Genomic DNA, 55,479 nt, shown 5'->3' on the forward strand with positions numbered 1-55,479 from the left:
CAGGCGCGTCCTGGCCTCGCCGCGCATCTTCGGCTGGCTGATCCTGTCGGCCCTGCTGATCGGCGCCAACTGGAGCCTCTATGTCTTCGCCACCACCCACCATGCGACGCTAGAGGCCAGCCTGGGCTATTACATCAACCCGCTGCTGAACATGGCGGCGGGGGCCGTGCTGTTCCGCGAGAAGATCGACCGCTGGAGCGCCGTCGCCATCGCGCTCGCCGCCGTCGGCGTGGTCATCCAGACCGTGGCGCTCGGCCATGTGCCGATCATCGGCCTGCTCCTGGCCCTGACCTTCTGTTCCTATGCGGTGATCAGAAAGCGCGTGCCCGCCTCGGCCCAGACGGGGCTGATGGTCGAATGTCTGGTGCTGCTGCCGATCGGCGCCGTCTTCCTGATCTGGCTGGCCGCGCAGGGACAGGCGGTCGGCTTCTCCTCACCCTCGGGTCTGGCCTGGGCCCTGTTCAACGGCCCGGCGACGGTCATTCCCCTGGCCCTGTTCGCCTGGTCCACGCGCCGCCTGCCCCTGTCGACGGTCGGCTTCCTGCAGTTCCTGGCCCCGACGCTTCAGTTCGCCTGCGGCCTGTGGGCGGGCGAGCATCTGACGCCGCTCAGGGGGCTGTCCTTCGTCTTCATCTGGGTCGGGGCCGCCGTCTTCGCCGTCGCCGCCTTCCGCCGCAGCCGTGCGGCCCGCCAGGCGATCCGCATCGCCGAGACGGTCTAGAGCGCCGCGTACAGCGCCTCCAGCAGGCGCCGGGGACGCCGGTCGCCGATCAGGTGCGGCGACTGGCGCGTCATCACATAGGCGGCCGACAGTCGGCGCGACGGATCGGCCATGGCCATCGACCCGCCCCAGCCATAGTGGCCGAAGGCCTCGTCCGGCCCGAACACCCCCAGACCGTCGTTCCGCATCAGGCCCGCCGCCCAGCTGATCGCATAGGGCAGCACCTTGTCCGGCCCGTGGATTCGTTCGCGCGTCAACTGCTCCAGCGTCCCCGCCGACAGCACCGACCGCCCGTCGAGCGCGCCGCCGCTGGCGACCACCCCCAGCATCCGCGCCAGCCCCAGCGCCGTGCCGTGCAGATTGGCCGAGGGAATCTCCATCCTGCGCCATTCGGCCGAGCCGCGTCCGCCCGGCGCCGACCCCCGGTCCAGGAAGGCCGCTTGTTTGATCGGATCGATGGTCCCAAGGCTGGGCGCCGCCGTCGGTTTCCTCATCTGCGCCACGCGCCCATGTTCGCCCTCAGGCAGGCCGATCCACAGGTCCAGATCGGCGAAATCCTCGCGCAGCGCCTGCCCCATGGTCCGCCCGGTCGCCCGGCGATAGACCTCATTGGCCAGATAGCCGACCGTGATCGGGTGATAGCCGGACGCCGTTCCCGGCGCCCACATCGGCGCCTGGGCCGCCAGCCGCTCCAGCACGGCGGGCACGTCGAACCAGATCGACGGCTCCACCGCCTCGGAAAATCCTGGCAGGCCCGACTGGTGGCTCATCAGCTGGGCCACCGTCACATCCTGTTTGCCTGCCGCGCCGAACGCGGGCCACAGCGAGGCGACCGTCTGATCATAGTCGATCTGTCCCGCCTCGACCGCCGTGGCCATCAGGATCGCCATCACCGCCTTGCCGGTCGAAAACACCGAGGTCAGGGTCGTATCGGTGAAGGGCGTCGTCTTCGCCGTGTCCGCATGACCGGCCCACAGATCGACGACCGCCTGACCCTCGATCACCACGCTGAACCGCGCCGCCTGTTCGTTCAGCCCCTCGGGCGCCTCGGTGAAGTTGGCGGCGAACGCCTCGCGCACGGGCTCGAAACCGGGCGCGCAGACGCCGTGAATATCGATCAGATCGGTCATGCGTCGGTCTTAGCCGCCCGCCGTCGATCTGTCAGCAGACCGCGCCTAATCCAGCAGTCCGCGCGTGGAGGTTTCGCCGGGCGTCAGGTTCAGGATCAACTCCAGCCGCGCCCCTTCCGCCGGCCCACTGGGGCGGTGCGCCGTCAAGGTCATGCCGTGCCCGCGATAGCGTTGCGCCGTCATCTCCGGCAGGGTGATGGGCCCGCCGTCCTTGCGCCACCCCTCGCTCTCCAGCCGCGCCAGCGCCGTCTGCGCCGCATCCGCATAGCCATAGACCAGCACCTGACAGGCGGGGTCGTGGAAGGTCACGAAGGCGGCCATGCCGTGCCCGTTGCTGGGCGGATCGGCGATCACGGCGGTGAAGCCCATCGTGCTGTAGGACGCCGCCTCTCGCATTTCCTTCAGCGGGATCATCTGCACCGGCGCCCCGCGACCATAGCCGGCGTCGAAGGCGGCCTGACGCAGCCCCTCCAGCGAATAGGGCTGGCCGCCCAGGAACCAGCCGCAGAACCTGTCGACCCCGTTCAGTATGGCGGCGACCGGCTCCACGTGCGCGGGCGGCGCGGGACGCGACGGGGCTTGGGTCGGGGCGGGCGCGCTCGCCGACGCCTGCGCCGCGGTCATCTGCGCCACGACCCGCTCCGCTTCGGCCCTGGCCCGCGCGATCCGCGCCTCGGACGCCGCGCTCGACGGGCACGAGGCGGGAATATTGATCACCTGACCCGCGCCGCCCAGACGCACCGGCGGCTGATAGATCGCCATGGCCGGGCGACAGCCGTTGGCGTCCAGATTGGGCTCGACCAGGGCCGCGCAACCGGACATCCCACCGACCAGCGCCGCGGCCGCAAACAGGGTCAGGATGCGCTTCATGATCGCCTGGACGAGAATTGAAAACGGCCCCGACGCGATCACGCCGGGGCCGTTTCCGTCAACTGAAATATGCGCGTTCGGCAATCAGCCCGCGACGACCTCGGTCGCCTGTTCGGCCAGGATGGTCAGACCCTCGCCGTTGACGTCGGCGAAGCCGCCGTGGACGTCGTACTGGATCTTGGCCCCGCCGTTATAGACCGTGACCAGACCTTCGCGCAGGGCGGTCATAAAGGGCGCATGGTCCGGCAGCACGCCGAAGTCGCCCTCGACGCCCGGCGCGTCCACCTGGTCCACGAGGCCCGAAAAGACCTCGCGTTCCGGCGAGACGAGGGAGAAGTTCAGCTTGCCGGCCATGATCAGGCTTCCGCCGCCATCTTCTCGGCCTTGGCGACGGCCTCTTCGATGGCGCCGACCATGTAGAAGGCGGCTTCCGGCAGGTGGTCGTATTCACCGGCGACGATGCCCTTGAACGAGCGGATCGTGTCGGCCAGCTCGACGAACTTGCCGGGCGAGTTGGTGAACTGTTCGGCCACGAAGAAGGGCTGCGACAGGAAGCGCTGGATCTTGCGGGCGCGCGACACGACCAGCTTGTCCTCTTCCGACAGCTCGTCCATGCCCAGGATGGCGATGATGTCCTTCAGGCCCTTGTACTGCTGCAGCACTTCCTGGACCGAACGGGCGACCTGATAGTGTTCCTCGCCGATGACCAGCGGGTCCATGATCCGCGAGGTCGAGTCCAGCGGATCGACGGCGGGGAAGATGGCCTGGGCGGCGATGTCACGCGACAGCATGGTCGTCGCGTCCAGGTGGGCGAAGGAGGCGGCGGGCGCCGGGTCGGTGGGGTCGTCGGCGGGGACGTAGATGGCCTGGACCGAGGTGATCGAGCCCTTCTTGGTCGAGGTGATGCGCTCTTGCAGGTTGCCCATCTCGGTGGCCAGCGTCGGCTGATAGCCCACGGCCGAAGGGATGCGGCCCAACAGCGCCGACACTTCCGAACCCGCTTGCGTGAAGCGGAAGATGTTGTCGACGAACAGCAGGACGTCCTTGCCTTCCTCGTCGCGGAAATACTCGGCCTGGGCCAGGCCGGTCAGGGCGACGCGGGCGCGGGCGCCGGGCGGTTCGTTCATCTGGCCATAGACCAGGGCGCACTTGGAGCCTTCGGTCGAGCCGTCGTTCTTGGTCGGGTCCACGTTCACGTTGGACTCGATCATCTCGTGATAAAGGTCGTTGCCTTCGCGGGTGCGCTCGCCCACGCCGGCCAGAACCGAATAACCGCCGTAAGCCTTGGCGATGTTGTTGATCAGTTCCTGCATGGTCACGGTCTTGCCCACGCCGGCGCCGCCGAACAGGCCGATCTTGCCGCCCTTGGTGTAGGGGCAGATCAGGTCGATCACCTTGATGCCCGTGACCAGGATTTCCGACGAGGTGGTCTGTTCCTCGAACGAGGGGGCCTCGCGGTGGATCGGGCGGTATTCGGTGGTGCGGATCGGGCCGGCTTCGTCGATCGGCTGGCCGACGACGTTCATGATGCGGCCCAGGACGCCCGGTCCGACCGGGGTCTGGATCGAAGTTCCGGTGTCGGTCACGGCCTGGCCGCGCGTCAGACCCTCGGTCGTATCCATCGAGATGGTGCGGACCATGTTCTCGCCGAGGTGCTGGGCGACTTCCAGAACCAGGGTGAAGGGCTCGCCCGTCTTCTGGTCGATGTTCTGGGTGTGCAGGGCGTTCAGGATCGCCGGCAGATGGCCGTCGAACTCGACGTCCACGACGGCGCCGATGACCTGGGCGATGCGGCCGCCGGCGGCGGCGTTGACGGGCGCGGCGGCGGCCTTCTTGGCGGCCGGCTTGCGGGCGGCGGTTTTTTTGGGGGCGACGGTGTCGGTCATGGCTGGGGTCCGTGTCGGAATGTCTGTGCGGTCGGGATCAGAGGGCTTCGGCGCCGGCGATGATCTCGATCAGCTCGGTGGTGATCTGGGCCTGGCGCTTGCGGTTGTATTGCAGCGTCAGGGCGTTGATGAGGTCGCCGGCGTTGCGCGTGGCGTTGTCCATCGCCGCCATCTGCGACCCGAAGAAGCCTGCCTGGTTCTCGTACAGCGCGGCCAGGATCTGGGTCGTCAGGTTGCGCGGCAGCAGGGTTTCCAGGATGTCCTCTTCCGAGGGCTCGTATTCATAGACCGCGCCGTTCAGGTCGATCGGCCTGGCGTCCCCCTCGACCACGGCCGGGATCAGCTGTTTGCCGGTCGGCACCTGCTGGATCACCGACTTGAACTGGCTGTAGAACAGGGTGACGACGTCGGCCTGGCCGTCCTCGAACGCCGTGGCGATCATTTCGGCGACCGGCTGGGCCGAGGGCAGACCGATGGTCTTGTGTTCCGACAGTTCGAAGGTGTGGACCACCTTGTCGCCGTACAGACGCGACAGCTGGTCCCGCGACTTCTTGCCGACGGCGATGATCTTCACGTCTTTGCCGTTGGCGACCAGGCTGTTGATCCGCTCGCGCGCGGCGCGGATGACGTTGGTCGAGAAACCGCCCGCCAGACCCTTGTCCGCCGTGGCCACCACGATCAGGTGGCGCTGGTCGCCGCCCGTTCCGGCCAGAAGGCGCGGCGCGTCGGCGCCGGACACGCCGGCGGCCAGGTTGGCGATGACCGAGGCCATCTTCTGCGCATAGGGCCGGGCGCTTTCGGCCTGATCCTGGGCGCGCTTCAGCTTGGCCGCGGCGACCATCTGCATGGCTTTCGTGATCTTCTGCGTGGCTTTCACGCTTCCGATCCGATTGCGCATTTCCTTGAGGCTGGCCATCCGGCGCTACTCTCTCAGCTTATCCGGCGGGTTCAGGCGAAGGTCTTCACGAAGGCGGCCAGGATGTCCTTCAGCTCGGCTTCCAGCTCGGGCGTCAGGTCCTTCTTGGCGCGGATGCCTTCCAGCAGGCCGGCGTGGTTGGCGTGGATGCGGGCCAGCAGCTCCTTTTCGAAGCGGCCGACGTCGCCCACGGCGATGCCGTCGATATAGCCGCGCGTGCCGGCGTAAACCGAGACGACCTGCTCTTCCATCGCCAGCGGCGAATACTGCGGCTGCTTCAGCAGTTCCGTCAGACGGGCGCCGCGGGCCAGCAGCTTCTGGGTCGAGGCGTCCAGGTCCGAGCCGAACTTGGCGAAGGCGGCCATCTCGCGATACTGGGCCAGCTCGCCCTTGATGGTGCCGGCGACCTTCTTCATCGCCTTGGTCTGGGCCGAGGAGCCGACGCGCGACACCGAGATGCCGACGTTCACGGCCGGACGGATGCCCTGATAGAACAGGTCCGATTCCAGGAAGATCTGGCCGTCGGTGATCGAGATCACGTTCGTCGGAATATAGGCCGAGACGTCGTTGGCCTGGGTTTCGATGATCGGCAGGGCGGTCATGGAGCCCGAACCATAGTCCTCGTTCAGCTTGGCCGAACGCTCCAGCAGGCGGCTGTGCAGATAGAAGACGTCGCCCGGATAGGCTTCACGGCCGGGCGGACGGCGCAGCAGCAGGGACATCTGGCGATAGGCCACAGCTTGCTTCGACAGGTCGTCATAGACGATCAGGGCGTGCATGCCGTTGTCGCGGAAGAACTCGCCCATGGCGGTGCCGGCGAACGGGGCCAGGAACTGCAGCGGGGCCGGCTCCGACGCCGTGGCGGCGACGACGATGGTGTATTCCAGCGCGCCCGACTCTTCGAGGGTCTTGACGATCTGGGCCACGGTCGAACGCTTCTGACCGACGGCGACGTAGATGCAGTAGAGCTTGGCGCTCTCGTTGTCGGTCTTGTTGACGTTCTTCTGGTTCAGGATGGTGTCGACGGCGACGGCGGTCTTGCCGACCTGACGGTCGCCGATGATCAGCTCGCGCTGGCCGCGGCCGACGGGGATCAGGGTGTCGATGGCCTTCAGGCCGGTCTGCATCGGCTCGTGAACCGACTTGCGCGGGATGATGCCCGGCGCCTTGACGTCGACGCGGCGGCGCTCGGTGAACTGGATCGGGCCCTTGCCGTCGATCGGCTCGCCCAGCGGGTTGACGACGCGGCCCAGCAGACCCTTGCCGACCGGCACGTCCACGATCTCGCCCAGGCGGCGCACGTCGTCGCCCTCGGCGATGGCGGCGTCGGCGCCGAAGATCACGGCGCCCACGTTGTCGCGTTCCAGGTTCAGAGCCATGCCCTTCACGCCGGCCTTGGTGAACTCGACCATTTCACCGGCCTGGACATTGTCCAGACCGTGGATGCGGGCGATGCCGTCGCCGACCGACAGCACGCTGCCGACGTCGGAAACGTCGGCTTCGACGCCGAAGTTGGCGATCTGCGACTTGAGGATGGCCGAGATTTCAGCGGCGCGGATGTCCATGGGATCTCTCTGTCTAGGTCTTCTTCGGGGCGAGCCGTTCGGACCCGCTGCAGTCTTTGGGGCTCAGAACGCTCAGGCGCGCTTGAGGGCGAATTTCATCTGGTCGAGCTTGGTCTTCAGCGAGGCGTCGAACAGTTTCGACCCCACCTTGACCTTCAGGCCGCCCAGGATCGACGGATCGACCCGCGTGGTCAGCTCCGGCGCCTTGCCCAGGCTGGCGTTCAGGGCGGTCTTGATCGCGGCCAGCTGTCTGGCGTCCAGCGGCTGGGCCGACACCACCTCGGCGGCGACGATCCCGGCGTGTTTGGCGTACAGGCGTTCGAAACCGGCGATCACGGCGCCCAGGTCCCTGGCGCGGCCGTTCTGGGCCAGCAGACCCAGGAAGTTGACGGTGTTCTTCTCGAACCTGGCCTGGGTGGCGACGGCGACCAGGCCCTTGACCTGATCGTCGGTGGAAATAATCGGCGAGGTCGCCAGGCGGCGCAGGTCGGCGCTCTCGATCCAGACGGTCTTCAGCGAGACGACGTCGGCGCGAACGGCGTCCAGACGGCCGGTTTCCAGCGCCAGGTCAAACAGCGCCTGTGCATAGCGATCACCGACTTCCGTCGTTCTGAAATCATCAGCCACTGATTAGGGTCCGAGGTCGTTGTGTCAGGGTCGCGACCGACTGCGAAAGCTCACAACGGTCAAAAGCTTGAAATGCTTAGGGAAAGCACGACAGAGGCCGCATCCGTGAACACGCCCCCCTCAAGCCGGGCGCCTGATAGCACGGGGTTTCGTCAGTCGCAACATTCCGTGAAGGCGCACCGATGCCGCAGGGCGCGCTCCCGAACGCCAGACCGTCTCCTCTCCACGTGTGGGGAGGGCGACCGCGAAGCGGTGGAGGGCTCTTGACGCCCCACTGGCGCCACCCTTCCTTTCGTCATTCTCCGGCAAGCCGCCCTTCGCGGCGCAGACCGGGGAACCCAGCGGCGCCGAAGGCGATGTCTCCGCCGCACGGTCGCCAGCCACTCCGCGACAGGTTCGCGCGACCGCGCGCCGCTGGGTTCCCCGGTCTCGCTACGCTCGCCGGAGAATGACGAAAGGAAGGTCGTCGGTCGGCCCCAGCCCTCACGATGCGCCTGGTGCATTTCCAACGAATCCAGCCGCTTGGCGAATTATCTCCCTCATCTCCCATCCCCTCGTCCAAACGCGCGTATTTTAGCCCCGTCTCGTCGCATGGAGGGCTCGCCTGGCCTGCGACCTTGCGGCGGCGGGAGCGGAGGGAACGGGAGCGGGTCTGCAACGGCCCGCGCCGGCGACGACTCATGGAGCGCCGTCGGAGGGTCGAGGGGGATACTCGGCCGCACTCGGGACGGTCCTCGCAGGGACCACCGACCCGTCGCAGGCTTATGGGGTTAGGCGATAAGACCGCCACCGCTCGACGCCCCGAGCTTGCAGGCCAACCTTCCGCGCGGAGCGTCAACACCTTCGTCGAAACGGTACTTACAAACTCACACTCCGGGCGAAGGCCCGGCGCTCCGCCCGCCCTCCAACTTCGCTGCGAAAGCGCGAAGACGATCACGCACGTCCGCCGCCCGTCGTCGGCCCGAAGGGGGTGCGACCATGACGCCGCACCCGGCCGCTTGATCGGAACCGGCGGCGGCCCTAGCGATTTCCGCTCAAGCTTTTCGCTCCTTCAGGACCCCCGATGCTCGACAGCATACTCCCCCTTCTCTCCGATCCGGCCGCCTGGGCCGCATTGGTGACACTCATCGTCATGGAGGTGGTGCTGGGGATCGACAACCTGATCTTCATCTCCATCCTGTCGAACAAACTGCCCGAGCATCAGCGGTCCAAGGTGCGGCGCATCGGCATCGGCCTGGCCCTGGTCATGCGGCTGGCCCTGCTGTCGATCATCGCCTGGCTGGTCGGCCTGGTTCAGCCGGTCTTCACCGTCATGGGCAACGCCTTCTCGTGGAAGGATCTGATCCTGATCGCGGGCGGCCTGTTCCTGGTCTGGAAGGCCACCAAGGAAATCCACCACACGGTGGACCCCACGCCGACGCCCGACGTCCTCGACAAGAAGGAGGTCATGATCAACAACGCCGGCGCCGCCATCTTCCAGATCATCCTTCTGGACATCGTCTTCTCGATCGATTCGATCCTGACGGCCGTGGGCATGACCGAGCATCTGCCGATCATGGTCGTCGCCGTCCTGGTCGCCGTGACCGTGATGCTGCTGGCCGCCGACCCCCTGGCCAACTTCATCAACAAGAACCCCAGCGTGGTGATGCTGGCGCTCGGCTTCCTCCTGATGATCGGCATGGTCTTGATCGCCGACGGCTTCGGCTATCATGTGCCCAAGGGTTACATCTATGCGGCCATGGCCTTCTCGGCCGGGGTGGAGGCGTTGAACATGCTGGGTCGTCGGTCCGCGTCCAAGAAGGAAAAGGCCGAACTGGCCCGCAGCGAGGCGAACGCCGCCGAGGCCCGCGCCCAAAAGGCCGAGGCCGAAGCCGCCGCCGAGCGAGGCTGAGCCTCATGATCCACCCGTCGTCCCGCATCGCCGGCCTTTCCGCGGGCCTGCTGCTGGCGGCGGGCGGTCTGTTCGGCCCGGCCGCCGCCGAGGTTCCGGTCCAGCCCTATGAGGTCGTGCGCGCCTATCCGCACGACCGCACGGCCTTCACCGAGGGCCTCTTCTTCCACGACGGCGCCCTCTACGAAAGCACCGGCCTCTATCCGTCCTTCATCCGCAAGGTGGACCTGGAGACCGGCGCGGTTCAGCGCCAGCGCGACCTGCCGACCATCTATTTCGGCGAGGGCATGACCACGCTGAACGGCAAGCTCTACAGCCTGACCTGGCGCAACCACATCGGCTTCATCTGGAAGCTGGACGACTTCTCGCCGCTGGGCGGCTTCTCCTATCCGGGCGAGGGCTGGGCCCTGACCACCGACGGCCGGCGCCTGATCATGAGCGACGGCACCGACCAGCTGCGCTTCCTCGACCCCGAGACCTTGGCCGAGACCGGCCGCGTCTCCGTCACCGCCGACGGCCGCCCGCTGGAGCAGATCAACGAGCTGGAATGGATCGACGGCGAGGTCTTCGCCAACATCTGGCAGGAAAGCCGCATCGCCCGCATCGACCCCGAGACCGGCGTGGTCACGGCCTTCATCGACCTCGCCCCCCTGGTCCCCCGGGACGCCGGCCTCGACCCCAACGACGACGTCGCCAACGGCATCGCCTGGGACGCCGCCGGCAAACGCCTGTTCGTCACCGGCAAACGCTGGCCACAGCTGTTCGAGATCAGGCTGAAATAGTCTGCCAAGGGCCCGTCATTCCGGGGCGTCCGCAGGACGAACCCGGAATGACGACAGGACGGTGGATTTTCGCTCAACCCCTCAGGTCGAACCGATCCAGCTCCATCACCTTGGTCCAGGCCGCCACGAAGTCCGCGACGAACTTTCCTTGCGCGTCCGACCCGGCATAGACCTCGGCCAGCGCCCGCAGCACGGCGTTGGAGCCGAACACCAGATCGACCCGCGTGCCGGTCCACTTCGCTTCGCCCGTGCGCCGGTCGCGGCCCTCGAACACATCCTTGGCGTCCGAGGTCGCGGTCCACGCCACGTCCATGTCCAGCAGATTGACGAAGACGTCGTTGGACAGCACGCCCGGCCGCTCGGTCAGTACGCCGTGCGTCGCGCCGCCCGCATTGATGTTGATGGCGCGCAAGCCCCCGATCAGCACCGTCATCTCCGGCGCCGTCAGGGTCAGGCGCTGGGCCTGATCGATCAGCAGCGCCTCGGCCGGCACGCTGTAGCGCGCCTTCTGGAAGTTGCGGAACCCGTCGGCGACCGGCTCCAGATAGCCGAAGGATTCCACATCCGTCTGCGCCTGGTTGGCGTCCGTCCGGCCGGGGTTGAACGGCACGTCGACCGCATGTCCGCCGGCCTTGGCCGCCTGTTCGACGCCCAGGTTTCCGGCCAGAACGATCAGGTCGGCCAGAGATACGGCCTTGCCGCCCGTCTGATCCTGATTGAAGGCGAACCGCACCCGTTCCAGCGTCTTCAGCACCCGGTCCAGCAGCTCCGGCTGGTTGACGGCCCAGTCCTTCTGCGGGGCCAGACGGATGCGGGCGCCGTTCGCCCCGCCGCGCTTGTCCCCGCCCCGGAAGGTCGAGGCCGAGGCCCAGGCGGTGGCGACCAGTTCGGCCGGGCTCAGGTCCGTCGCGGCGATCCGCGCCTTCAGATCGGCCGCGTCCGCCGCATCGATCAGCGGATGATCCACGGCCGGAACCGGGTCCTGCCAGATCAGCACCTCGCGCGGGATTTCCGGCCCCAGATAGCGCGAGCGCGGTCCCAGGTCGCGGTGCGTCAGCTTGAACCAGGCCCGCGCGAAGGCCTCGGCGAAGGCCTGCGGATTGTTCAGGAAACGGCGCGAGATCTTCTCGTATTCCGGGTCGAACCGCAGCGACAGATCGGTCGTCAGCATGGTCGGCCGCTTCTTCTTGGACGGATCGTGGGCGTCGGGAATGATCTCTCCCGCATCCTTGGCCACCCACTGGTGCGCGCCGGCCGGAGATTTCTCCAGTTCCCATTCGAAGCCGAACAGGTTTTCGAAGAAGAAGTTGCTCCACTGGGCAGGGGTCTGGGTCCAGGTGACTTCCAGCCCGCTGGTGATGGCGTCACCCGCCTTGCCCGAACCGAAGCTGGACGCCCAGCCCAGGCCTTGCGCCTCCAGACCATCGGCCTCCGGCTCGGGGCCGACGTGATCGGCCGATCCGGCGCCGTGGGTCTTGCCGAAGGTATGGCCGCCCGCGATCAGGGCCACCGTCTCCTCGTCGTTCATGGCCATCCGCTTGAAGGTGTCGCGGATGTCGCGCGCGGCGGCGATCGGGTCGGGATTGCCGTCCGGCCCTTCGGGGTTGACGTAGATCAGCCCCATCTGCACCGCCGCCAGCGGGTTCTCCAGATCGCGCGAATGCTTTTGCCCGTCCGCCTTGTCGTCGGCGACCAGCACCGCCTCGTCGGCCGGCTTGTCCACCCCGTGCGAGCCGTGGGCGTAGCGCAGGTCGCCGCCCAGCCAGGTGCTTTCGCGTCCCCAATAGACGTCCTGATCCGGTTCCCACACATCCTCGCGTCCGCCGACGAAGCCGAAGGTGCGGAAGCCCATCGTCTCCAGCGCCACGTTGCCGGTCAGGATCAGCAGGTCGGCCCAGGAGATGGCCTGGCCGTATTTCTGCTTGATCGGCCACAGCAGGCGGCGCGACTTGTCGATGTTGACGTTGTCGGGCCAGGAGTTCAGCGGCGCGAACCGTTGCTGGCCCCGGCCGCCGCCGCCCCGCCCGTCGCCGACGCGATAGGTGCCGGCGCTGTGCCAGGCCATGCGGACGAACTGCGGCCCGTAGTGACCGAAGTCAGCCGGCCACCAGTCCTGGGAATCGGTCATCAAAGCCCGCAGGTCCGCCTTCAGCGCCTCGTAATCCAGCGTCTTGAACGCCTCGGCATAGCTGAAGCCCTGACCCAGCGGGTCGGAACGGTTCGAATGCTGGTTCAACAGGTCGGTGCGAAGCTGGCCCGGCCACCAGTCGCGGTTCTGCGTCCCGCCGCCCGCGACCGGCTCGCTCTTGCGGCCGGAGAAGGGGCATTTGGCTTCGGTGGTCATGGTCGTCTCTCCCGGATGGGCGGGCGGCGCGGCGTCGCGCGGCCTTGCCCCTGATGGTCACAGGGACATTTGCCGCCAAGCCAGGCAATAGATCAAATCGATTGTCTTTGATTTCATCATAGATCGAACCTATGTAACACCCATGCTCCCCACCCTGAGACAGCTTCAGTATCTCAAGCTCCTGGCCGAACACGGCAGTTTCTCCCGCGCCGCCGAGGCCGCCCACGTCAGCCAGCCCGCCCTCAGCGCCGGGGTGCAGGAGCTGGAGCGCATCCTGGGCGCGCCTGTCGTCGAACGCACGCGCGGCGCCGTCATCATGACGGCCGTGGGCGTCGAGGCGGTGCGCCGGGCCGAGGACGTTCTGGCCCGCACCGAGGATTTGGTCGAGGCGGCCAAGAACGCCGGCCGCCTGCTGTCCGGCCGGTTCCGGCTGGGCGTCATCCCGACCGTCGCCCCCTTCCTGCTGCCCGCCAAGCTGCCGTCGGTGAAGGCCGCCTATCCCAGTTTGAAGCTGTTCATCCGCGAGGACCTGACGCCCCGACTGATCGCGGCGCTGAAGGCCGGTCAGATCGACGCCGCCGTCATCGCCCTGCCCTATGAGGCGCACGGCATCGAACACGCCCGCATCGGCGACGACGAGATCATGGCCGCCGCCCCCCACGACCACGCCCTGGCCGCGCCCGGCCCCATCCGCCCCGGCGCGCTGAAGGCGCAGGATCTGATCCTGCTGGAGGACGGCCATTGCCTGCGCGACCATGCGCTGGCGGCGCTGGACATCGAGGCGCCGCGCGGCGACGACGTCTTCGCCGCCACCAGCCTGCATACGCTGGTCCAGATGGTCGGCTCGGGCCTCGGCGTCAGCTTCCTGCCCCGGATGGCGGTCCAGGCGGGCCTTGCCGACAATCCCTCCGTCGCCATCCGCGCCTTCGAAAACCAGGCCGACGGCGCCCCGCCCCATCGCGAAATCGTCGTCGCCTGGCGCTCCGGCTCCAGCCGCGCCGCCGAAGCCCGGCTGCTGGCCGAGGCGCTGAAGCTGGACTGAGGCGCGTCAGTCGAACAGGCGCTGATCCCACCAGACGGGGGTCTCAAGCCCCGGCTTGATGCGGCCGAAATCGGCATGGACGGCGTTGAACACGAAGTTCCGCTCCATCCGCGCCACGACCGAAGGCACGATCAACAGCGCCGACCGCCCTTGGGCGAACCAGTCCCGTCCGAACGCGCGCGCCGCCGCCCCGCCAGGCTCGGCCCAGCCGGGAACATGGTCCGGGTTGACGACCTCATAGGACAGACCGGCGGGAATGTGGACTTCGACATAGTGCTGACCGTTCGGCAGTTCGCCGCCGAAATGCACCAGCTTTTCCAGCATGGCGGTCGAATAATGTTCGGCGGCGTAGATCACGCGCTGGCCCGCCTCATGCCATCGCCCCGACGCCAGACGCGCGCCGCCGTCGCTCCAGATCGGATATTCGCCGCGAGGATCGCCGATGCGGAACGCCTTCAGCGCATCGTCCAGAACCCGGACCATGCCTAGACGGCGAAACCGGCGTCGGCGCGGCGAACCAGATTGATCACCGCGTCCGCCCCGGCCGAACTGGACTGCGCCATGGCCAGGGGCGTGCGCCCGCCGAGCAACTGATGCGGTCGGTTCAGGAACCGGACGATAGCGGCCGTGTCCCCGTGATAGGTCCGGCTGACGGCGTCGACCACGCGACTGACTTCGTACAGGCGCTCGCTCATCTCGCGCGACAGGGGTTTGCGACTGGTGCGCGCGCGACGCAGCGTCGCCTCGGGAATCAGCTTGCCCAGAACGGAAGGCATGCCGATCACCTGGCCCAGGGCCGCGGCCGAGGTGGGGTTCAGTCCCCGCGACACCTGATCGGCCAGGGTCACGTCGTCTAGCGCCTTATCCTCTTTCAGCCCCAGCAGCCGACCGATCCGCGCCGCGTCGCTGGCGGGCAGGGCCGCAGGCTGCGCGTAGAGATCGAGTGCGGTCATCGGAAAGCTCTTCCTTCGTCATTTGACGACAATATAGGCGTCATTTGGCGCCGACGCCAGAGCGAGAGCGGACCAAGGTAAAAGGGCCGGCGGATCGCTCCGCCGGCCCTTTCCTTAATCTCGGCGAACCACGACCTATTCGGCGGCGATCGGGGCCTCGGTTTCCGGGCCGCGGGCCAGGTTGCGCAGGACGTAGGGCATGACGCCGCCGGCCAGCAGATAGTCCAGCTCGGTCTGGTTATCGATGCGGCAACGCACGGGGAAGCGGGCCATCTTGCCGTCCGACGGGCGGAACAGCTCGACCCACAGGTCCTGACGCGGCTTCAGCTTGCCGACGTTGGCGTCCGACAGGCCGCGGATCGTGACGATCTCCTCGCCCGTCAGGCCCAGCTTCTGCCAGCCGTCCTGCTTGAACTGCAGCGGCACGACGCCCATTCCGACCAGGTTCGAACGGTGGATGCGCTCGAAGCTTTCGGCGATGACGGCGCGGACGCCCAGCAGGCGGGTGCCCTTGGCCGCCCAGTCGCGCGACGAGCCGGTGCCGTATTCCTTGCCGGCGAAGACGACCAGCGGACGGCCTTCCGACTGATACCGCATGGCGGCGTCGTAGATCGACATGGTGTCGCCCGACGGGAAGTGCTTGGTTACGCCGCCTTCGATTTCCGGCGTGATGCGGTTCTTGATGCGGATGTTGGCGAAGGTGCCGCGCATCATGACTTCGTGGTTGCCGCGACGGGCGCCGTAGCTGTTGAACTCGGCCGCCTCGACGCCGTGGTTGGTCAGATAGACGCCGGCGGGCGAAGTCTTCTTGATCGAACCGGCCGGGCTGATGTGGTCGGTGGTGATCGAGTCGCCGAAGATGGCCAGAACGCGGGCCTCGACCACGTCCTGAACCGGCGTCAGGTCCATCGACAGGCCGTCGAAATAGGGCGGGTTGGCGACATAGGTGGAGGCGTCGTCCCACTCGTAGGTCTGGCCGCCCGTGACCTTGATCGCCTGCCAGTGCTTGTCGCCCTTGAACACGTCCTTGTAGCGTTTGGCGAACATGGCGGGGGTGACGGACTTGCGCTGGATGTCGGCGATTTCCTGCGCGGTCGGCCAGACGTCCTTCAGGAAAACGTCATTGCCCTTCTTGTCCTGACCGATCGGGTCCTTGGTGATGTCGATCCGCATCGAACCGGCGATGGCGTAGGCCACGACCAGCGGCGGCGAGGCCAGATAGTTGGCCTGGACGTCCGGGTTCACCCGACCTTCGAAGTTGCGGTTGCCCGACAGGACCGAGGTGGCGACCAGGGCGTTGTCGTTGATCGCCTTGGAGATGGCCGGGTCCAGCGGGCCCGAGTTGCCGATGCAGGTGGTGCAGCCATAGCCGACCAGGTTGAAGCCCAGGGCGTCCAGGTCCTTCTGCAGGCCGGCGTCGGTCAGATAGTCGGTGACAACCTGCGAGCCGGGGGCCAGCGAGGTCTTGACCCACGGCTTGGCCTTCAGGCCCAGCGCATTGGCCTTGCGCGCCACCAGACCGGCGGCGATCAGCACCGACGGGTTGGAGGTGTTGGTGCAGGATGTGATGGCCGCGATGACCACGTCGCCGTCGCCGACCGAGAACTTCTCACCCTCGACGTCGGCGCGCGGGGCGTCGGACGGACGATTGAACACGTCGGTCAGGGCGGTTTCGAAGGCCGGGGCGGCGGTGGTCAGTTCGACGCGGTCCTGCGGACGCTTCGGACCGGCCAGCGACGGCACGACGGTCGAGATGTCCAGCTCCAGCACGTCGGAGAAGACCGGATCTTCCGAGGTCTCGTCGATCCACAGGCCTTGGGCCTTGGCGTAGGCTTCGACCAGGGCGACGCGCGCCTTGTCGCGGCCCGTGGCGGTCAGATAGCCGATGGTGGCGGCCGAGACGGGGAAGAAGCCGCAGGTGGCGCCGTATTCCGGGGCCATGTTGGCGATGGTCGCCTGGTCCTCGATGGTCATGTTCGGCAGGGCGTCGCCGAAGAATTCGACGAACTTGCCGACCACGCCCTTCTTGCGCAACATCTGGGTGACGGTCAGCACCAGGTCGGTCGCCGTCGTGCCTTCCGGCATCGATCCGGTCAGCTTGAAGCCGATGACCTCGGGGATCAGCATCGGGATCGGCTGACCCAGCATGGCGGCCTCGGCCTCGATGCCGCCGACGCCCCAGCCCAGGACGGCCAGGCCGTTGATCATGGTGGTGTGGCTGTCGGTGCCGACGACGGTGTCGGGATAGGCGACGGTCTTCTTGCCTTCTTCCAGCGTCCAGACGGTCTGGGCCAGGTTCTCCAGGTTCACCTGGTGGCAGATGCCGGTGCCGGGGGGCACGACGCGGAAGTTGTTGAAGGCCGACGACCCCCAGCGCAGGAAGTTGTAGCGTTCGATGTTGCGCTCGTACTCGCGCTCGACGTTCTGACCGAAGGCCTTGGCCGTGCCGAAGTTGTCGACCATGACCGAGTGGTCGATGACCAGATCGACCGGCACCAGAGGGTTGATCTTGGCGGCGTCGGCGCCCAGGGCGGACATGGCGTCGCGCATGGCGGCCAGGTCGACCACGGCGGGCACGCCGGTGAAGTCCTGCATCAGCACGCGGGCCGGACGGAAGGCGATCTCGTGCTCGACCGAGCCCTTGTTCTCGACCCAGGCGGCGACGGCCTTCAGGTCGTCCTCGGTGACGGAAACCCCGTCCTCGTTACGCAGCAGGTTCTCCAGCAGCACCTTCATCGAGCGCGGCAGGCGGGAAATCCCGGTCAGACCGGCTTCCTCGGCGGCGGGAAGGCTGTAATAGGCGTATTTCTTACGCCCGACGGAAAGGTCCTGGCGGGTCTTGAAGCTGTCGATCGACGGCATGGAGAGTTCCTCTGGTCAGCGCCGCCCGACAATCCGGTTGCGCCTTCGCGCGACAGACGCAGCGGCTCACAGGGCCCCTGCGCGCGCGGCGAAAGCCTGCTGCGGCGACCGTGCCTATAGCCCCGCCTGAACCGACCGTCCATGTGTCCACACCCTCGACAAGGACATTGAGAAGGGTTCGCAGAAATCGCCCCCTGCCTCTCCCTCCCCGCTCCGGGGAGGGTGGCCGAGCGGAGCGAGGTCGGGTGGGGGCGACGCTGCGTCTCATCGCCGATCTGACCTGTTCCGGGACGTGCGTCCTTGCCGGGCCGCCCCCACCCGGTCGCTGCGCGACCGCCCTCCCCGGAGCGGGGAGGGAGACGCCGTCATGATCCACACCCTCGCCCTTTCCGGCCTGACCGTGTCGCGCGGCGAGCGGCGGCTGTTCGATGGTCTGGACCTGACGCTGCGCTCCGGCGAGATCCTGACCCTGACGGGCGCCAATGGAGCGGGCAAGACCAGCCTGCTGCGCGCCATCGCCGGCCTGCTGCGGCCCGACGCGGGAACGGTCGCCTTCCACGACGGCGACGGCAATCCGCTGGACCCCCGCGAGGCGCGCGGGCGAGAGACCCATTTCCTCGGCCATTTCGACGGGCTGAAGGGCGGACGCACGGCGCGCGAGGAGCTGGGGTTCCAGTGCGACTGGCTGGGCCACACCCAATATGGCGTCGATCACGCCGTTCAGGCCTTCGGCCTCGCCCCCCTGATGGACCTTGAGGTGCGTCGCCTGTCCGCCGGCCAGCGCCGTCGTCTGGCGATGGGGCGGCTGATCGGATCGCCGCGCGCTCTGTGGCTGCTGGACGAACCGATGGCGCCGCTGGACGCCCGCTGGCGCGCGGCCTTCGCCGAACAGATGCAGCGTCATCTGGACGCCGACGGCTTGATCGTCGCCGCCGTCCACGACCCCCTGCCCCTGCCCGCGCGCAGTCTGGACCTGGGAGGGCTGACATGAACCGTCCGCCGTCGCGGGATCAGGAGCCGCGTCCGCCCGGCCTGCGCGGCGCCACCCGCGTCCTGCTGGAGCGCGAGATGGATCTGGCCTGGGGCGGGGGCGGGGGGCCGCTTCTGGCCTGCGGCTTCTTCGCCTGTCTGACCGCCCTGCTGCCGCTGGCGGCGGGCGGCGATCCGCGCACCCTGGCCCCGGTGGCGGGCGGCGTCGCCTGGCTGGCGCTGGCGCTGGCGTCCCTCCTGTCGCTGGAGCGGCTGTTCGAGCGCGATCTGGAGGACGGCGCGATGGACCTGCTGGCGCTCGGCCATCTGGCGCTGGAGCAGGTGGTGCTGATCAAGGCCCTGGCCCAGTGGATCGCCATCGGCCTGCCCCTGGCCCTGACCGCCCCCGTCGCCGCCCTGGCGCTCGGCCTGCCCGCGTCGCTGACGCCGCTGGTCGCCCTGACCGCCGCCATCGGCGGGGCGGGCTTCGCCTTTACCGGGGCGCTGGGCGCGGCGCTGGCGCTGGGGGCCAGGCGCGGCGGCCTGCTGATCGCGGTCGTGGTCCTGCCCCTGTTCATCCCGCCCGTGGTCTTCGGCGCCGGCGCCCTGGAGCGCGCCGCATCTAGCCAGCCGGTCGGCCCGGCCCTGGCGTTGCTCGGCGCCTACGTCCTGTTCGCCGCCGTCGTCGCCCCCTTCGCCGGGGCCGCCGCCGTTCGCAACGCGCAAGGGTGAGCTTGCCCGCCGCCCCTTCGCCGCGTAAGCGCTGAACCGATGTTCGGCCTGTCCAATCCGCAGCGCTTCATGGCCTTCACCGGCCCGTTGACGCCCGTTCTGTGGGGGCTCGCCGCCGTGCTGCTGGGCGTCGGCGCCTGGCTCGGCTTCACCGTCCCGGCCGATTATCAGCAGGGCGACACGGTGCGGATCATGTTCGTCCATGTCCCCGCCGCCACCTGGGGCCTGGGGGCCTATGCGGCGCTGGGGGTCTCCAGCTTCTTCGCGCTCGTCTTCCGCCACGCCCTGGCCGACGCCGCCGCCCGCGCCGCCGCCCTGCCGGGCGCCGCCTTCACGGCGCTCGCCCTGATCACCGGCTCCCTGTGGGGCCAGCCGATGTGGGGAACCTGGTGGGTGTGGGACGCGCGCCTGACCAGCGTGCTGGTGCTGTTCCTCTTCTACCTCGGCTATATGGCGCTGAGGGCCTCCATCGACGACGAGCAGAAAGCCGGACGCGCCGCCGCCGTCCTGGGTCTGGTCGGTCTGATCAACCTGCCGATCGTGAAGTTCTCGGTCGACTGGTGGAACACCCTGCATCAGCCCGCCAGCTTCCTGACGCCCGGTTCGTCGGGCCTCGATCCGGTCTATCTGCCGCCCTTCCTGACCATGCTGGCGGCCTATGGGGTGCTGTTCCTGGCCCTGTGGCTGACGGCGATCCGCACCGAAATCCGCCGCCGCCGCGTCATGACCCTGCGCGCCCGTCTGGCTCAGGAGGCCTGAAGCCATGCTCGACCTCGACATGACCCCCTACGCCGCCTTCGTCTGGCCCGCCTGGGGGATCAGCGCCCTGGTCCTGACCGCCCTGACCGTCCGCGCCTTCGCCGTCGCCCGCAAATGGAAGCGCGAACTGGCCCGACTTGAGGCGGCCGACACTAAGACCGACGGCGCTCAAGCAGCGCGAAGCGCGGTAGCGCCAAAAGAAAACGGGCTTCGCCCGTGAACCGCTGGCTGGCCCTTCTGCCTCTGGCGGTCCTGGCGGCGCTGGCGGCCCTGTTCATCGGCTGGTCGCTGAAGCGCGACCCGGCCTTCAAGCCCGACGCCCTGGTCGGCCAGCCCATCCCCGAGACCGTCCTGCCCCTGCTGTCGGGCGACCAGGCGGGGCCGGGACATCTGGACCTGAAGACGGCCGGGGTCGGTCGGCCCATGCTGATCAACGTCTTCGCCTCCTGGTGCGCGCCGTGCCGGATCGAACATCCCAAACTGCTGGCGCTCAAGGCGCGCGGCGTCGCCGTCGTCGGAGTCGCCTACAAGGACGAGCCGGTCGCCACCCGCGCCTTCCTGGACGAGATGGGCGATCCCTATTCCATGGTGCTGGTGGACCGCGAGGGCCGGGCGGGCCTGGACCTGGGCATTTCCGGCGTGCCCGAGACCTTCGCCGTCGACGCCATGGGCCGGATCACCGCCAAACAGTCGGGTCCGCTGCTGAACGACGCCGACATCGACCGGCTGGTGGCCTCCATGCAGGCCCCGCCGCGACCTCTGCCGACCGCCAAACCGTAAAGCCGCTCAAGGCGCGTTAACCCTTTTTCGAGGGATTGCGTTAACCATGCCGGCATGAGCGCGATTCGCCCCGGCCTGCCGTTGAACACGCCCGCCCAGGGCCTCGATCTGCCCAGCGCGCGCAACGCCCAGGCGGCCTTCTTCCGCGCCGCCCTTAACCAGACACCTGCGCCTCAGTCCGCCCCCGCTCCGGCGCCGGCCGCAGCCGTCATGTCCGCGATCCGCACCGCCACGCCCGCCCGGCCGGTCCAGGCGCCCGCCGCCCCGCCCGCGCGCGAGGAGCCGAGAATCCTGCGCCCCGGCTCCTACCTCGACATCCGCGTCTGATCAGTTCCAGCCCCGGCTGGCGATATATTGCTGCAGCATCTCGATCCGCGTCGCGTCCGATGGGTGGGTCGAGGCGAACTGCGGCGTCTGGGTCTGACGCTGCGCCGCCATCAGCCGCCACAGGGCCACGGCCTGCGACGGCCTGAACCCGGCGGCCTGCATATAGTCGACGCCCAGCCGATCCGCCTCCAGCTCGTCCCGACGCGAATAGGGCAGCAGCAGGCCATACTGCGCCGCCAGCCCGCCATAGGCGTTCACCGCGTCGCCATAGCGCCCGGCCGCGCCCCCGACCGCCGCCAGTCCGATGCTGGTCGCCGTCTGGCTGGACGCCCGCTCGGCGGCGTGGTTGGCGACGACGTGGCCGATCTCGTGCCCGATCACGCTGGCCAACTGGTCGTCGTTCTGAACCAGGGCCAGAAGGCTGGTCGTCACCCCGATCTGGCCGGACGGCAGGACGAAGGCGTTGGGGCTGGCCTCGGTGAAGACCGCATAGTCCCAGGTCCGGTTCCCCAGACCCGCCGCCTGCACCAGCCGGTCGCCGACGCGCCGGATGCGGTCGACCTGGGCGCCGGTGGTCTTCACGCCCGGCCTGGCGATGGCCTCGCGCCACGCCGCCGCCGACTGCTGCGACAGGGCCGCATTGTCCACCAGCAGAAACTGATTGCGCCCCAGCGCCTCGTTATAGGCGCAGGCCGACAGGGCCGACGCCGCCACGGCGACGGTCAGGACGAAAGCATGACGACGGGACAGGATCACGAGACGACCTCTTGGCAAATTGGCGCAACAGCCAAGCAAATCCCGTCCCCTCGGTCCAGGTTCCGATTTCACCCCACCGGCGTCGCGCCCAGCAGGATGCGGCAGGCGTCGGCTTCGGCGGTCAGGGCGGCGCGCTTCGCCTCGCCGAAGCCGTCCAGGGTCTTGTAAGGCATGGCCAGGCGAGGGTTGTCGCGCAGGCGGCGGCGATTGCGCTCAAGGAAACCCCAGTACAGCCGGTTGAACGGGCAGGCGGCGTCGCCGCTCTTGCTCTTCACATCATAGCGGCAGGCCCCGCAGTAGTCGCTCATCCGGTCGATATAGGCCCCCGAGGCCGCATAGGGTTTGGACCCCACGATCCCCCCGTCGGCGAACAGGGCCATGCCGCGCGTATTGGGCATCTCCACCCATTCGTAGGCGTCGGCGTAAACGCACAGATACCAGTCGTCGACCTGATCGGGATGCACGCCCAGCAGCAGGGCCAGATTGCCCGTCACCATCAGCCGCTGGATATGGTGGGCGTAGGCGTTGTCGCGCGTCGTCTTCACCACGTCGGCGACGCAGGCCATGTCCGTCTCGCCCGACCAGTAGAACCAGGGCAGGGCCCGGTCGGCGTCCAGAAAATTTCGCGCCCGATACTCCGGCGCCTTCAGCCAGTAGATTCCCCGGACGAACTCGCGCCAGCCCAGGATCTGTCGAATGAACCCCTCCACGGCGTTCAGCGGCGCCGCCCCAGCGCGATAGACGGCCTCCGCCCGGCGACAGACATCCAGCGGGTCCAGCAGGCCCAGATTGATCGCGGTCGAGATCAGCCCGTGCCACATCCACGGTCGGCCTTCCGCCATCGCATCCTGCCAGTCGCCGAAGCCGGGCAGGACGGTGGACAGAAAGTCGTCCAGAACCCTCTCCGCCTCCTCGGCCGTGGTCGGCCAGCCGAAGCCGTCCAGCGCGCCGAAATGGTCGGGAAACAGCCGCTCGACATCCTCCATCGCCTGGCGCGCGACCGCATTGGGCGCAATACGCAGCCGCGCGGGCGGCGTCATGTCCCTCGGCAGTTTCTTGCGGTTTTCCGCGTCATAGTTCCAGCGCCCGCCCTCCGGCTGGTCGCCGTCCATCAGAAGCCCGGTCGCCCGGCGCATCTCGCGATAGAAGAACTCCATCCTCAGCTGCGACTTGCCCGAGGCCCAGCGCCGGAAACGGTCGTGCGAGCAGATGAAACGGCGGTCGGGTCGGATTTCGACCGGCAGACCCGCCCCTTCGGCGAAGGCGGCCAAAAACTCGGCCAGCCGCCACTCGCCGCATTCGGTCATGACGACGGCGTCGAAATCCCCGGCCTCCAGCCCGCGGGCCAGTTCGCCGGCGATGGAGCCGGTGTTGTCAGGATCGTCGATCCGCACATAGCGCACCGTGGCGCCCCGCCCCCTCAGCCGTTCGGCGTGGTTGCGCATGGCGGCGAAGACCAGGGCGATCTTCTGCTTGTGGTGGCGCACATAGGTCGCCTCGTCGCGCACCTCGGCCATCAGTATGACGTCGGCGGCGGGGTCCAGCCCATCCAGCGCGCTCAAATCGTCCGACAGCTGGTCGCCCAGCACCAGCCTCAGAACCGCCAATCCCGCCTCCGTCGTCATGCGTCGGGGCCTGAACGCAAAAACGGGCCTGACCGACCGGCCAGACCCGTTTTTATTTGCATCCCGACATGGAGCGGGCGAGGCGATTCGAACGCCCGACCCCAACCTTGGCAAGGTTGTGCTCTACCCCTGAGCTACGCCCGCAATCCGTAAGGCGCTACGTGTGCGCCCCGTCGAGGAGGGGGCGTATAGCGGAGGGTTGAACGATCCTGCAAGCTCTTTTTTCGACTATCTCGCTTCGCGCGACTTGAGCCGGATTGGACCCTGGACCGCCGCCTCTGGAACGCTCCGCCGCTCGCCGCCCGAGCGCCTTCGCGCTCAAGCAGCGAGCCGCCGGGCGGCGAGCGATAGCGCCCTCAAAAAGTCAGCGCGGCGCCAGTCGGATCGCGCCGTCCAGGCGGATGCACTCGCCGTTGATATAGACGTTGCGCGCCAGCTCCAGCACCAGCGACGCATAGTCGGCCGGCGTGCCCAGACGGCTGGGGAAGGGGATGGCGGCGGCCAGGGCGTCCTGGATCTTCTGGTCCATGCCGGCCATCATCGGCGTCCACATGATGCCGGGCAGGATGGTGTTGCAGCGCACGCCTTCCTGGGCCAGATCGCGCGCGACCGGCAGGGTCATGGCGTAAACCCCGCCCTTGGACGCCGAATAGGCCGCCTGGCCGATCTGGCCGTCCTGGGCCGCCACCGAGGCGGTGTTGACGATCAGGCCGCGCTCGCCGTCCGCCATCGGCTCCAGCGTCACCATGCCCGCCGCCGATTGCGACAGGACGCGGAAGGTGCCGAACAGATTGACCCGCACCGTGCGTTCGAACTGGGCCATGTCGTGGGCCTTGATCTCGCCGGTGTCCTTCTTGCGCGAGACGGTCTTCATGCCGGTGGCGATGCCGGCGCAGTTGACGGTCAGACGCTCCTGGCCGTGGGCCGCGCGGGCCTTTTCGAAGGCTGAGGCGACCGAGGCGTCGTCGGTCACGTCCACCTGGCAGAAGACGCCGCCGATCTCGGCCGCGACGGCCTCGCCCTTTTCGGCGTTCAGGTCGAACAGGGCGACCTTGGCGCCGGTGGCGGCGATGGCGCGGGCCGTGCCCTCGCCAAGGCCCGAGGCGCCGCCCGTGACCACCGCGGCGATGCTGCTGTCGAGTTTCATCCTGATCGTTCCTATATTGCGTTGAACCTGAGTTTCGTTTGAGGATTTAGCGGCCATGACCGCCAAAGCCAAACCCGCCGATCCGTCCGACGCCCTGGACCCGAAGAAGGCGCTGGTCCCGTCCGTGGTCAAGGTCAACGAGGTGCGCGTGACCCGGGGCTTCTGGCCCAAGATTCGGCGCACGGCCGCCCGCATCCCCTTCGCGGACCAGGCGCTGGCGGCCTGGTATTCGGCGCGCGATCCCGAGACGCCGCTGGCGGCCAAGGGGATGATCTTCGCGGGCCTGGCCTATTTCGTCATGCCCATCGACGCCATTCCCGACATCTTCGCCGGCATCGGCTACACCGACGACGCGGCAGTCATCGCCGCCCTGCTGGCCACGTTGGGCGCCAACATCAAACGCCGCCACCGCGACCAGGCCGAAGAGGCGCTGGAGCGGTTGAAGACGAAATAGGTCTCACTCTTTCTCGCGAGAGAAAAGGGTCAAGAAGCTCTAGATCGGACCAGGTCAAATCCTGCGTATCGCTTTCAGTCGATTTCGTTGCGGCCGCCCGAAAATCCAAGACAATTTTTGGTTGGCGAAAATTTCGCCTTGACGTTGCCCTATCAGGTTGGAACAATAAGTGAACATAAGCGTCTATGATTTTCAGACGCAGGCCAAAATTTAATTTCTGGAGGAAGATATGGCGTCATATTATGTAAACAATCGCTCTCAAACCAATGGCGACCATGAGGTTCACAAACAAGATTGCTCGTACTTACCTTCCGATCGAACATATCTCGGAGAACATTTCGGATGTAGTTCTGCTGTTTCAGCAGCACGGTTACATTTCAACAAAGTCAATGGCTGTTATTGGTGCAGCAACCCGTGCCACACGAGTTGATTGAGCCGATTTTTATCATGCTTCTTCGACCACAACTGTAGCTCCATTTATATCGTCACCACGACCTTACCCATGGCCTGACGGTCGCCCAGGGCCTGGATCGCCTCGCCGGCCTTTTCCAGCGGGAAGGTCTTGGACACGCGCGGCTTGATCTTGCCGTCGGCGTACATCTGCATCAGTTCGGCCATGTTGGCGGCGTGGGCCTTGGGATCGCGCATCACCGCCGCGCCCCAGAAGACGCCGATCACCGACACCGACTTCAACAGGGTCAGGTTCAGCGGCAGGGACGGGATACCCGCCGGGAAGCCGACCACCAGATAGCGACCGTTCCAGTCCATGGCCCGCAGCGCCGGATCGGCGTAGTCGCCGCCCACCGCATCATAGACCACGTCCGCCCCGTCGCGGCCCGTCGCCAGCTTGAACTCGCCCGACAGTTCCTTTTGCGCGGCCTTGTCCATCGGGCCGGACGGATAGATCAGGCCGTTGTCGGCCCCCATTTCCAGGGCGAACTGCACCTTGTCGTTGGTCGAGGCGGCGGCGACCACGCGCGCGCCCATGGCCTTGCCCAGCTCCACGGCGGCGGCGCCCACGCCCCCGGCGGCGCCCAGAACCAGCAGCGTCTCTCCGGCCTTCAGCTGCGCCCGGTCCTTCAGCGCGTAATAGCTGGTGCCATAGGTCATCACCAGGGCCGCCGCCTCCTCGAAGCTCATGGCGTCGGGGATGGGGATGACCGTCTCGGCCCGCACCGCCAGCCGTTCGACCAGGCCGCCCCAGCCGGGCACGGCGATGACGCGGTCGCCCTTGCGCACGCCCTTGACGCCCTCGCCCACCGCCTCGACCACGCCCGCGACCTCGGCGCCGGGCGAGAAGGGGCGTTCCGGCCGGAACTGATACTTGTCCTCGATGATCAATGTGTCGGGATAGTTGATCCCCACCGCCTTGACCTCGATGACGACCTCGCCCGCCTTGGGCGTGGGATCGAGGACATCCTCCACCACCAGGGTTTCGGGACCGCCGGCGGTCTTGGACAGAACAGCGCGCATCAAGATTTCCTTTCTTGGCCTACCGCGCTTCGCGCTACTTGAGGCCCGTTTCCCTTCGACCGACATGGCGCGGCCTTCATCGTGACGCTAAAGAGCGCCACGCCCGTTTGAAAGAGGCGACCGAAACAAGGTTCAGGACAATCCCATGACCGCCCTCATCCTCCACGGCGGCGCCGGCGCCCGGCGCGAACGCAACTACGACGCCGAGGTCGTGCATATGCGTGAAGTGGTCGAGGCCATGAAGGCGCGGCTGGACGCGGGCGACAGCGCCCTGGACGTGGCTGCGGCCGCCGTCGTCATGCTGGAAGATTCGGGCCTCTATGTCGCCGGCAAGGGCGCCTCGCCCAATCTGGCCGGCGCCTATGAGCTGGACGCCAGCATCATGGACGGATCGACCCGCCGCGCCGGCGCCGTCGCCGCCCTGCAGGGGTTCCGCAACCCCGTCGTCGCCGCCCGCGCGGTGATGGAGCGCACGCCCCACGTCATGCTGGCGGGCGAGGGCGCGGCCCTGTTCGCCCACGACCAGGGGCTGGAGCCGATCGTCGACGAGGCGGCCTGGTTCACCGGCGCCGGCAAGGGCGAGGACAACCATCCGCCCGGCGCCCTCAGCCACGGCACCGTCGGCTGCTGTGTGCTGGACAGCCAGGGCCGCCTCGCCGCCGCCACCTCGACCGCCGGGGTGTTTGGCAAGATGCCGGGCCGGGTCGGCGACACCCCCATCCCCGCCGCCGGAACCTGGGCCGACGACAAGGCCGCCGCCTCCTGCACCGGCCAGGGGGAATATTTCATCCGCGTCGCCGCCGCCGCCCAGGCCGCCTGGCGCGTGGCCGCCGGCCAGACCCTGGCCGACGCGACCCAGGCCGTGATCGACCAGATCGGACAGCTCGACGGCCAGGGCCGGGGCGGCGACGGCGGCATGATCGCCCTGGACGCCGCCGGAAATATCGCCGCCCCCTTCAACAGCCAGGGCATGAAACACGCCTGGCTGACCACCGCCGGCGAGATCGGCGTGCGCGTCTTCCCCAGCGAGTGAAACACACGCAAGGATTGACGAGTTCGTCTCGATGGGCGAACCCAGGCTATGGCGATCCGTGAACATCCGAAGATCGGCACGATCCTGATGTGCGACTTCGACAGCGGCTTTACACCGCCAGAAATGGTCAAGCGCCGCCCGGTCGTCGTCGTCAGCCCAAAGATCGTCGCCAGACCGGGCCTTTGCACGGTCGTTCCCCTATCGACTACGGCGCCCGACCCGGTGATGCAGTTTCACTGCCAGATCGATCTGCCCGATCTGCTTCCGGACTGGCTCGATAAAAAGGGCGTATGGGTCAAGGCAGACATGATGGTCGCCGTGGCCTTATCGCGACTTGACTTCATCCGACTGGCGAAAAGCCGGCAAGGCAAACGCGAATACTGTTTCTCGACCATAACCAGCGATAATCTAAGAACAATACGGGGCTGCATTCTCGCAGGCCTGGGCTTGGCCCACTTGACAAAAAGCCTGTAACTCAATAGATCAGCGACCGTTAGCGGCTCTGGCGTCAGCAATCCGCGTCTGAGACCTCGCAAGAGGCCGTCGTGCATTCTGGGGCGAATGCAAGCTCTTTGCACGGCGTAGAAAGCCTCGCTCCGGCGAGGCTTTTTCCTTTTCGCCGCCAAGGCGCGCTTCATTACATCTCGGTAAGGTGCAAGACGCACGATCGCTGTTAGGGTCCGGGCGCCCGGCGTTCCGGGCTTCGGAGCCCCCCATGACATTCCGCCTGACCGCCACGCTCAAAGTCGGGGCCGCCGCCTCGGCCCTCCTTCTCGGCCTCGCCGCCCCCGCCTTCGCCGACAGCGCGCCCGCCCCTGCGCCTGCCCCTGCGGCGGTCCAGGCGCCGCAGGGCGTGACCGTGCCCCCGCTGGGCTTCACCCGGCGCGTCCTGCCCAATGGGCTTGAGGTCTATACGGCGCGCGACACGGCCGCCTCGAACGTGACGGTCCAGGTCTGGTACAAGGTCGGTTCCAAGGACGATCCGGCTGGCCGTTCGGGCTTCGCCCACCTGTTCGAACACCTGATGTTCAAGTCCACCAAAAACCTGCCGCCCGAGACCTTCGACCGGCTGACCGAGGACGTGGGCGGCTCCAACAACGCCTTCACCGCCGACGACACCACCGCCTATTTCGAGACCGTGCCCGCCAACCATCTGGAGCGGATGCTGTTCGCCGAGGCCGACCGCATGGGGTCGCTGGTCGTGGACGAGCCGACCTTCGTCGCCGAACGCGACGTGGTGAAGGAGGAATATCGTCAGCGCATCCTGGCCAATCCCTATGGACGCCTGTTCGGCCTGTTCGTGCCGGAAACCATCTATCAGGACAGCCCCTATCGCCGCCCGGGCATCGGCTCGATCGAGGAGCTTGAGGCCTCGTCGCTGGACGACGTGCGCCGCTTCCACGCCACCTACTATCGGCCCGACAACGCCTATCTGATCGTGGCCGGCAATTTCGACCAGGCCCAGTTGGACCGCTGGATCGACCAGTATTTCACCCCGCTGAAGAACCCGACCACGCCCATCCCGGCCAACCATGTGGTCGAGCCCGAGCCGACGGCGCCCCGCAACGTCACCTATTATGCGCCGAACGTGCCGCTGCCGGCCGCGGTCATCGCCTGGCCCACGGTCAAATACGCCGACCCCGACCGCGCCGCCCTGACGGTTCTGGACGGCGTGCTGTCGACCGGCGAGTCCAGCCGCCTTTATCGCTCGCTGGTCTATGACAAGCAGATCGCGGCCCAGATCGGCTCCACCCCCGACTTCGCCCAGCAGGCCGGCAATCTGTCGGCCCTGGCCATCATGGCCCAGGGTCACACGGCCGAAGAGGGCGTCGCCGCCCTGAACGAAGAGATCGCCAAACTGCGCGACGCCCCGATCACCGCCGAGGAGCTGGCCGAGGCCAAGAACGAGCTGGTCGCCAACGCCCTGCGCGGCCGCGAGACGGTGGACGACCGCGCCACCGCCCTGGGCTATTCGCTGATCAACACCGGATCGGCCGCCGCCGCCGACCAGGAGGTGGCCCAGATCCAGGCCGTCACCATCGCCGACGTCCAGCGCGTCGCGCGCAAATATCTGACGCCCCAGCGCCAGTCGACGATCACCTATCTGGCCGCCGACGACAAGAATCCGGCCTCGGTGCAGAAGATGAACGTCGATGCGCCGGTCAAGGTCGCGGACCTGGCCCCCGCCGGCGCCCCCGCCGTCCTGCTGCCCGAGGCCGAGCGCGTGCGCCTGCCCCAGCCGGGGCCGGAGGTCGCCCCCGTAACCCCGGCCGTCGCCGACTTCCGCCTCGACAACGGCCTGCGCGTCCTGGTCGCCCCGACCAACGGCCTGCCGCTGGTCTCGGCCCGCCTCAGCTTCAAGGCCGGCTCGTCCGACGATCCGGCGGGCAAGGCCGGGGTCGCCGCCCTGACCGCCTCCCTGCTGACCCAGGGCACCACAACGAAGACGGCGCCCGAAATCGCCACCCAGATCGAACAGCTGGGCGCGTCGGTCGGCGCCTCGGCGGGCGTGGACTTCTCCAACGTCTATGCCAACGCCCCGGCCAACGCCTTCCCCGCGACCGTCGCCCTGATGGCCGATCTGGTGAAGAACCCCGCCTTCGCCGGCGAGGAGCTGGAGCGTCAGCAGGCCCAGACGCTGGACGGCCTGCGCGTCGCCCTCAGCCAGCCGGCCGCCATCGCCGGCATGACCGTGGGCCGCGTCATCTATGGCGACGCCCCCTATGGCGCGCCGGGATCGGGCACGCCCCAGACCGTGCCGGCCATCACCCCGGCCGATGTCGCCGCCTTCCATGCCGCCCGCTATCGGCCGTCGGACGCGACCCTGGTCTTCTCTGGCGACATCACCCCCGCCGCCGCCCGCGCCCTGGCGCAGCAGGCGTTCGGCGACTGGCGTCCGACGGGCGCCGCCCCGACGGACGCCGCCGATCCGGCCGGTCAGACCCTGGCCCCGCGCATCGTCGTGGTGAACCAGCCCGGCGCGGGTCAGGCCGCCGTGGTCGCCGCCCTGCGCGGCGTGTCGCGCACGGACGCGGACTTCTTCCCCCTGACCCTGGGCAACAGCCTGCTCGGCGGCGGCTTCTCGTCGCGGCTGAACCAGGAAATCCGCATCAAGCGCGGTCTGTCCTACGGCGCCTCGTCGTCACTGGGCGCGCGGGCCGATGCGGGCGTCTTCACCGCCTCGACCCAGACCAAGAACGAGACCGCCGACGAGGTCGCCGACCTGATCCTGGCCGAGATCGCCAAACTGGGAACCGAGACCCCGACGGCCGCCGACCTGGCCCCACGCCGCGCCACCCTGATCGGCGGCTTCGGCCGCTCTCTGGAGACGGTGGACGGTCTGGGGACGCTGGTCGCCAACCTGGCGCTCTATGATTTGCCGATGAGCGATCTCGCCGACTACGCCGGCCGGGTCCGCGCCGTCACTCCCGACCAGGTCCAGGCCGCCTTCGCCCAACACCTGCCGGCCAATCGCGCCAGCCTGGTGATCGTCGGCGACGGCTCCAAATTCCTGGACGCCCTGCGGGCCAAACACCCGAACCTCGAAGTCATCGAGGCCGGCGCCCTGAACCTGAACACCGGCGCGCTGAAGTAATGGCGCAAACAGATCTCCCTCCCCCTGCGGGGGAGGGGGGTCGCGCAGCGTACCACCAGCAGGTCCGTAAGAGAGCGTCCGCCGCCCCCACCCGACCTCGCGTCGCTCGGCCACCCTCCCCGTCTCGGGGAGGGATAGGCGTTGTTGATCGCCAGCCCTCATATTCCGGCGACCGAAACATCGTCTTTTCAACAACTTGCTGACCGACAGCGTCTTTCAGCCATACACGGTCCGAACCGGGGTTATGATCTCCCCCGGTCTTTGACATCGCGATCCCAAACGTCTCGGCCGTTTTCCAGCCCCGAGGGACACGCCGACCGCCCAATTGCACAGGTGCAAACTCGGCCCGTAGATTTCCCTTATTTTACAGTCGCCTGAAAAGCCAATTGCACTAATTGCACCATTTTTCTTCGGTGCAATTCGGCCTTCAGACCGCCAGGCAAACCACTTGGGCCACCCGCAGGTCGCGTCTCAGGGTGTTCGACACCTGGCCATAGTCCTCGGTCGTCACCGCCGGCCCCTGCGCCGCCTCCGCCCGGGTCTGTTCGCCCCGGATGGCGCGGCCGAAGGTCTCGGGCGCGGTGGTGTAGATGCGACCCCGGCGCGGCGCCTCGGCGATGGTCACGCCCACCACCCGCCCTTGCGAATCCAGCGCCGGCGCGCCCGACAGGCCCGACAGCGTCCCCTCCAGCCCGTCGGTGCGCCCGACCTCGGCCCAGGCCAGCACCGGCTCCTCGCGCGCGCCGCGTCCGAACACCTTCAGCGTCTCGCGACCCAGCAGGCGCGACGTCACCTCGCCCGGCCGCCCCTGCGGAAAGCCGGGGTGGAAGGCCCTCTGTCCTTTTCTCAGCGGCTCGCGCACCGCCACGGGCAGGGCCGCCGGGCCGCCGTCGGTGATCAGAAGCGCCACGTCCGCGCGCGGCGCCAGCCGCACGTCCGCCGCCACCGCCCGGCCCGGCCCCACCACCAGCGCCGGCTTGCGGCAGCCCTCGACCACATGGCGCGCGGTGATCCACCGGCCGCGCCCGGCGATGGAGAAGGCGGTGCCGGACGACGGCTGGAACGGCGTCTCGCCCGCGTCGATGGTCACGGCCGTATCGAACGGCGTGATCGGCCCCAGCAGCGGCCCCTCCTCGACATCGGCGGCGGGGGGCGCAGGCGGGGCGTCGGCGTTCTCGCGCCGACCCAACGACACGGCCAGGAGAACGGCCGCCACCGCCCCGTAGATGGCCCAGTCCGGCAGGCGCGGAAACTGCATGACGTCGCCCGGCCGATCAGCCGGTCAGGGCGGCGGACAGGATCACCGCCGTCGCCAGCTTGGCCCCCAGCAGCACCACCGCCGCCGAAATCTCTCCGTGCCGGATGCGCTCGGGCAGTCCGTTCAGCAGCAGGTCCACGACCCGGAACGCCAGCAGCTGCAGCACCACCGTCGCCACGCCCCAGATGGCGATGTCGCGCACCGAGGTCGACACCGCCAGGGACACCGCCAGCGGCACGGCCAGGCCCACCAGCACCCCGGCGAAGGCGATGGCCGCCGCCGTGTTGCCCTGACGGATCAGCTCGACCTCTTTCCACGGCGTCAGCATCGCATAGACCGTGGCCCCCGCCGCCAGCAGCAGCAGGGTCACGATCAGGTGCATCACCATGACCGGAAAGCCCGAGGCGAAGGCCTGAACCTCGGCGCTCGACAGCACGTTCGACAGGGACGGGTCCATGCCCCACGCCTTGCCCGATTGCCGCCCCAATCCGCAAGCGCGGCGCGGCCACACCTTGTGACTAAAGATTACAGCACGCCGCCGTCCTGGTTGTCCTTTCGCGCCTTGGCCAACGCCGCGCTTTCGCGCTTCAGCGGCTTGGCGACCGGACAGATCTCCTGGACATAACCGTTCAGGGTGTTGGTCAGTTGATCCGGCGCCAAGCTGTAATGGACGTACTGGCCCTTCTTGTCGCTCGTCACCAGACCGGCGACTTCCAGCACCGACAGATGCTGCGACACCGCGGGTTTGGAGATCTCGAACTTGGCCGCGATCTCCCCCGCCGTCAGGTCGGCATGGGCCAGATAGGCCAGAATCTTGCGCCGGATGGGGCTGGAGAGGGCTTCGAACACGCGCTGCATGATCGGCATTTAAGCGATTTGCTAACGGCTTGCCAGAGGCAAATTTCAATGTTTAAGTCATTACCTAAATACCTATCTGTAGCATCGCCATGACCGACCATGACCCCTGCGCCGTAAACCACCTGATCGAGACGCCCGGCTGCAGTCCGGTGAAGGGGCGCGTCGTCTGGGACCCGGCCCCCTCGCTCTGGAACGGGGCCATGCTGGCCGCGACCCTGATCTTCGGCGCGGCGACTTTCAGCCTGGGCGCCCTTGCGGTCTTCGTCGTCACGACGGGGACGACCCTGTTGCTGGGGCATTCGGTCGGGTTTCATCGTCGGATGATCCACGGCAGTTTCGACTGTCCACTGTTGCTGGAGCGGCTGCTCTCCTGGTTCGGAACGGCGGTGGGCATGAGCGGCCCGTTCCGCATGATCCGCGCCCACGACATCCGCGACTGGGCCCAGCGTCAGTCGGACTGCCACGACTATCTGGCTCACCGTCGGCCGATGCTGATCGACGCGATCTGGCAGATGCACGGTCGACTGGTGCTGGAGCGCCCGCCCGCCTTCGACCTGGGCCGGATCGGCCGCGACCCCGTCCACCGCTTCCTGGAACGAACCTGGATGCTGCAACAGTTGCCCATCGCGGGCGGCCTGTGGCTGCTGGGCGGCTGGGGCTTCGTGGTCTGGGGCGTCTGCGCCCGCGTGTCGATCAGCGTGATCGGTCATTGGTTCGTCGGCCATCTGGCCCACCGGCGCGGCCCCCAGACCTGGCGGGTGCGCGACGCCGGCGTCCAGGCCCACGACGTCCCCTGGGCCGCCATACCGACCATGGGCGAGGCCTGGCACAACAACCATCACGCCTACCCCGGCTCGGCCCGCATCGGCCTCTATCCCGGCCAGAGCGATTGGGGCTGGCGGTTCATTCAGGGGCTGGAACGGCTGGGACTGGCGTGGAACGTGCGGACGCCCGAAACGATGATGGATCGGCCGGTCGTGCGTGTAGGAGGATGACGATGCTTGAAGCGCTGTTTTCGCGCCTGTGGCCGCTGTTTTTCGCCGCTGTCTGCGCCTCTGCCGCAGTCAGCGGCATAACCATGATCGCGGCGTTCGCGGCTTCGGTCGCCGGGCTTAAGCAAGGCGTACCAACGGCGGCGATGGATGGCCTCATAGCCCTCGCCATCGTTCTTCATCTTGCGCCGATGGTTCTTGGCGCCTTCCTCTTGGGAAGTTCATGCGTCGGCGTACCGACCTATCTAATCCTCAGACGGATGGGCCGGACAGGACCTTGGGCGCTCGCCACCGCAGGCGCGCTGCTCGCCGGGCTCACGGCCTCATTGGCTTTGGGCGCTCTGGGCCCACTGGTGATCCTGCCCGTAACGGCGGCTGGCGCTGTCGGAGCGCTGATTTGTCAGATCGTCGCCGAGCAACTGCCTATGCCGCTTCCGCCCCGGCCGCCTGCTCGGCCTTCCTGAGCGCGGACGCCCGGACCTTCTCGCTTTCGGACTTCAGCTGGCCGCAGGCGGCCAGGATGTCGCGGCCGCGGGGGGTGCGGATGGGGCTGGCGTAGCCGGCCTTGTTCAGGATGGCGGCGAAACGCTCGATGGTCTTCCAGTCCGAGCATTCGTAGTCGACGCCCGGCCAGGGGTTGAACGGGATCAGGTTGATCTTGGCCGGGATGCCCTCGATCAGCTTCAGCAGGGCGCGCGCCTCTTCCGGGCTGTCGTTGACCCCCTTCAGCATGACGTATTCGAACGTCACCCGCCGCGCGTTCGACAGGCCTGGATAGGCCCGGATCGCCGCCATCAGCTGTTCCAGCGGATATTTCTTGTTCAGCGGCACCAGCACGTCGCGCAAGCGATCGTTGGTGGCATGCAGGCTGATGGCCAGCATGGCCGCCGTCCGCTCGCCCAGCGCCTGCAGCTGCGGCACGACGCCCGAGGTCGAGACCGTGATCCGGCGGCGCGACAGGGCGATCCCCTCGTTGTCCGAGATGATGTCGATGGCGTCGGAGACATTGTCCAGATTGTAGAGCGGCTCGCCCATGCCCATGAACACGATGTTGGACAGGCGGCGGTCTTCCTTGGGCGACGGCCATTCCTCCAGGTCGTCGCGCGCCACCTGGACCTGGGCCACGATCTCGGCGGCGGTCAGGTTGCGGACCAGCTTCTGCGTGCCGGTGTGGCAGAAGGTGCAGTTCAGGGTGCAGCCGACCTGGCTGGACACGCACAGGGCGCCGGCCCGGCCCACGTCGGGGATATAGACGGTCTCGATCTCGATGCCCGGCGCGGTGCGGATCAGCCATTTGCGCGTGCCGTCCTTGGACACCTGGCGCTCGACCACCTCGGGGCGGGCCAGGGTGAAATGCTCGGCCAGCCTGGCCTGCATGTCCTTGGCCACGTTCGACATGGCCGAAAAGTCGGTGACGCCATAGTGATGAATCCAGCTCCACACCTGGCTGGCGCGCATCTTCGCCTTTTCGGGCGGGCAGACGTCGGCGTCGATCAGGGCCTGGCGCAGGCCCGCGCGCGTCAGACCGCTGAGGTTGACGGGGGCTTTGGGAGCGGCGTTCGAGACGCGCGAAAGATCGAGCGTGATGCTCAAGGCGGCGATCCTGCGTAGGGTTGAGCCCGCCTCTATAGCACAGAACCCGGCGATTGCATGACTGGGACGGATTCGAAGCCCCCTAGAGCCCCACGTCCCAGACGCCGGCGTCGCGCATCCGGGTCTCGCGCGCCTCTTCGGCCCGGCCGCCCATGTCGCGCGCCATGCCGCGAATGGCGGTCGAGACGGTGGCCTTGTGCAGGCCCGGCACGACGGCGTGGATGAAGGCGGCGCCCGCCAGACCCATCAGCTTGAAGCCGAACCGGGACGAGGCGGCCATATGTTCGAAATAGGTTTCCCCCACCTCGCGCGGATGGTCGCGGAACAGCCGGGCGAACGGGGTCGCGGCGCTGCGGCGGCGGTCCATCGTCGTCTGGCTCATCTCACGGGTCTCCTGGGTCGGCGTAGGCCTCTATGGTCACGCCGGACGGCAGCAAAGGCAACCCCTGTGCCCGGCCCCGCCCTCCGGCGACGCAAATCCCATCGTCAGGCGCGAAAACTCGGTCTAGGGTCCGGGTTCGATCAAGGGAATGCTCATGCCGATCCGCTCCAAGGCCGTCTCCTCCGTCGCGCTCGCCCTGGCTCTGGCGGCCGCCGCCACGCCCGTCCTGGCCCGGCCCGTCGCCCAGGCCGACGCGCGCGCGGCCGGCGTCGGCCTGCCCTACGACGCGCGGCGCGGGGTGTTCAGCTTCTCCTCGGGTCTGGAGGGATCGCTGCCGGCGGTGGTCCAGGTCACGACCCTGGGCCAGTCGCGCGGCCCCAGCTCGGATTCCACCGATCCCAAACCCTACGCCTCCGGCTCGGGCGTCATCGTCGATGCGGCCGAGGGTCTGATCATCACCAACAACCACGTGGTCGAGGGCGGTCGCAAGTTCACCGTCGACCTGACCGACGGCCGCCTGTTCGACGCGGTTCTGGTCGGGGCAGACAAGGCCACCGACATCGCCGTGCTGCGGATCACCCCCGACGGCCGCCCCCTGAACCTGAAACAGGTCCAGACGGTGGATTCCGACACCCTGCGCACCGGCGACCTGGCCTTTGCGGTCGGCTATCCGCTGGGCCTGGACCAGACCCTGACCATGGGCGTCATCTCGGGCCTGAACCGTTCGGGCCTGGGCGATGCGGTCGAGGACTATATCCAGACCGACGCGGCCGTGAACTCGGGCAATTCCGGCGGGCCGCTGCTGGACAGCCGGGGCCGGCTGATCGGCATCAACACCTCGATCCTGTCGGGCGGTCTGGGCGGCGGCAACGACGGCATCGCCTTCGCCGTGCCGACACGGATCATGCTGTATGTCGCCGACCAGCTGAAGAAGAACGGCGAGGTCAAGCGCGGCTCGACCGGCGCCATCTTCGGCTCGCTGAACGCCGAACGGGCGCGTGAACTGCATCTGGGCATCGTGCGCGGCGCGGTCGTCGCCGACGTGGCCCCCGGCTCCCCGGCCGAGCGCGCGGGCCTGCGCCACAACGACGTCATCACCCGCCTGCAGGGCCGCCCCGTCGCCAACGCCGGATCGGTCAACGCCACGGTGGGCATCGCCGCGCCGGGCTCGGACCTCAGCGTCTCCTATCTGCGCGACGGCCGCGACGCCACGACCTCGCTTCGCGTCGAGACCCCGTCCGACCAGCCGGTGACGATGGGCGCACAGTCTGTCGTCGCCTATGGCGCGGCTCTGCGGAATCAGGACGGCGGCGCCCAGGTGGTCAGCGTCCAGGCCGGCTCTGCGGCGGCCCAGGCCGATCTGACGGCCGGCGACGTCGTCACCGCCGTCGCCGGCGCCCCGGTCGCCGACGCGCGCGCGGCCGCCACGGCCCTTCAGGGCGCCGGCGGCGCGGTGGAACTGACGATCACGAGAGGCGGCGAACGCCAGACCCTGACCCTGAACCTGTAGCGGGTTCCGGGGTTAGGCTCCGGGGTAGGCGGGCTCCAGACAGCGAAACGCCCGCCTTGCCAGGGAGGGGGAGGGGAAAGGCAGGGCGGGCGCTCGCTTGGAGGAAGCATCGGCCGCCGGAGCCCGTAAACTGGAAACATCCAGGGGGGCTGGGGGGGCTGTTCAGGATCCGGGACGCTTCCGAACTCCGACGAGCCGATGATCGATATTTCGGCGGCCATGCAGGCGGGCGAAGGACCGAAACGGGGCCATTTCGTGTCTGGAACGATTTTCCTCCACCCCGCCCTCGGCCGCCCGGCGTCCCGCCTCTGGCGTCGCCCGAGGCGCGGCCTAAGTTGAGGGGATGAGCATGACCCCTCACGACACGGCGCCCGCCCCCGGCCCCGTCTTCTTCGACCGGCGCGAACTGGACCCGATCCTGCGCGTCTATGGCCGGATGGTCGCCCAGGGCGAATGGCGCGACTACGCCATGGTCGGGCACAGGGACTTCGCCGAGTTCGCCGTCTTCCGCCGCACCGGCGACGCCCCCGCCTACCGCATCGAAAAACGCCCCGCCCTCCAGACCCGCCAGGGCCAATGGGCCGTCATCGGCGAAGGCGGCCAGATCCTGCGCCGCGGCCGCGACCTGCTTCAGGTGCTGCGCGTGTTCGACGGACGCCGGTTTCAGATCGTGGACTAAGGCCAAATGAAAAGGGCCCCGCGAGGGGCCTTTCCGCATCCGTCCTTCGACAGCGTTTAGTTCCGGTTGCCGCCCATGAAGCGCAGCAGGAAGAGGAACAGGTTCACGAAGTTGATGAACAGGCTCAGCGCGCCATAGCTGGTGGCGACGCCCAGAGCGTTGCGGTCGCCTTCCAGCGCATAGTAGCTCATCTTCAGGCGCTGGGTGTCGAAGGCGATCAGGCCCGAGAACAGCAGCACGCCGGCGGCGCTGATGATCCAGTACAGGACGCCGTTGGGCCAGAACATATTGACCAGCGAGGCGATGATCAGGCCGATCACGCCCATGATCAGGAAGGTGCCCATCGGCGACAGGTCGCGCTTGGTCGTGTAGCCGTACAGGCTGAGGCCGCCGAAGGCCGCCGCCGTGACGAGGAAGGTCGAGGCCACGCTGGCGCCGGTGTAGATCAGGAAGACCCAGCCCAGCGAGGCGCCCATGGTCGCCACGACCAGCCAGTACAGCACATTGGTCGCGCCGGCCGTCGGGTTCTTCATGAAGAACATCGAGCCGAAGATCAGCACCAGCGGCGCGAACTGCACCGCCATGCCCAGGATGGTCATTCCCATGCGGCCGTCGGGACCGACGGTGTAGAGCAGTTGCTGGACGGCGGGGACGTTGCCGGTCGTGTAGGCAAGGGCGGCGGCGACCACCAGGCCCAGGGCCAGCTTGTTATAAACGCCCAGCATGAAGGCGCGCAGGCCGGCGTCGACCGACATGTCGGCCGTCTGCGGCAGAGGACGGGCGTAGCCGTTGTTGAAATCGCTCATGGCGACGAACTTTCTCCGGTTGGCCGGAGAGACGTCTCCGGTCGTCAGCCTCGAATATCGTCAGCCGAGGCCCTGACTGCAAGGAAAACCGGGCTTGGAGCCATGCGTTCCCGTCGCTACCTTCCGTCGCATGGTTCGTCTGTTCGCCGCCCTGACCCTGCCGCCCGACGTCGCCGACGGCTTGAAGCGGCGGCAATCCGGCCTGCCGGGCGCGCGCTGGCGACCGCTGGAAGCGCTGCACGTCACCCTGGCCTTCTATGGCGAGATGGACGAGCGGCGCGCCGACGATCTGGCCTCGGAACTGGCGCGCGTCGCCGGCGAACCGTTCCAGATCGCGCTGAAGGGCGTCGGCGCCTTCGGCGACGACCACCGCAGCCATACGCTGTGGGCCGGGGTGGAGACGCCGAACGACCGGCTGTCGGTTCTCGCCGGGCGCTGCAAGGCGGCGGGTCAGCGCGCGGGCGTGGCGATGGAGGCGCGCGATTATCGCCCCCACGTCACCCTGGCCTATCTGAAATCCCAGACCAACCCCGACCGCATCGGCGCCTGGATGGCCGGGCACAATCTGCTGCATTCGCCGCCGATCCGCATCGACCGCTTCGGCCTGTATTCCAGCGTCCTGACCGACGACGGCAGCCATTACGAACTTGAGCGGGAGTATCTGCTGTGACCGACGTTCGCCTTGAGACCGACCGCCTGATCCTGCGCCCGCCGACGCTGGAGGATTTTCCGCGCTGGGCCGAGTTCCAGGCCGATCCCGAGACGACCCGCTTCATCGGCGGGGTCAAGACGCCGGCCGAGACCTGGCGCCTGCTGGCGACCGTCGCCGGGGCGTGGAGCCTGACGGGCGTGGGCTTCTTCTCGGTGATCGAGAAATCCACCGGCCTGTGGCTGGGCCGGATCGGACCGTGGCGGCCGCACGGCTGGCCGGGGGCGGAGGTCGGCTGGTCGCTGCACCCCGACGCCACGGGCAAGGGCTATGCCCAGGAAGCCGCGATCGCCAGCATGGACTACGCCTTCGATGTCCTGGGCTGGGACGACGTGATCCACACCATCGAGAACGGCAACGCCGCCTCGACCCGGCTGGCCCAGCGTCTGGGGTCGCGCAATCGCGGCAAGGCCAGCCTGCCCGAACCCTTCGCCGGCGTCGTCGCCGACGTATGGGGCCAGACCCGCGCGGAATGGGCGGTCAACCGCGAAACCCTGAGGCGCTGAACACAACCGATCGCGTCCGCGGCGCGTATGTCCTCCATACCGAACGAGGATATGCCCATGTCGCGCGCCTGCCTGATCGCCGCCTTCGCCGCCCTCGCTCTCATGCCGGCGACGTCGTTCGCCCAGGCGTCCGACGTCGATCTGGATCGGTTCGACGGCCGCTGGTTCGAGATCGAGCGCAATCACAACACCGTCCAGAAGGATTGCAGCCGCGCCCAGATCGACTTCACCCCGCAAGGCGCCGCCGACCGCTACGCCATCGCCGTGACCTGCACCCGGCGCGCCGACGGCAAGGTCGAGGTGCTGCGCGCCAACGCCCGCGTCACCGACACCACGTCCAACGCCCGGTTCCGTTTCAGCCTGACCGGCCTGCTCAGCTTCGGCGGTCTGGCGGGCCAGAACTACTGGGTCTATGACCACGCGCCCGACTACAGCTGGGCCGTCATGGGCCTGCCCGACAAGTCGAACTGGTGGATCTGGCATCGAGACCAGAATGCGTCGCAGGCCGAGCGCGACCGCATCCTGGCTCGCGTGCGCGCCCTGGGCTTTCCGATGGGACGGCTGGTCCACACCGGCCTGTAAAGGCGACGCTTGCGATGGGAACGTAGGCGGAACATAAGCTGACGCCATGTCCGCCGCCGTCCACCTCGAACTGGTCTTCAGCCGCCCGGAGACGACCCTGTCGGTGACGCGCGGCGCGGCGCGGCTGCTGATGGACATGGGCTATGCGCCGCTGCTGGAGGTCTGTTTGCCGAACGGGCGGCGGGCCGACGTCATGGGCGTGGGGCGGCGCGGCGACATCGTGATTTGCGAAGTCAAGTCGGGCGTCGACGACTATCGCGTCGACCGCAAATGGCAGGAGTACGGCCCTTTCTGCGACGCCTTCTACTTCGCCGTGGCGCCCGAGTTTCCGCAGGACATCCTGCCCGACGCGCCGGGCCTGATCGTCGCCGACGGCTTCGGCGGGGCGGTGTTGCGCGAGGCGGGGGTGACGCCGCTGGCCCCCGCGCGGCGCAAGGCGCTGACGCTGGCCTTCGCACGTCTGGGCGCCCTGCGAACGATGCGGGACTAAAGTCGGCGGAACAGCGCCGTTTCGAACCCTTCGGCGACCAGACGCGCCTCGACCTCGGCCAGGGGTTCGATGACCACGCCCTTGCCGCCCGTGGCGTGGATGATCCGTTCGCCGTCCAGCATCAGGGCCGAATGGCCGGTCCAGTCGTGATCGCCCCGGGGCGCCAGCCAGACGACGATGTCGTTGCGCCGGGCCTCGGCCGCCGCGACCGCATGCCCCAGCCGCGCCTGCCCGTCCGACCGACGCGGCCCCGGCAGGCCGCAGGCCAGCAAGGTCTGCTGCACCAGGCCCGAACAGTCGGTGGAGAGGGAGGATCGCGCGCCCAGTTCGTGCGGCCGGCCCAGCAGCCGTTCGGCCACCGCGACAAGGTCCGTCTCGAAGGCGCCGACGGGGCTGAGATCGGCGGAGTCCAGCCCCTCGCGCCCCTCGACCACCAGGGCGTTCAGCGGCAGGGCCGCGTCCACGCCCGCCACCCGATGCGTCGCCAGCGGCGCCCCGGCCGACAGACTGTCCGCCACCACCCAGCCGACCACGCCGTCGCGCCGCGCCCGGCCCCAGGCGCGACCGTTCGACCGTTCCAGAACGTCGAAAACCTCGCCATGCAGCAGTTGGTCGATCCGCGTATCGGCGTCCGACAGCACGTCCGCCACGGCGACGCGACAGTGCATCGTCTCGGTCGCGCGATAAGCCCCGGCGCGCACCAGACCCTCCAACGCCTGTTCGGCGAGGTCGGGTCGGGCGAGACGGTCGCCGGGCGGAACAAGATCGAGGACGTCGGTCAACGTGAACTCGCGTGATTGAGCCTGCAGCCTATCCCCCGATGGCTTAGGGGCCGTTAACGCGCGTCGCTTTTTCGAAGAAAATCAACAGAACTGCGTTCTTCCGATTTCCCCGATCTGGCCCGGATCGACGCCTCCGAAGCCTTCCGCCCTACCCCGGATAGCGCGCCTTCAGCATGGCGTAGCAGGCGCGCAGGGCCTGCGCCTCGCCGCCTTCGGGCCAGCCGGGGCGGGCGCGGGGGTTCCAGGCGAAGATGTCCATGTGCGCCCAGGCCCCGGTCTCGGGCGCGAACTTTTGCAGGAACAGGGCCGCCGTGACCGATCCGGCCTGGGCCCAGCCGGCGGGATCGTTCCTGAGATCCGCGATCTCGGCGTCCAGCGCCGCGCGATAGCCGGGCCACAGGGGCATCCGCCACATCGGATCGCGCACCTCGGCGGCCGCCGTCAGCAACTGGCCCGCCAGCGTCTCGTCGTCCGTATAGAGGGGCGGCAGCTCCGGCCCCAGGGCGATCCGCGCCGCCCCGGTCAGGGTGGCGAAATCCAGCGTCAGGTCGGGTTCGTGTTCGCCCGCCCGCGTCAGGGCGTCAGCCAGGATCAGCCGACCCTCGGCGTCCGTATTGCCGACCTCGATGGTCAGACCCTTGCGGCTGTTCAGGATGTCGCCGGGCCGGAAGGCGTCGCCGGACACCGCATTCTCCACCGCCGCCACGATCACCACCAGACGCACCGGCAGATCGGCCTGCATCACCAGCCGCCCCAGCGCCAGGGCGTGGGCCGAACCGCCCATGTCCTTCTTCATGTTCCGCATCCCGGCGGCGGGCTTCAGGTCCAGTCCGCCGGTGTCGAACACCACCCCCTTGCCGACCAGGGCCACCAGCGGCAGCTGGGTCTGGTCCAGCTTCCAGCCGATCTCGATCAGGCGCGGCGCGCGGTTCGGGGCGGCGGCGCGGCCGACGGCATGGATGGCCGGATAGTTGTCGTCCAGCAGAGCGTCGCCCTCCGTCACCGCGATGTTCGCTCCGGCGCTCTCGGCGATCTCGCGGGCGATGGTCTCGATCTGCAGCGGCCCCATGTCGGCGGCGGGGGTGTCGACCATCTCACGCGCCAGGGCGCAGGCGGCGACGATGCGCGACACCTCGACCGCATCCAGTCCCTCGGGCGCGACCAGCCTGACGGGCGCGCGCTCCGGCCGGGCCTTGTAGCGGTCGAACACATAGGCCCCCAACAGGAAGGCCAATGTCGCTTGATGGGCCGCCTGATGCGCCGCCTCGCCCTCCAGAGCCAGCCGGTACAGGCCGCCCGGCAACCGCGCCGACAGACCGCGCGCCGTCATTGGATCGAAGGCCCGGCCGGCGCCCAGCAGCACCTCGACCGCCGCCCCGTCGGCGCCCGCGACGACCAGCAGCTGTCCCGCCTTGCCCTCGAACCCGTTCAGCGCGGCCCAGCGGCCGGCGGCGCCGTCCAGCGTCTGACCGGCCGACACGATGCGGATCGGCACGGCGTCCGCGCCGTCGGCGGCGGCGACCAGAAGGGGATGCAGGGCGGACATGAGCGGCCTCGAAACGCGGTTAACCATTGGTTGACGCAGAGCGGCGACCCTGAGCGCGCTAAAGACCCAAGGACCGTTCGGACCTGTCCCATGTCGCCCATGCCCGCCCTGATCGCAACCATCGCCCTGACCGCGAGCGCGAGCGTCGCCTCCGCCCAGGCCAGCGATCCCGCGCCGGTCGCGGCCCAGCAGCAACGCGGCCCGTCGTCGGCCCAGGTGCGCGCCACCTATGACCGGATGGACGCCCTGTCGCGGTCGGTCTTCTGGGCGTCGGAGCAGCAGGCCGATCCGACCGATGCGGTCGCGGGCGTCAAACTGGCCCAGGCCCTGCGCGAACTGGGCCGCTATGATCAGGCGGCCGAGGCGGCCCAGGCCACGCTGAACCTGAAGCCGACCGATCTGGACGCCCTGCTGGAGCTGGGTCGCGCCCATATCGCGCGCGGCCAGGCTTTTTATGGCGTCGACCCGCTGGAGAAGGCGCGCGATCTGGCCCCGCGCGACTGGCGGCCCTATTCGCTGCTGGGCGTGGCCTATGAGCAGGTGCGCCGCTTCGACGACGCCCGCGCCGCCTGGAACCAGGCGCTGGTCGTGTCGCCCGACAATCCCGATGTCCTGACCAACGCCGCCACCGCCGCCCTGACGCACGGCGACGCGCCGGGCGCCGAGGCCCTGCTGCGCCGCGCCGCCGCCCAGCCGACCGCCTCGGCCAAGGTGCGCCAGAACCTGGCCCTGGCCCTGGGTCTTCAGGGCAAGATGGGCGAGGCCGAACAGATCCTGCGCCGCGAACTGCCCCCGGAACAGGCCGAGCAGAACCTGAACTGGCTGCGCGCCCGTTCCGCGCCCGGCGTGACGGCCGCCGCCGCGCCGGGCCGCGTCGCCACCCCTGCCCCGGGCACCGACACGGCCCGGACCTGGAATTCGCTTCAGGGCGGCTGATCCGACCGTTGCGGCGGACGCCCGCGCGTGGTGGATGAGGCCATGACCCGCCTCCCCGCGTCCCGCGCCTACCAGGCCTTCCTGTTCGACATGGACGGCACATTGATCACCTCGACCGCCGCCGCCGAACGGGTCTGGACCCGCTGGGCCGGGCGGCACGGTCTGGACGCGGCGGCCCTGCTGTCCGTCATGCATGGCGTGCGGGCCGCCGACACCATCCGCCGCCAGAACCTGCCCGACATCGATCTGGACGCCGAGATCGCCTGGGTCGAACGCGCCGAGATCGAGGATCTGGACGGCGTCGCCCCCATTCCCGGCGCCGTCGATTTCGTCGAACGCCTGCCGCCCGACCGCTGGGCCGTCGTCACCTCGGCCACAGTTCCTCTCGCCCGCGCGCGTCTGAAGGCCGCCGGCATCACGCCGCCCGCCGTCCTGATCACCGCCGAGGACGTCGAACGCGGCAAGCCCGACCCGGCCGGCTATCTGAAGGCCGCCGCCGCCCTGGGCGTCGACATCGCCGACTGTCTGGTGTTCGAGGACGCCGAGGCGGGCATCGCAGCCGGCGAAGCGGCTGACGCCGACGTGGTGGTCGTCACCGCCGCCTGGACGCATCCGCTGCAGACGGCCCACCCGACGCTGGCGGACTATGCGGACGCGACGCTTGAGGTCGCAGCGGACGGATCTTTGACGTTCGGACGCTGAAATCGAACCCGGCCTGATAGTCAGCAGCCCGGAATGACGAAGCATGGTCGGCAGGCAGAGGTTTCGCGCCCGTGTCGAACCGCCTATCTTCCCCATCATGATCGACGACCTCTACAGCGCGCGCATCCTGACGCTGGCGGCGAACCTGCCGCATGCGGGCCGCCTGCCGACGCCGGACGGCACGGGCGAGCGGACGGCCAAGCTGTGCGGGTCGCGGGCGACGGTCGATGTGACTCTGGACGATCAGGCCCGCGTCGCCGCCTTCGCCCAGGACGTGAAAGCCTGCGCCCTGGGCCAAGCCGCCGCCGGGGTTCTGGGCCAGCACGTCATCGGCGCCTCGGTTCAGGACATCCAGGACGCGCGCGACGCCATGACCGCCATGCTGAAGTCCGGCGGCGACGGGCCGACCGGCCGGTTCGAGGATTTGCGCCTGTTGAAACAGGTCGCCGACTATCCGGCCCGCCATGCCTCGACCCTGGTCTCGCTGGAGGCGACGCTGGAAGCCATGAAGAACGCCCTGACGGCGCGAACTCGTCTCGCCGGTGCGGCCTGACGGGCGCAGCCGGTTGATCCCCCTGCGATGACGGGGGATAAGCGCAGCGAACCCTAATCAGCCCCCGGCGAAGGGACGAATGTCTCTCTATGAACGCGGCGTGCGCGCCGCCCATCGGGGCTACAAGCTGACGCTGTCCCCCCTGATCGGCCAGCAGTGCCGGTTCCTGCCGACCTGTTCGGATTACGGGCGCGACGCCCTGATCCGGCACGGTCCGGTCCGTGGGGGATGGCTCACCGTGCGCAGGCTCTGTAAATGCCATCCCTTCGGGGGATCGGGATACGACCCGGTCCCGCCACGCGAGGCCGCCTTGGCGGATCACGCGAGAGAAAAGTCAAAGACTGAAAAATGATCGACCTGAAATTCCCCGACGGCGCGGTGCGCCAATATCCGGCCGGCTCCACGGCGCGCGACGTCGCGACCTCCATCTCGCCGTCTCTGGCCAAGAAGGCCGTGCTGGCCGAGCTGAACGGCGAGCAGCGCGACATGGGCCGTGTGCTGGAGACGGGCGGCGACTTCCGCCTGATCATGCGCGACGATCCGGCCGCCCTCTACACCATCCGCCACGACACGGCCCACGTTCTGGCCGAGGCCGTCCAGACCCTGTTCCCCGGAACCCAGGTCACGATCGGCCCGGCCATCGAGGACGGCTTCTACTACGACTTCTATCGCGACGAGCCCTTCTCGACCGACGACTTCGCCGCCATCGAAAAGGAGATGGGCCGGATCGTGGACCGCGACGCCAAGTTCGAGCGCGAGGTCTGGGAACGGGACGAGGCGATCCAATTCTTCGAGGCGCGCGGCGAGAAGTTCAAGGCCGAGCTGATCCGCGACCTGCCGGGGACCGAGACCATCACCCTGTACAAGCAGGGCGACTGGATCGACCTGTGCCGGGGGCCGCACTTCCCCTCGACGCGCCACGTCGGCAAGGCGTTCAAACTGACCAAGCTGGCCGGCGCCTATTGGCGGGGCGACAGCAAGCGCGAGCAGCTTCAGCGCATCTACGGCACCGCCTGGGCGACCAAGGAAGACCTGGACGCCTATATGCAGCGGCTGGAAGAGGCCGAGAAGCGCGACCACCGCAAGGTCGGCAAGGCGATGGAACTCTTCCATATGCAGGAAGAGGGCCGGGGCATGGTCTTCTGGCACCCCAAGGGCTGGGTGCTGTGGCGCGTGCTGGAGGCCTATATGCGCCGCCGCCTGGACGCCGCCGGCTATGTCGAGGTCAAGACGCCCCAGGTTCTGGACCGCAAATTCTGGGAACAGAGCGGCCACTGGGACAAATACCGCCCCAATATGTTCGTCTGCGAGACGGTCGAGGGCGAGACCCTGTCGCTCAAGCCGATGAATTGCCCCGGCCACGTCCAGATCTTCGATCAGGGCCAGCGGTCCTATCGCGAACTGCCGCTGCGCATGGCCGAGTTCGGCGCCTGCCACCGCTATGAGCCCTCGGGTTCGCTGCACGGCCTGATGCGGGTACGTGGCTTCACCCAGGACGACGCCCACATCTTCTGCCGCGAGGACCAGATCGTCGAGGAGACGGCCGCGTTCATCAAACTGGCCCGCAGCGTCCACGCCGACCTCGGCATGGAGACGGCCTACATCAGCCTGGGCACCCGGCCCGAGAACCGCGCCGGCACGGACGAGTTCTGGGACAAGGCCGAGGCCCTGATGGCCGAGGCCGCCCGCGCCGCCGGGACCGAACCGGTCGTGACCGAGGGCGACGGCGCCTTCTACGCGCCCAAGCTGGACTTCATCGTCAAGGACGCCATCGGCCGCGAATGGACCTGCGGCACGATCCAGCTGGACTATGTCCTGCCCGAACGTCTGGACGCGACCTACATCGCCGAGGACGGCCAGAAGCACCGGCCGGTCATGCTGCACCGCGCGATTCTGGGATCGTTCGAACGGTTCATCGGCATCATGATCGAGAACTACGCCGGCGCCTTCCCCCTGTGGCTGGCCCCGACCCAGGCCGTGGTGGCCACCATCACCTCAGACGCCGACGACTATGCCCGCGACGTGATGGAGCGCTTCAAGGCCGCCGGCCTGCGCACCGAGATCGACCTGAGAAACGAGAAGGTCGGCTACAAGGTCCGCGAGCATTCGGTCGGCAAGGTCCCGGTCATCGCCGTCGTCGGCAGGAAGGAAGCCGAAGAGGGCATGGTCGCCATCCGCCGCCTGGGCAGCCAGGCCCAGACCCTGGTCACGGTCGAGGAAGCCATCCGCATCCTGACCGACGAGGCGACCCCGCCGGATCTGAGGCGGGCACGCGAGGCCTAAGGCCGAATCCGCACACAGGAACGGAAGTCGGATCGATCGCTTGTGGTGGGGCGCGCCCGTGCGCTCCACTCCTTCCGCGAGAGACGATCATGGCCGATAAGACGCTCGACACCCTGTTTCACGACACCCTGCGCGACATCTATTACGCCGAACGCAAAATCCTGAAATCGTTGCCGAAGATGGCGCGGGCGGCCCGCTCGCCCGACCTGAAGGCGGCCTTCGAAAAGCACAAGGATCAGACCGAGGGCCAGATCGAACGTCTGCAACAGGTGTTCGACATCATCGGCAAGGCTGCGCGCGGCAAGACCTGCGACGCCATCGAGGGCATCCTGGCCGAGGGCGAGGAGATCATGGACGAGTACAAGGACAGCCCCGCCCTCGACGCCGGCCTGCTGGCCGCCGCCCAGGCTGTCGAACACTATGAGATCACCCGCTACGGCACACTGAAGCGTTGGGCGACGGTTCTGGGAATGAAGGATGCGGCGGCCCTGCTGGACGAAACCCTGCAGGAAGAATCCCGGACCGACGAAGACCTGACCGGCATCGCCGATGCGGCGGTCAACGCCGAGGCCATGGCGACGGACAAGCCCGTCTAGCGGCCCGTTCCGTCAGGACGAAAAGTGCGCCACCGTACACCGGAAACGAAATAAGTCGTTCATTCACTGTATCTTAGCGGATCAGGCGCCATCGTTCGACGATCGAACCTGTGAAAGTGCGGCCATGCTTCCTGACGATTACGTCCAGCGCCCGCTTCTGCACCGACTGATCGCCGCCGGCGATCTGAGGTATTGGCTGATCGCCAGTTGGGCGCTGGCGCTGCTAACCACGACCAACCTCGTCATCGCGGGCACCTGGTTCCTCGTCACGACCGTCGTGGGCGTGGGGCGAGGCTATATCGACAGACGATCGACGCCGAAAACGCGCCTGATCATAGCGACCCTGTCATGCGCCTGCTGGGCGGCGGCGCCGATCCTGTCGTTCCGATACGGGAGCGTTTACGGCGTGCCCCTGGCGGTCGCCCTGCTGATGGCGGGCTATGTGCTGGTCTTCACCCAGATGCGCGCCGCGCCGCGCGAGGCGCTGATCGTCTCGGCCCCCTATTCCGCGGCGTCCTTGTGGCTGCTGGTTCAGGAATGGGGGTCGCCGGGCTTCTGGGTTCTGCTGGCCATCACCCCCGTCCTCGGCCTGGCCCTGCTGATCAAGGTCACGATCACCCAGATGAAGGATGCGGAACTGGAGGCCGTGAACCATCGGCAGGCCGATCTGATCGCGGAGCTGGAAGTCGCCCGGGATCGCGCCAACGCGGCCAGCGCCGCCAAGTCCAACTTCCTAGGCGTCATATCGCACGAGCTGCGCACGCCGATGAACGGGGTGCTGGGCGCCGCGCAACTGCTGCGGATGACCGATCTGAACGCGCGTCAATCCAGCTTCGTGGACATCATCACCCAGTCCGGCGACGGCCTTCTGGTGCTGCTGAACGACATTCTGGACCTGACCAAGATCGAGGCCGGCCGCATGGATCTAGCCCCCGTGCTGATCGAGACGGAGGGCTTGATGGAGCGTCTCATCGGCCCGTTCGGCGCCCAGGCGGAGGCGAAGGGTCTGCGATTCACCGCCGAGCAGCGCGGCGACTGGCCCGCCCTGGCCTGTCTGGACCCCCTGCGGCTGGCCCAGATCAGCAACAACCTGTTGGGCAACGCCGTCAAATTCACCCCCGCCGGCGAGGTTCGCTTCGTCATGGAGGGCGAACGCCGCCCCGACGGCCGGCTGGCCTTACGCATCGACATCGGCGACAGCGGCATCGGCATCGCGCCCGAGGACCAGGCGCGTCTGTTCCAGCCCTTCACCCAGGTCGACGATTCCTCCACCCGGCGGTTCGGCGGCACAGGTCTGGGCCTCAGCATCTGTCACCGTCTCGCGGTGCTGATGGGCGGCCAGATCACCGTCCAGTCCGAGGTCGGGCGCGGCTCGGTCTTCACCATCGCGGTCGTGGTCGATGCGCCGGAATGGGCGGCCGATCCCGTCAACGCCGCCCGGCCCGACGCCGCCTGATCAGTCGCGCAGCAGTTCGTTCACGCCGGTCTTGGCCCGCGTCTGGGCGTCCACCCGTTTGACGATGACCGCGCAATACAGCGACGGCCCGCCGTTCGCGTCAGGCAGCGATCCCGGCACCACGACCGAATAGGCCGGCACCTCGCCGCGGAACACTTCGCCCGTCGCCCGGTCCACGATCTTGGTCGAGGCCGACAGATAGACGCCCATGGCCAGGACCGCGCCCTCGCGCACGATCACGCCCTCGGCGACCTCGGCCCGCGCGCCGATGAAACAGCCGTCCTCGATGATGGTCGGATTGGCCTGCAGCGGCTCCAGCACACCGCCGATGCCTGCGCCGCCCGACAGGTGGACGTTCTTGCCGATCTGGGCGCAGGAGCCGACCGTGGCCCAGGCGTCGACCATCGAACCCTCGTCGACGAAGGCGCCGATGTTCACGAACGAGGGCATCAGCACCACGTTCTTGGCGATATGCGCCCCGCGCCGCACGATGGCGCCGGGAACCGAGCGGAAGCCCGCCGCCTGATAGTCGCCGGCGCTCCAGTCGCCGAACTTGTTGGGCACCTTGTCCCAGAATGGCCCCAAGGCGGCCGGATGATCCACCGACAGCGGCACGGTGGCCGCCGGCCCGGCGCGCATGATCTGGTTGTCGTTCAGGCGGAAGGACAGCAGCACCGCCTTTTTCAGCCACTGATGCGTGGTCCAGACCCCGTCCGTCCCGCGCGAGGCGACCCGCGCCTGGCCGGAATCCAGCAGCGCCAGGGCGCTCTCCACAGCGTCGCGGACCTCGCCCCGGGTCGTGGTCGAGACCTCGGCGCGGTTCTCCCAGGCGGCCTCGATGACGGATTCGAGATGCGACAGGTCGGTCATGCGGCGTCCTTGAGGGTCAGGTCGGAGAGGAAGTCGAGAAGATCGGGGGCGACGATGTCGATATGGTCGCCCAGCGGTTTGCCGTGCCCGTCGCCGATCAGGATGGTGGCCATGCCCAGCGCCTTGGCCGGCTCCAGGTTCTTCGGCGTGTCCTCGAAAAAGGCGGCGCGGTGCGGCGCGATGTCGAACCGCTCCAACATCCGCCGGAACGTCGCCGGACTGGGCTTGGGCGTCAGATCCCCGTCCTCGATGGCGAAGACGCCGGCGAAACAGTCGGAAATCCCGATCCGGTCCAGCACCCGGTGCGCATAGTCGCGCGCGCCGTTGGTGAAGACGAAACACTGGCCCGGCAGGGCCTTCAACCGTTCGGCCAGACGAGGGTTCGGCTCCACCGAATCCAGCGGCACGTCATGCACCTCCTTCAGGAAGCGCTCGGTATCCACCGCATAGTTGGCCATCAGCCCCGCCAGGGTCGTGCCATGCTCGTCCAGGAACTGGCGCTGCATCACCGCCGCCTCTTCCGGCGCGAGGCCCACGGCCTCGACCACGAAGGCGTTTATCCGCGCCTGGACCAGCCGCATCAGTCCCTGCTCGCGCGGGTACAGGGTGTCGTCCATGTCGAACACCCAGGCGCGCACGTTCGACAGGTCGATCAAGACGCCTTCACCAGGGTGCCGGCCCCGAACTCGGTGAACAGCTCGACCAGCATGGCGTGCGGCCGCCGACCGTCCAGGATGACGACCGCCTCAACCCCCGCCCGCACAGCCGCCATGGCCGTCTCCAGCTTGGGAATCATGCCGCCGGAGGCGACGCCGGTGTCGATCAGCCTTTGCGCCTCGTCCAGCGTCATCTGGCGGATGATCTCGCCGTCCGCGCCCTTGACCCCCGGCACGTCGGTCAACAGCAGCATCCGCTTGGCGCCCAGTGAACCGGCGATGGCGCCCGCCACCGTGTCGGCGTTGACGTTGTAGGTCTGGCCGTCCTCGGCCACCCCGATCGGGGCGATGACCGGCACCCAGTCCTCGGTCTCCGAGGCGATCAGACCGGCGATCAGCTTGGGATCGACCCTGGTCGGCTCGCCGACGAAGCCCAGATCGACCTCGTGTTCGATCATGCTGTCGGGATCACGCTTGGTCCGGCGCGTCTTCTCGACCGTCAGCAGACCGGCGTCCTTGCCCGACAGGCCGACGCCGCGCACGTCCGCCTCCTTGCCGGCCATGGTGATCCAGTGGGCGATCTCTTTATTCACGGCGCCCGACAGCACCATTTCGGCGACCTCCATCGTCGCCGGATCGGTCACACGCAAACCATCGACAAACGCCGACTTCACGCCCGCCTTGTCCAGCATGGCGCTGATCTGCGGCCCGCCGCCATGCACCACGACCGGGTTGACCCCCATCAGCTTCAGCAGCACCACATCAGCCGCAAACTGACGCGCCACCGCGCTCTCGCCCATGGCGTGCCCGCCATATTTGATGACCACGGTCTCGCGATCATAAACCTGAATATACGGCAGGGCCTCGGCGAGCGTCTTCGCCGTCTCCCAGCTGCGTTCTTCGGACTGGCGTTCTGTTTCGTTCATTGCCCGCGCGAGATAGCGGCCAAGCCTGGCCGAGTCACTATGAAACCGGGCCTTACCGTTCGCCCTGATATAGAATTGCGCGAAGGGGTTTTTGGCATAACGGCCCCTCCCTCGGTCGTATGATCAGCGCGGGAGGTCAGTTCCCGGGACGACCGAGCCCTCCGCCACCTTAAGGTTCAGAAGCTCATTAATCGCGCAGGAAATATGGTAAAACGAACTAGCAGGCACCAATTCTTCCAAAAAGGCCCCGTCTTTCAGCATCTTGTCGGCCCAAAGGGCAGGGCGGTCAGCCAGGAAATACTTCTCCAGCCCCCTATAGGCGTCGATGATTTCACGCCCCTCGTTATCGGCGCCGGTGCGCGCATAACGCGATACCGCCGCCTTCATGCGCTCGGTTTGAGGCCACAGTCGCGCCCTGTGGTCGTGAACATCACCATTAGTCAGGACTTCATTGATGGCGACGCCGCGCTCAGCATCAATACCCCTTGAGCGCGCAAACCCCGTCAGAGCATCAGAAACGGCCAAGGCGTCCGCGCCTCCAATCACCGCAAATCCTTCAAACAACCACGCCCACTCCAGGCAATGCCCCGGCTCTGTGATCCGCCCACGCACATCACCCAGCGGTCGCCAGTCTTGCTCAAAATACTCAAGCAGAGCACCGGTGTCCGCATCGACAAACCGCGTCCGGCAAAGTTCGGCGATGGACGCAGCCGCGTCGCCAAAACGCTGCCGCCCGCTGAACTGATAGAGTGCACTAAACGCCTCCAGCAAATGCATGTGGGGATTCTGACGACGGATCGAACCGTCCACAATCTCCCCCTCAGTGAAGCCGCCTTCAGAATGGCTCCAGCGGCTCTCGAGAACATCGAGCAAGCGCTCCGCTTCATCGAACAGACTGGATTTCTCAAGAAGACTTCCAGAAGCGGCAAGGCCAAACAAAACAAACGCCTGATCATACAGATCGGCACGTTCATCAAGCACATCACCATCATGGGTGAGTTTGTGAACAAAGAAGCCATCCTGCCGCCGCGCTGAGCTCAACAGTCGATTGACCGTCTGCTGGACCTGATCGACCGCAGGTCCATCCCAATCCTGACGATGAGCGACAGAAAATGCGTAAATCTGACGAGCCTGGACAAAGGTGCGATAGTACTCTGCGATAGACTCGCCTGTCCGCGACAATTTTTCCGCATAAAGACCCGATGCAGTGCGCCCCGTCCGGCTCCAGAATGGCGCAGCAATATTGACCAACCACTCTCTGGACTTAAACTGAATCTGTCCAATTTCTTTAGTGATCATTCTTCATCTCTATTCAACAGACGCTCCCGCACGAAGGTATAGAGGCTTTGACCGCTAAACAAAGCACCTTGAACGCCCGCGGCCTCAGCAGCGGCGACATCACTGACCTGATCTCCGACCATCAGGCTGCGGGCCGCATCAACGTCCCAATGCGCCATCAGATCCAACAGCATTCCCGGCTGAGGTTTACGCCACGGATGCGCGATCGAAAGCCCCTCCACGACACCATCAGGATGATACGGGCAGTACCGCCAGTCATCGATATAGCCCCCGGCCTCACGCAGTTCTGCCTGCATCCAATCAAAAAGGCCCACGACATCCTGTGTCGTGTAATAGCCGCGGGCTACGCCTGACTGGTTGGTGACGACAAATACAAAATAGCCCGCTTCATTGGCGTAGCGGATCGCCTCCTTACTGCCTGGCATCCAACGGAACCGATCCTGCGATCCTACATAACTATCATCATGATTGATGACCCCGTCGCGATCCAGAAACAGGGCGGGACGACGTTGACGCGCAGGTATTTCATACTGACTTCGGGCGTAGGCTTCCGGAACACCGATATCGAGAAAATACCCTTCTGAACGCACAGCGCGCAGCTTTCCCGCCCTCGCAAGTACGGGCAGCAAATCTGCCTCCAGCGAGAAACATTTCTGCCGACCTTCGAATTGCGATCTTGAAAAGCAGTAGACACCGCCGTTGACATAGAAGGGCGCTTGCTGCGCCTCACCCCGCGGCGCCACCCGCATAGCACGACCATCGCCACCCACCTCGATTGTTTCATACCGATCAGCCAAATCGATCTCGCGGATAGCTACGCTCGCTACGTCCTCACCGGGATCGGCGCAGAGGGCATTCCAATTGAAGTCGAACCAGGTGTCGCCATTGATGAGCAGAAAACGCTCGTCCAGATAGGGCAGCGCATTAACCACCGCCCCACCCGTACCCAGCGGTTCATTCTCGATCGAAATATCTACCGAGCAATTGCGTGGAAGCGCGCGCCGAAGATCGTCGATCATGCTTAAAACACGTTCAGGACGATATCCGGCCAACAGCAGAACTTTTCGGAAACCCATCCGCCAGGCTTCGCGGATCAGCAATTCGACAAAAGGTCGACCACCGACGGGAAGCAAGGGCTTGGGCGTTTCACGTGTAAGTTCACCAAGGCGCGTTCCCATGCCGCCCAGAAGGATGGCGCATTGTTCGACCACGTTCATTTATCCTTGTTCGCTCGACCAAACAGAATCGATCTGCCGATCAACACCTTGGA

57 protein-coding genes and 1 tRNA gene (1 of these 58 cut by a window edge) are annotated in these 55,479 nt (G+C 67.6%); 29 read left to right on the top strand and 29 right to left on the bottom strand.

The window, feature by feature from the left end:
• A protein-coding gene (gene rarD, locus SH203_RS12255) for an EamA family transporter RarD (protein ID WP_087121219.1) crosses the window boundary here: on the top strand, positions 1-721 show its 3' portion. 203 nt of this gene lie to the left of the window's left edge; 721 of the gene's 924 nt are visible here — the last part of the coding sequence; its start codon lies off the left edge, out of view; its stop codon occupies positions 719-721.
• Here rarD and SH203_RS12260 read toward each other — a convergent pair.
• The 7 genes from SH203_RS12260 to SH203_RS12290 all read right to left on the bottom strand — a co-directional run bounded on the left by SH203_RS12260 (position 718) and on the right by SH203_RS12290 (position 7,715).
• A complete protein-coding gene (locus tag SH203_RS12260; protein ID WP_087121220.1) occupies positions 718-1,851 on the bottom strand; it encodes a serine hydrolase domain-containing protein in 1,134 nt (377 codons plus the stop codon). The two genes, rarD and SH203_RS12260, sit on opposite strands and share 4 nt — an antisense overlap.
• A 45-nt stretch (positions 1,852-1,896) precedes the next feature.
• A complete protein-coding gene (locus tag SH203_RS12265; protein ID WP_143275727.1) occupies positions 1,897-2,721 on the bottom strand; it encodes a hypothetical protein in 825 nt (274 codons plus the stop codon).
• Positions 2,722-2,805: 84 nt separating this feature from the next.
• Positions 2,806-3,075, bottom strand: coding sequence for an ATP synthase F1 subunit epsilon (locus tag SH203_RS12270; protein WP_087121222.1), 270 nt, complete (start codon positions 3,073-3,075; stop codon positions 2,806-2,808).
• 2 nt (positions 3,076-3,077) lie between these two features.
• A complete protein-coding gene (atpD, locus tag SH203_RS12275) occupies positions 3,078-4,607 on the bottom strand; it encodes a F0F1 ATP synthase subunit beta (RefSeq protein WP_087121223.1) in 1,530 nt (509 codons plus the stop codon).
• Positions 4,608-4,644: 37 nt separating this feature from the next.
• On the bottom strand, positions 4,645-5,523 hold the full coding sequence (locus SH203_RS12280; RefSeq protein WP_087121224.1) for a F0F1 ATP synthase subunit gamma: 879 nt from the start codon (positions 5,521-5,523) through the stop codon (positions 4,645-4,647).
• A 32-nt stretch (positions 5,524-5,555) separates the two neighbouring features.
• Positions 5,556-7,088, bottom strand: a complete 1,533-nt coding sequence (atpA, locus tag SH203_RS12285; RefSeq protein ID WP_087121225.1) for a F0F1 ATP synthase subunit alpha — start codon at positions 7,086-7,088, stop codon at positions 5,556-5,558.
• Between the two features lie 72 nt (positions 7,089-7,160).
• On the bottom strand, positions 7,161-7,715 hold the full coding sequence (locus SH203_RS12290) for a F0F1 ATP synthase subunit delta (RefSeq protein WP_087121226.1): 555 nt from the start codon (positions 7,713-7,715) through the stop codon (positions 7,161-7,163).
• Positions 7,716-8,778: 1,063 nt separating this feature from the next.
• Here SH203_RS12290 and SH203_RS12295 point away from each other — a divergent pair.
• Positions 8,779-9,606, top strand: a complete 828-nt coding sequence (locus SH203_RS12295) for a TerC family protein (RefSeq protein ID WP_087121227.1) — start codon at positions 8,779-8,781, stop codon at positions 9,604-9,606.
• A 5-nt stretch (positions 9,607-9,611) separates the two neighbouring features.
• Complete coding sequence (locus tag SH203_RS12300) at positions 9,612-10,388, top strand: glutaminyl-peptide cyclotransferase (RefSeq protein WP_087121228.1); 777 nt, start codon at positions 9,612-9,614, stop codon at positions 10,386-10,388.
• Positions 10,389-10,461: 73 nt separating this feature from the next.
• Here the strand turns inward: SH203_RS12300 and katG are convergent, their stop codons facing one another.
• The gene (katG, locus tag SH203_RS12305; protein ID WP_087121229.1) at positions 10,462-12,732 is read right to left on the bottom strand and encodes a catalase/peroxidase HPI; all 2,271 of its coding nucleotides are present in this window, start codon (positions 12,730-12,732) and stop codon (positions 10,462-10,464) included.
• 142 nt (positions 12,733-12,874) lie between these two features.
• Here katG and SH203_RS12310 point away from each other — a divergent pair, with 142 nt between their 5' ends.
• A complete protein-coding gene (locus tag SH203_RS12310; protein ID WP_087121230.1) occupies positions 12,875-13,774 on the top strand; it encodes a hydrogen peroxide-inducible genes activator in 900 nt (299 codons plus the stop codon).
• 6 nt (positions 13,775-13,780) lie between these two features.
• On the opposite strand, the gene SH203_RS12315 is transcribed toward SH203_RS12310, so the two are convergent.
• From SH203_RS12315 to acnA, 3 genes are all read right to left on the bottom strand, one after another.
• On the bottom strand, positions 13,781-14,257 hold the full coding sequence (locus SH203_RS12315; protein ID WP_087121231.1) for an RES family NAD+ phosphorylase: 477 nt from the start codon (positions 14,255-14,257) through the stop codon (positions 13,781-13,783).
• 2 nt (positions 14,258-14,259) lie between these two features.
• Positions 14,260-14,727 (bottom strand): antitoxin Xre/MbcA/ParS toxin-binding domain-containing protein, encoded by a 468-nt coding sequence (locus SH203_RS12320; protein ID WP_087121232.1) that lies wholly within the window; start codon positions 14,725-14,727, stop codon positions 14,260-14,262.
• Positions 14,728-14,862: 135 nt separating this feature from the next.
• The gene (acnA, locus tag SH203_RS12325) at positions 14,863-17,589 is read right to left on the bottom strand and encodes an aconitate hydratase AcnA (RefSeq protein ID WP_087121233.1); all 2,727 of its coding nucleotides are present in this window, start codon (positions 17,587-17,589) and stop codon (positions 14,863-14,865) included.
• A gap of 367 nt (positions 17,590-17,956) precedes the next feature.
• Between acnA and ccmA the strand changes: the two genes are divergently transcribed.
• From ccmA to SH203_RS12355, 6 genes are read left to right on the top strand one after another with little or no spacing between them, the layout of a single operon-like run.
• A complete protein-coding gene (ccmA, locus tag SH203_RS12330; RefSeq protein ID WP_087121234.1) occupies positions 17,957-18,580 on the top strand; it encodes a heme ABC exporter ATP-binding protein CcmA in 624 nt (207 codons plus the stop codon).
• Positions 18,577-19,290 carry a heme exporter protein CcmB gene (ccmB, locus tag SH203_RS12335; protein ID WP_087121235.1) on the top strand — a complete coding sequence of 238 codons (714 nt, stop codon included), beginning with the start codon at positions 18,577-18,579 and terminating at the stop codon, positions 19,288-19,290. The genes ccmA and ccmB overlap by 4 nt, the downstream gene beginning before the upstream one ends.
• Before the next feature lie 39 nt (positions 19,291-19,329).
• Positions 19,330-20,049, top strand: a complete 720-nt coding sequence (locus tag SH203_RS12340) for a heme ABC transporter permease (protein ID WP_087121236.1) — start codon at positions 19,330-19,332, stop codon at positions 20,047-20,049.
• Positions 20,050-20,053: 4 nt separating this feature from the next.
• Positions 20,054-20,269 (top strand): heme exporter protein CcmD, encoded by a 216-nt coding sequence (gene ccmD, locus SH203_RS12345; RefSeq protein WP_087121237.1) that lies wholly within the window; start codon positions 20,054-20,056, stop codon positions 20,267-20,269.
• Positions 20,266-20,829, top strand: coding sequence for a DsbE family thiol:disulfide interchange protein (locus tag SH203_RS12350; protein ID WP_087121238.1), 564 nt, complete (start codon positions 20,266-20,268; stop codon positions 20,827-20,829). Before ccmD ends, SH203_RS12350 begins: the two co-directional genes overlap by 4 nt.
• Positions 20,830-20,883: 54 nt before the next feature.
• Positions 20,884-21,156: a hypothetical protein gene (locus SH203_RS12355; RefSeq protein ID WP_087121239.1), complete on the top strand. Its 273-nt coding sequence runs from the start codon at positions 20,884-20,886 to the stop codon at positions 21,154-21,156.
• Here SH203_RS12355 and SH203_RS12360 read toward each other — a convergent pair whose 3' ends face one another.
• The 4 genes from SH203_RS12360 to SH203_RS12375 all read right to left on the bottom strand — a co-directional run bounded on the left by SH203_RS12360 (position 21,157) and on the right by SH203_RS12375 (position 24,684).
• Complete coding sequence (locus SH203_RS12360) at positions 21,157-21,912, bottom strand: M48 family metallopeptidase (RefSeq protein ID WP_087121240.1); 756 nt, start codon at positions 21,910-21,912, stop codon at positions 21,157-21,159. It abuts the gene before it with no gap.
• A gap of 68 nt (positions 21,913-21,980) precedes the next feature.
• Complete coding sequence (locus tag SH203_RS12365) at positions 21,981-23,537, bottom strand: cryptochrome/photolyase family protein (RefSeq protein ID WP_087121241.1); 1,557 nt, start codon at positions 23,535-23,537, stop codon at positions 21,981-21,983.
• Between the two features lie 69 nt (positions 23,538-23,606).
• Positions 23,607-23,681, bottom strand: a tRNA-Gly gene (locus SH203_RS12370).
• Positions 23,682-23,901: 220 nt separating this feature from the next.
• Positions 23,902-24,684, bottom strand: coding sequence for an SDR family NAD(P)-dependent oxidoreductase (locus tag SH203_RS12375; protein ID WP_087121242.1), 783 nt, complete (start codon positions 24,682-24,684; stop codon positions 23,902-23,904).
• Positions 24,685-24,739: 55 nt separating this feature from the next.
• Between SH203_RS12375 and SH203_RS12380 the strand changes: the two genes are divergently transcribed.
• Entirely contained in the window at positions 24,740-25,138 is a 399-nt protein-coding gene (locus SH203_RS12380; protein ID WP_087121243.1) for a YkvA family protein, read from the top strand.
• Between the two features lie 477 nt (positions 25,139-25,615).
• Here the strand turns inward: SH203_RS12380 and SH203_RS12390 are convergent, their stop codons facing one another.
• A complete protein-coding gene (locus SH203_RS12390; RefSeq protein ID WP_087121245.1) occupies positions 25,616-26,611 on the bottom strand; it encodes an NADPH:quinone oxidoreductase family protein in 996 nt (331 codons plus the stop codon).
• 145 nt (positions 26,612-26,756) lie between these two features.
• Here SH203_RS12390 and SH203_RS12395 point away from each other — a divergent pair, with 145 nt between their 5' ends.
• From SH203_RS12395 to SH203_RS15920, 3 genes are all read left to right on the top strand, one after another.
• Positions 26,757-27,644 (top strand): isoaspartyl peptidase/L-asparaginase family protein, encoded by an 888-nt coding sequence (locus SH203_RS12395; RefSeq protein ID WP_087121246.1) that lies wholly within the window; start codon positions 26,757-26,759, stop codon positions 27,642-27,644.
• Between the two features lie 48 nt (positions 27,645-27,692).
• Positions 27,693-28,118 (top strand): type II toxin-antitoxin system PemK/MazF family toxin, encoded by a 426-nt coding sequence (locus SH203_RS12400; protein WP_087121247.1) that lies wholly within the window; start codon positions 27,693-27,695, stop codon positions 28,116-28,118.
• Positions 28,119-28,359: 241 nt separating this feature from the next.
• Positions 28,360-31,239 (top strand): pitrilysin family protein, encoded by a 2,880-nt coding sequence (locus tag SH203_RS15920; RefSeq protein ID WP_087121248.1) that lies wholly within the window; start codon positions 28,360-28,362, stop codon positions 31,237-31,239.
• Between the two features lie 427 nt (positions 31,240-31,666).
• On the opposite strand, the gene SH203_RS12410 is transcribed toward SH203_RS15920, so the two are convergent.
• The 3 genes from SH203_RS12410 to SH203_RS12420 form a co-directional block, all read right to left on the bottom strand.
• Positions 31,667-32,497: a serine protease gene (locus SH203_RS12410; RefSeq protein ID WP_087121249.1), complete on the bottom strand. Its 831-nt coding sequence runs from the start codon at positions 32,495-32,497 to the stop codon at positions 31,667-31,669.
• A gap of 16 nt (positions 32,498-32,513) precedes the next feature.
• Positions 32,514-32,954 (bottom strand): DUF350 domain-containing protein, encoded by a 441-nt coding sequence (locus SH203_RS12415; protein ID WP_087121250.1) that lies wholly within the window; start codon positions 32,952-32,954, stop codon positions 32,514-32,516.
• A gap of 68 nt (positions 32,955-33,022) precedes the next feature.
• Positions 33,023-33,355, bottom strand: coding sequence for a metalloregulator ArsR/SmtB family transcription factor (locus SH203_RS12420; protein ID WP_087121330.1), 333 nt, complete (start codon positions 33,353-33,355; stop codon positions 33,023-33,025).
• 89 nt (positions 33,356-33,444) lie between these two features.
• Here SH203_RS12420 and SH203_RS12425 point away from each other — a divergent pair, with 89 nt between their 5' ends.
• Positions 33,445-34,350, top strand: a complete 906-nt coding sequence (locus tag SH203_RS12425; RefSeq protein ID WP_087121251.1) for an acyl-CoA desaturase — start codon at positions 33,445-33,447, stop codon at positions 34,348-34,350.
• Between the two features lie 2 nt (positions 34,351-34,352).
• Positions 34,353-34,811: a hypothetical protein gene (locus SH203_RS12430; RefSeq protein WP_143275728.1), complete on the top strand. Its 459-nt coding sequence runs from the start codon at positions 34,353-34,355 to the stop codon at positions 34,809-34,811.
• Here the strand turns inward: SH203_RS12430 and rlmN are convergent.
• Together rlmN and SH203_RS12440 are read right to left on the bottom strand one after the other, a co-directional pair.
• Positions 34,771-35,940 (bottom strand): 23S rRNA (adenine(2503)-C(2))-methyltransferase RlmN, encoded by a 1,170-nt coding sequence (rlmN, locus tag SH203_RS12435; RefSeq protein WP_087121253.1) that lies wholly within the window; start codon positions 35,938-35,940, stop codon positions 34,771-34,773. The genes SH203_RS12430 and rlmN overlap by 41 nt on opposite strands.
• An 82-nt stretch (positions 35,941-36,022) precedes the next feature.
• Positions 36,023-36,322, bottom strand: a complete 300-nt coding sequence (locus tag SH203_RS12440; RefSeq protein WP_200808921.1) for a DUF6356 family protein — start codon at positions 36,320-36,322, stop codon at positions 36,023-36,025.
• 154 nt (positions 36,323-36,476) lie between these two features.
• On the opposite strand from SH203_RS12440, the gene SH203_RS12445 reads away from it, so the two are divergent.
• Complete coding sequence (locus SH203_RS12445) at positions 36,477-37,832, top strand: trypsin-like peptidase domain-containing protein (RefSeq protein WP_200808922.1); 1,356 nt, start codon at positions 36,477-36,479, stop codon at positions 37,830-37,832.
• Between the two features lie 343 nt (positions 37,833-38,175).
• Positions 38,176-38,511 carry a DUF2794 domain-containing protein gene (locus SH203_RS12450; RefSeq protein WP_087121255.1) on the top strand — a complete coding sequence of 112 codons (336 nt, stop codon included), beginning with the start codon at positions 38,176-38,178 and terminating at the stop codon, positions 38,509-38,511.
• A gap of 56 nt (positions 38,512-38,567) precedes the next feature.
• Here the strand turns inward: SH203_RS12450 and SH203_RS12455 are convergent, their stop codons facing one another.
• Complete coding sequence (locus SH203_RS12455; RefSeq protein WP_087121256.1) at positions 38,568-39,317, bottom strand: Bax inhibitor-1/YccA family protein; 750 nt, start codon at positions 39,315-39,317, stop codon at positions 38,568-38,570.
• Between the two features lie 130 nt (positions 39,318-39,447).
• Here SH203_RS12455 and thpR point away from each other — a divergent pair, with 130 nt between their 5' ends.
• Genes thpR through mmcB form a run of 4 tightly spaced genes read left to right on the top strand, consistent with a single transcriptional unit; the run spans position 39,448 to position 41,604 of the window.
• The gene (thpR, locus tag SH203_RS12460) at positions 39,448-39,987 is read left to right on the top strand and encodes an RNA 2',3'-cyclic phosphodiesterase (protein ID WP_087121257.1); all 540 of its coding nucleotides are present in this window, start codon (positions 39,448-39,450) and stop codon (positions 39,985-39,987) included.
• Positions 39,984-40,532, top strand: coding sequence for a GNAT family N-acetyltransferase (locus SH203_RS12465; RefSeq protein ID WP_087121258.1), 549 nt, complete (start codon positions 39,984-39,986; stop codon positions 40,530-40,532). The genes thpR and SH203_RS12465 overlap by 4 nt, the downstream gene beginning before the upstream one ends.
• 57 nt (positions 40,533-40,589) lie before the next feature.
• Entirely contained in the window at positions 40,590-41,114 is a 525-nt protein-coding gene (locus tag SH203_RS12470; protein ID WP_087121332.1) for a lipocalin family protein, read from the top strand.
• A 46-nt stretch (positions 41,115-41,160) separates the two neighbouring features.
• On the top strand, positions 41,161-41,604 hold the full coding sequence (mmcB, locus tag SH203_RS12475) for a DNA repair putative endonuclease MmcB (protein WP_087121259.1): 444 nt from the start codon (positions 41,161-41,163) through the stop codon (positions 41,602-41,604).
• On the opposite strand, the gene SH203_RS12480 is transcribed toward mmcB, so the two are convergent.
• Positions 41,601-42,386, bottom strand: coding sequence for an NlpC/P60 family protein (locus SH203_RS12480; RefSeq protein ID WP_087121260.1), 786 nt, complete (start codon positions 42,384-42,386; stop codon positions 41,601-41,603). The two genes, mmcB and SH203_RS12480, sit on opposite strands and share 4 nt — an antisense overlap.
• A gap of 148 nt (positions 42,387-42,534) precedes the next feature.
• The gene (locus tag SH203_RS12485) at positions 42,535-43,932 is read right to left on the bottom strand and encodes a M17 family metallopeptidase (RefSeq protein ID WP_087121261.1); all 1,398 of its coding nucleotides are present in this window, start codon (positions 43,930-43,932) and stop codon (positions 42,535-42,537) included.
• A 90-nt stretch (positions 43,933-44,022) separates the two neighbouring features.
• Between SH203_RS12485 and SH203_RS12490 the strand changes: the two genes are divergently transcribed.
• The 7 genes from SH203_RS12490 to SH203_RS12520 all read left to right on the top strand — a co-directional run bounded on the left by SH203_RS12490 (position 44,023) and on the right by SH203_RS12520 (position 50,458).
• Complete coding sequence (locus tag SH203_RS12490) at positions 44,023-44,868, top strand: tetratricopeptide repeat protein (protein WP_087121262.1); 846 nt, start codon at positions 44,023-44,025, stop codon at positions 44,866-44,868.
• Positions 44,869-44,910: 42 nt separating this feature from the next.
• Positions 44,911-45,570 (top strand): HAD-IA family hydrolase, encoded by a 660-nt coding sequence (locus tag SH203_RS12495; RefSeq protein WP_087121333.1) that lies wholly within the window; start codon positions 44,911-44,913, stop codon positions 45,568-45,570.
• A gap of 97 nt (positions 45,571-45,667) precedes the next feature.
• Entirely contained in the window at positions 45,668-46,123 is a 456-nt protein-coding gene (locus SH203_RS12500) for an iron-sulfur cluster assembly scaffold protein (protein WP_087121334.1), read from the top strand.
• Between the two features lie 79 nt (positions 46,124-46,202).
• Positions 46,203-46,475 (top strand): membrane protein insertion efficiency factor YidD, encoded by a 273-nt coding sequence (yidD, locus tag SH203_RS12505; protein ID WP_087121263.1) that lies wholly within the window; start codon positions 46,203-46,205, stop codon positions 46,473-46,475.
• On the top strand, positions 46,472-48,406 hold the full coding sequence (gene thrS, locus SH203_RS12510; RefSeq protein WP_087121264.1) for a threonine--tRNA ligase: 1,935 nt from the start codon (positions 46,472-46,474) through the stop codon (positions 48,404-48,406). The genes yidD and thrS overlap by 4 nt, the downstream gene beginning before the upstream one ends.
• An 89-nt stretch (positions 48,407-48,495) precedes the next feature.
• Complete coding sequence (locus tag SH203_RS12515; RefSeq protein ID WP_087121265.1) at positions 48,496-49,002, top strand: ferritin-like domain-containing protein; 507 nt, start codon at positions 48,496-48,498, stop codon at positions 49,000-49,002.
• A 124-nt stretch (positions 49,003-49,126) separates the two neighbouring features.
• Positions 49,127-50,458 (top strand): HAMP domain-containing sensor histidine kinase, encoded by a 1,332-nt coding sequence (locus SH203_RS12520; protein ID WP_159457566.1) that lies wholly within the window; start codon positions 49,127-49,129, stop codon positions 50,456-50,458.
• Here SH203_RS12520 and dapD read toward each other — a convergent pair whose 3' ends face one another.
• From dapD to SH203_RS12545, 5 genes are all read right to left on the bottom strand, one after another.
• Positions 50,459-51,328 (bottom strand): 2,3,4,5-tetrahydropyridine-2,6-dicarboxylate N-succinyltransferase, encoded by an 870-nt coding sequence (dapD, locus tag SH203_RS12525; protein ID WP_087121267.1) that lies wholly within the window; start codon positions 51,326-51,328, stop codon positions 50,459-50,461.
• Positions 51,325-51,984 carry a pyrimidine 5'-nucleotidase gene (locus SH203_RS12530; protein ID WP_087121268.1) on the bottom strand — a complete coding sequence of 220 codons (660 nt, stop codon included), beginning with the start codon at positions 51,982-51,984 and terminating at the stop codon, positions 51,325-51,327. The genes dapD and SH203_RS12530 overlap by 4 nt, the downstream gene beginning before the upstream one ends.
• Positions 51,981-52,910, bottom strand: a complete 930-nt coding sequence (gene argB, locus SH203_RS12535; RefSeq protein ID WP_087121269.1) for an acetylglutamate kinase — start codon at positions 52,908-52,910, stop codon at positions 51,981-51,983. The genes SH203_RS12530 and argB overlap by 4 nt, the downstream gene beginning before the upstream one ends.
• A gap of 123 nt (positions 52,911-53,033) precedes the next feature.
• Positions 53,034-54,209 (bottom strand): AGE family epimerase/isomerase, encoded by a 1,176-nt coding sequence (locus tag SH203_RS12540; protein WP_087121270.1) that lies wholly within the window; start codon positions 54,207-54,209, stop codon positions 53,034-53,036.
• Positions 54,206-55,426 (bottom strand): HAD-IIIA family hydrolase, encoded by a 1,221-nt coding sequence (locus tag SH203_RS12545; protein ID WP_087121271.1) that lies wholly within the window; start codon positions 55,424-55,426, stop codon positions 54,206-54,208. The genes SH203_RS12540 and SH203_RS12545 overlap by 4 nt, the downstream gene beginning before the upstream one ends.
• Positions 55,427-55,479 lie beyond the last annotated feature (53 nt).

Source organism: Brevundimonas sp. SH203, assembly GCF_002157625.1.
Taxonomy (GTDB): Bacteria; Pseudomonadota; Alphaproteobacteria; order Caulobacterales; family Caulobacteraceae; genus Brevundimonas.

Bases quoted from the DNA above. Each gene is read 5' to 3' on its own strand.
- SH203_RS12260 (WP_087121220.1), bottom strand. From the start codon at position 1,851: ATGACCGATCTGATCGATATTCACGGCGTCTGCGCGCCCGGTTTCGAG.
- SH203_RS12265 (WP_143275727.1), bottom strand. From the start codon at position 2,721: ATGAAGCGCATCCTGACCCTGTTTGCGGCCGCGGCGCTGGTCGGTGGG.
- SH203_RS12270 (WP_087121222.1), bottom strand. From the start codon at position 3,075: ATGGCCGGCAAGCTGAACTTCTCCCTCGTCTCGCCGGAACGCGAGGTC.
- atpD (WP_087121223.1), bottom strand. From the start codon at position 4,607: ATGACCGACACCGTCGCCCCCAAAAAAACCGCCGCCCGCAAGCCGGCC.
- SH203_RS12280 (WP_087121224.1), bottom strand. From the start codon at position 5,523: ATGGCCAGCCTCAAGGAAATGCGCAATCGGATCGGAAGCGTGAAAGCC.
- atpA (WP_087121225.1), bottom strand. From the start codon at position 7,088: ATGGACATCCGCGCCGCTGAAATCTCGGCCATCCTCAAGTCGCAGATC.
- SH203_RS12295 (WP_087121227.1), top strand. From the start codon at position 8,779: ATGCTCGACAGCATACTCCCCCTTCTCTCCGATCCGGCCGCCTGGGCC.
- SH203_RS12300 (WP_087121228.1), top strand. From the start codon at position 9,612: ATGATCCACCCGTCGTCCCGCATCGCCGGCCTTTCCGCGGGCCTGCTG.
- katG (WP_087121229.1), bottom strand. From the start codon at position 12,732: ATGACCACCGAAGCCAAATGCCCCTTCTCCGGCCGCAAGAGCGAGCCG.
- SH203_RS12310 (WP_087121230.1), top strand. From the start codon at position 12,875: ATGCTCCCCACCCTGAGACAGCTTCAGTATCTCAAGCTCCTGGCCGAA.
- SH203_RS12315 (WP_087121231.1), bottom strand. From the start codon at position 14,257: ATGGTCCGGGTTCTGGACGATGCGCTGAAGGCGTTCCGCATCGGCGAT.
- SH203_RS12320 (WP_087121232.1), bottom strand. From the start codon at position 14,727: ATGACCGCACTCGATCTCTACGCGCAGCCTGCGGCCCTGCCCGCCAGC.
- acnA (WP_087121233.1), bottom strand. From the start codon at position 17,589: ATGCCGTCGATCGACAGCTTCAAGACCCGCCAGGACCTTTCCGTCGGG.
- ccmA (WP_087121234.1), top strand. From the start codon at position 17,957: ATGATCCACACCCTCGCCCTTTCCGGCCTGACCGTGTCGCGCGGCGAG.
- ccmB (WP_087121235.1), top strand. From the start codon at position 18,577: ATGAACCGTCCGCCGTCGCGGGATCAGGAGCCGCGTCCGCCCGGCCTG.
- SH203_RS12340 (WP_087121236.1), top strand. From the start codon at position 19,330: ATGTTCGGCCTGTCCAATCCGCAGCGCTTCATGGCCTTCACCGGCCCG.
- ccmD (WP_087121237.1), top strand. From the start codon at position 20,054: ATGCTCGACCTCGACATGACCCCCTACGCCGCCTTCGTCTGGCCCGCC.
- SH203_RS12355 (WP_087121239.1), top strand. From the start codon at position 20,884: ATGAGCGCGATTCGCCCCGGCCTGCCGTTGAACACGCCCGCCCAGGGC.
- SH203_RS12365 (WP_087121241.1), bottom strand. From the start codon at position 23,537: ATGACGACGGAGGCGGGATTGGCGGTTCTGAGGCTGGTGCTGGGCGAC.
- SH203_RS12375 (WP_087121242.1), bottom strand. From the start codon at position 24,684: ATGAAACTCGACAGCAGCATCGCCGCGGTGGTCACGGGCGGCGCCTCG.
- SH203_RS12380 (WP_087121243.1), top strand. From the start codon at position 24,740: ATGACCGCCAAAGCCAAACCCGCCGATCCGTCCGACGCCCTGGACCCG.
- SH203_RS12390 (WP_087121245.1), bottom strand. From the start codon at position 26,611: ATGCGCGCTGTTCTGTCCAAGACCGCCGGCGGTCCCGAAACCCTGGTG.
- SH203_RS12395 (WP_087121246.1), top strand. From the start codon at position 26,757: ATGACCGCCCTCATCCTCCACGGCGGCGCCGGCGCCCGGCGCGAACGC.
- SH203_RS12400 (WP_087121247.1), top strand. From the start codon at position 27,693: ATGGCGATCCGTGAACATCCGAAGATCGGCACGATCCTGATGTGCGAC.
- SH203_RS15920 (WP_087121248.1), top strand. From the start codon at position 28,360: ATGACATTCCGCCTGACCGCCACGCTCAAAGTCGGGGCCGCCGCCTCG.
- SH203_RS12410 (WP_087121249.1), bottom strand. From the start codon at position 32,497: ATGCAGTTTCCGCGCCTGCCGGACTGGGCCATCTACGGGGCGGTGGCG.
- SH203_RS12415 (WP_087121250.1), bottom strand. From the start codon at position 32,954: ATGGACCCGTCCCTGTCGAACGTGCTGTCGAGCGCCGAGGTTCAGGCC.
- SH203_RS12420 (WP_087121330.1), bottom strand. From the start codon at position 33,355: ATGCAGCGCGTGTTCGAAGCCCTCTCCAGCCCCATCCGGCGCAAGATT.
- SH203_RS12425 (WP_087121251.1), top strand. From the start codon at position 33,445: ATGACCGACCATGACCCCTGCGCCGTAAACCACCTGATCGAGACGCCC.
- SH203_RS12430 (WP_143275728.1), top strand. From the start codon at position 34,353: ATGCTTGAAGCGCTGTTTTCGCGCCTGTGGCCGCTGTTTTTCGCCGCT.
- SH203_RS12440 (WP_200808921.1), bottom strand. From the start codon at position 36,322: ATGAGCCAGACGACGATGGACCGCCGCCGCAGCGCCGCGACCCCGTTC.
- SH203_RS12445 (WP_200808922.1), top strand. From the start codon at position 36,477: ATGCCGATCCGCTCCAAGGCCGTCTCCTCCGTCGCGCTCGCCCTGGCT.
- SH203_RS12450 (WP_087121255.1), top strand. From the start codon at position 38,176: ATGAGCATGACCCCTCACGACACGGCGCCCGCCCCCGGCCCCGTCTTC.
- SH203_RS12455 (WP_087121256.1), bottom strand. From the start codon at position 39,317: ATGAGCGATTTCAACAACGGCTACGCCCGTCCTCTGCCGCAGACGGCC.
- thpR (WP_087121257.1), top strand. From the start codon at position 39,448: ATGGTTCGTCTGTTCGCCGCCCTGACCCTGCCGCCCGACGTCGCCGAC.
- SH203_RS12470 (WP_087121332.1), top strand. From the start codon at position 40,590: ATGTCGCGCGCCTGCCTGATCGCCGCCTTCGCCGCCCTCGCTCTCATG.
- mmcB (WP_087121259.1), top strand. From the start codon at position 41,161: ATGTCCGCCGCCGTCCACCTCGAACTGGTCTTCAGCCGCCCGGAGACG.
- SH203_RS12485 (WP_087121261.1), bottom strand. From the start codon at position 43,932: ATGTCCGCCCTGCATCCCCTTCTGGTCGCCGCCGCCGACGGCGCGGAC.
- SH203_RS12490 (WP_087121262.1), top strand. From the start codon at position 44,023: ATGTCGCCCATGCCCGCCCTGATCGCAACCATCGCCCTGACCGCGAGC.
- SH203_RS12495 (WP_087121333.1), top strand. From the start codon at position 44,911: ATGACCCGCCTCCCCGCGTCCCGCGCCTACCAGGCCTTCCTGTTCGAC.
- SH203_RS12500 (WP_087121334.1), top strand. From the start codon at position 45,668: ATGATCGACGACCTCTACAGCGCGCGCATCCTGACGCTGGCGGCGAAC.
- yidD (WP_087121263.1), top strand. From the start codon at position 46,203: ATGTCTCTCTATGAACGCGGCGTGCGCGCCGCCCATCGGGGCTACAAG.
- thrS (WP_087121264.1), top strand. From the start codon at position 46,472: ATGATCGACCTGAAATTCCCCGACGGCGCGGTGCGCCAATATCCGGCC.
- SH203_RS12515 (WP_087121265.1), top strand. From the start codon at position 48,496: ATGGCCGATAAGACGCTCGACACCCTGTTTCACGACACCCTGCGCGAC.
- SH203_RS12520 (WP_159457566.1), top strand. From the start codon at position 49,127: ATGCTTCCTGACGATTACGTCCAGCGCCCGCTTCTGCACCGACTGATC.
- dapD (WP_087121267.1), bottom strand. From the start codon at position 51,328: ATGACCGACCTGTCGCATCTCGAATCCGTCATCGAGGCCGCCTGGGAG.
- argB (WP_087121269.1), bottom strand. From the start codon at position 52,910: ATGAACGAAACAGAACGCCAGTCCGAAGAACGCAGCTGGGAGACGGCG.
- SH203_RS12540 (WP_087121270.1), bottom strand. From the start codon at position 54,209: ATGATCACTAAAGAAATTGGACAGATTCAGTTTAAGTCCAGAGAGTGG.
- SH203_RS12545 (WP_087121271.1), bottom strand. From the start codon at position 55,426: ATGAACGTGGTCGAACAATGCGCCATCCTTCTGGGCGGCATGGGAACG.